Source organism: Rufibacter latericius (assembly GCF_003721515.1).
Classification (GTDB): Bacteria; Bacteroidota; Bacteroidia; order Cytophagales; family Hymenobacteraceae; genus Nibribacter; species Nibribacter latericius.
Genome location: NZ_RJJD01000023.1, coordinates 1 through 55,596 on the forward strand (window position 1 = coordinate 1; position 55,596 = coordinate 55,596).

At 47.6% G+C, this 55,596-nt stretch carries 47 protein-coding genes; 27 read left to right on the top strand and 20 right to left on the bottom strand.

What is annotated here, in order from left to right; translation table 11 throughout:
• The first annotated feature begins 127 nt into the window (after nucleotides 1-127).
• A complete protein-coding gene (locus tag EFB08_RS21670) occupies nucleotides 128-1,408 on the top strand; it encodes a sensor histidine kinase (protein ID WP_123129087.1) in 1,281 nt (426 codons plus the stop codon).
• Between the two features lie 34 nt (nucleotides 1,409-1,442).
• On the opposite strand, the gene EFB08_RS21675 is transcribed toward EFB08_RS21670, so the two are convergent.
• Nucleotides 1,443-1,754, bottom strand: a complete 312-nt coding sequence (locus EFB08_RS21675) for a hypothetical protein (protein ID WP_123129088.1) — start codon at nucleotides 1,752-1,754, stop codon at nucleotides 1,443-1,445.
• An 898-nt stretch (nucleotides 1,755-2,652) separates the two neighbouring features.
• Between EFB08_RS21675 and EFB08_RS21680 the strand changes: the two genes are divergently transcribed.
• The 3 genes from EFB08_RS21680 to EFB08_RS21690 all read left to right on the top strand — a co-directional run bounded on the left by EFB08_RS21680 (nucleotide 2,653) and on the right by EFB08_RS21690 (nucleotide 5,811).
• The gene (locus tag EFB08_RS21680; RefSeq protein WP_123129089.1) at nucleotides 2,653-3,852 is read left to right on the top strand and encodes an alpha/beta hydrolase family protein; all 1,200 of its coding nucleotides are present in this window, start codon (nucleotides 2,653-2,655) and stop codon (nucleotides 3,850-3,852) included.
• Between the two features lie 143 nt (nucleotides 3,853-3,995).
• The gene (locus EFB08_RS21685) at nucleotides 3,996-5,102 is read left to right on the top strand and encodes a DNA alkylation repair protein (RefSeq protein ID WP_123129090.1); all 1,107 of its coding nucleotides are present in this window, start codon (nucleotides 3,996-3,998) and stop codon (nucleotides 5,100-5,102) included.
• 4 nt (nucleotides 5,103-5,106) lie between these two features.
• Nucleotides 5,107-5,811: a response regulator transcription factor gene (locus tag EFB08_RS21690; RefSeq protein ID WP_123129091.1), complete on the top strand. Its 705-nt coding sequence runs from the start codon at nucleotides 5,107-5,109 to the stop codon at nucleotides 5,809-5,811.
• A 45-nt stretch (nucleotides 5,812-5,856) separates the two neighbouring features.
• Here the strand turns inward: EFB08_RS21690 and EFB08_RS21695 are convergent, their stop codons facing one another.
• The 3 genes from EFB08_RS21695 to EFB08_RS21705 all read right to left on the bottom strand — a co-directional run bounded on the left by EFB08_RS21695 (nucleotide 5,857) and on the right by EFB08_RS21705 (nucleotide 8,046).
• Nucleotides 5,857-6,834, bottom strand: a complete 978-nt coding sequence (locus EFB08_RS21695) for a hypothetical protein (RefSeq protein WP_123129092.1) — start codon at nucleotides 6,832-6,834, stop codon at nucleotides 5,857-5,859.
• A gap of 290 nt (nucleotides 6,835-7,124) precedes the next feature.
• The gene (locus EFB08_RS21700) at nucleotides 7,125-7,511 is read right to left on the bottom strand and encodes a cupin domain-containing protein (RefSeq protein WP_123129093.1); all 387 of its coding nucleotides are present in this window, start codon (nucleotides 7,509-7,511) and stop codon (nucleotides 7,125-7,127) included.
• Nucleotides 7,512-7,554: 43 nt separating this feature from the next.
• Nucleotides 7,555-8,046, bottom strand: coding sequence for a hypothetical protein (locus EFB08_RS21705; protein WP_193553988.1), 492 nt, complete (start codon nucleotides 8,044-8,046; stop codon nucleotides 7,555-7,557).
• Between the two features lie 344 nt (nucleotides 8,047-8,390).
• On the opposite strand from EFB08_RS21705, the gene EFB08_RS21710 reads away from it, so the two are divergent.
• The 5 genes from EFB08_RS21710 to EFB08_RS21730 all read left to right on the top strand — a co-directional run bounded on the left by EFB08_RS21710 (nucleotide 8,391) and on the right by EFB08_RS21730 (nucleotide 19,876).
• On the top strand, nucleotides 8,391-10,793 hold the full coding sequence (locus tag EFB08_RS21710) for a heavy metal translocating P-type ATPase (RefSeq protein ID WP_123129094.1): 2,403 nt from the start codon (nucleotides 8,391-8,393) through the stop codon (nucleotides 10,791-10,793).
• Between the two features lie 930 nt (nucleotides 10,794-11,723).
• The gene (locus EFB08_RS21715; protein ID WP_123129095.1) at nucleotides 11,724-12,215 is read left to right on the top strand and encodes a transporter substrate-binding domain-containing protein; all 492 of its coding nucleotides are present in this window, start codon (nucleotides 11,724-11,726) and stop codon (nucleotides 12,213-12,215) included.
• Complete coding sequence (locus tag EFB08_RS21720) at nucleotides 12,212-13,168, top strand: cation diffusion facilitator family transporter (RefSeq protein WP_123129096.1); 957 nt, start codon at nucleotides 12,212-12,214, stop codon at nucleotides 13,166-13,168. The genes EFB08_RS21715 and EFB08_RS21720 overlap by 4 nt, the downstream gene beginning before the upstream one ends.
• 1,010 nt (nucleotides 13,169-14,178) lie before the next feature.
• Nucleotides 14,179-15,111, top strand: coding sequence for a phage tail protein (locus EFB08_RS21725; RefSeq protein ID WP_123129384.1), 933 nt, complete (start codon nucleotides 14,179-14,181; stop codon nucleotides 15,109-15,111).
• 25 nt (nucleotides 15,112-15,136) lie between these two features.
• On the top strand, nucleotides 15,137-19,876 hold the full coding sequence (locus EFB08_RS21730) for an Ig-like domain-containing protein (protein WP_165864996.1): 4,740 nt from the start codon (nucleotides 15,137-15,139) through the stop codon (nucleotides 19,874-19,876).
• A gap of 771 nt (nucleotides 19,877-20,647) precedes the next feature.
• On the opposite strand, the gene EFB08_RS21735 is transcribed toward EFB08_RS21730, so the two are convergent.
• Entirely contained in the window at nucleotides 20,648-20,944 is a 297-nt protein-coding gene (locus EFB08_RS21735) for a hypothetical protein (RefSeq protein WP_123129098.1), read from the bottom strand.
• 484 nt (nucleotides 20,945-21,428) lie between these two features.
• Between EFB08_RS21735 and EFB08_RS21740 the strand changes: the two genes are divergently transcribed.
• From EFB08_RS21740 to EFB08_RS21760, 5 genes are all read left to right on the top strand, one after another.
• On the top strand, nucleotides 21,429-22,025 hold the full coding sequence (locus tag EFB08_RS21740) for a glutathione peroxidase (RefSeq protein ID WP_123129099.1): 597 nt from the start codon (nucleotides 21,429-21,431) through the stop codon (nucleotides 22,023-22,025).
• Between the two features lie 127 nt (nucleotides 22,026-22,152).
• A complete protein-coding gene (locus EFB08_RS21745) occupies nucleotides 22,153-22,821 on the top strand; it encodes an NAD-dependent epimerase/dehydratase family protein (RefSeq protein WP_123129100.1) in 669 nt (222 codons plus the stop codon).
• Between the two features lie 200 nt (nucleotides 22,822-23,021).
• A complete protein-coding gene (locus EFB08_RS21750; protein WP_123129385.1) occupies nucleotides 23,022-25,544 on the top strand; it encodes a PAS domain-containing sensor histidine kinase in 2,523 nt (840 codons plus the stop codon).
• Nucleotides 25,545-25,791: 247 nt separating this feature from the next.
• On the top strand, nucleotides 25,792-26,598 hold the full coding sequence (locus tag EFB08_RS21755) for an HAD family hydrolase (protein ID WP_123129101.1): 807 nt from the start codon (nucleotides 25,792-25,794) through the stop codon (nucleotides 26,596-26,598).
• A gap of 129 nt (nucleotides 26,599-26,727) precedes the next feature.
• Nucleotides 26,728-26,976, top strand: a complete 249-nt coding sequence (locus tag EFB08_RS21760) for a hypothetical protein (RefSeq protein ID WP_123129102.1) — start codon at nucleotides 26,728-26,730, stop codon at nucleotides 26,974-26,976.
• Between the two features lie 871 nt (nucleotides 26,977-27,847).
• Here EFB08_RS21760 and EFB08_RS21765 read toward each other — a convergent pair.
• The gene (locus EFB08_RS21765; RefSeq protein WP_123129103.1) at nucleotides 27,848-28,264 is read right to left on the bottom strand and encodes a DoxX family protein; all 417 of its coding nucleotides are present in this window, start codon (nucleotides 28,262-28,264) and stop codon (nucleotides 27,848-27,850) included.
• A 513-nt stretch (nucleotides 28,265-28,777) separates the two neighbouring features.
• Between EFB08_RS21765 and EFB08_RS21770 the strand changes: the two genes are divergently transcribed.
• Both EFB08_RS21770 and EFB08_RS21775 read left to right on the top strand, forming a co-directional pair.
• Nucleotides 28,778-29,323 (top strand): gluconate 2-dehydrogenase subunit 3 family protein, encoded by a 546-nt coding sequence (locus tag EFB08_RS21770; RefSeq protein ID WP_123129104.1) that lies wholly within the window; start codon nucleotides 28,778-28,780, stop codon nucleotides 29,321-29,323.
• Nucleotides 29,316-31,031, top strand: coding sequence for a GMC oxidoreductase (locus tag EFB08_RS21775; protein ID WP_123129105.1), 1,716 nt, complete (start codon nucleotides 29,316-29,318; stop codon nucleotides 31,029-31,031). The genes EFB08_RS21770 and EFB08_RS21775 overlap by 8 nt, the downstream gene beginning before the upstream one ends.
• A 175-nt stretch (nucleotides 31,032-31,206) precedes the next feature.
• On the opposite strand, the gene EFB08_RS21780 is transcribed toward EFB08_RS21775, so the two are convergent.
• Complete coding sequence (locus tag EFB08_RS21780; protein WP_123129106.1) at nucleotides 31,207-31,599, bottom strand: YybH family protein; 393 nt, start codon at nucleotides 31,597-31,599, stop codon at nucleotides 31,207-31,209.
• A 455-nt stretch (nucleotides 31,600-32,054) separates the two neighbouring features.
• Complete coding sequence (gene lepB / locus EFB08_RS21785) at nucleotides 32,055-33,155, bottom strand: signal peptidase I (RefSeq protein WP_123129107.1); 1,101 nt, start codon at nucleotides 33,153-33,155, stop codon at nucleotides 32,055-32,057.
• Between the two features lie 301 nt (nucleotides 33,156-33,456).
• Between lepB and EFB08_RS21790 the strand changes: the two genes are divergently transcribed.
• Entirely contained in the window at nucleotides 33,457-33,945 is a 489-nt protein-coding gene (locus tag EFB08_RS21790; protein WP_165864997.1) for a hypothetical protein, read from the top strand.
• 250 nt (nucleotides 33,946-34,195) lie between these two features.
• On the opposite strand, the gene EFB08_RS21795 is transcribed toward EFB08_RS21790, so the two are convergent.
• The 3 genes from EFB08_RS21795 to EFB08_RS21805 form a co-directional block, all read right to left on the bottom strand.
• Nucleotides 34,196-35,050 carry an SDR family oxidoreductase gene (locus tag EFB08_RS21795; protein ID WP_123129109.1) on the bottom strand — a complete coding sequence of 285 codons (855 nt, stop codon included), beginning with the start codon at nucleotides 35,048-35,050 and terminating at the stop codon, nucleotides 34,196-34,198.
• Nucleotides 35,051-35,319: 269 nt separating this feature from the next.
• Nucleotides 35,320-36,543, bottom strand: a complete 1,224-nt coding sequence (gene tyrS / locus EFB08_RS21800; RefSeq protein WP_123129110.1) for a tyrosine--tRNA ligase — start codon at nucleotides 36,541-36,543, stop codon at nucleotides 35,320-35,322.
• A gap of 319 nt (nucleotides 36,544-36,862) precedes the next feature.
• Nucleotides 36,863-37,114, bottom strand: coding sequence for a CBU_0592 family membrane protein (locus EFB08_RS21805; protein WP_123129111.1), 252 nt, complete (start codon nucleotides 37,112-37,114; stop codon nucleotides 36,863-36,865).
• 61 nt (nucleotides 37,115-37,175) lie between these two features.
• On the opposite strand from EFB08_RS21805, the gene EFB08_RS21810 reads away from it, so the two are divergent.
• On the top strand, nucleotides 37,176-38,111 hold the full coding sequence (locus tag EFB08_RS21810; RefSeq protein WP_227006435.1) for a LysR family transcriptional regulator: 936 nt from the start codon (nucleotides 37,176-37,178) through the stop codon (nucleotides 38,109-38,111).
• A 201-nt stretch (nucleotides 38,112-38,312) separates the two neighbouring features.
• On the opposite strand, the gene EFB08_RS21815 is transcribed toward EFB08_RS21810, so the two are convergent.
• From EFB08_RS21815 to EFB08_RS21835, 5 genes are all read right to left on the bottom strand, one after another.
• Nucleotides 38,313-38,738 (bottom strand): DUF5655 domain-containing protein, encoded by a 426-nt coding sequence (locus EFB08_RS21815; RefSeq protein WP_125077832.1) that lies wholly within the window; start codon nucleotides 38,736-38,738, stop codon nucleotides 38,313-38,315.
• 162 nt (nucleotides 38,739-38,900) lie between these two features.
• A complete protein-coding gene (locus EFB08_RS21820; RefSeq protein WP_123129113.1) occupies nucleotides 38,901-39,683 on the bottom strand; it encodes an aminoglycoside 6-adenylyltransferase in 783 nt (260 codons plus the stop codon).
• Between the two features lie 114 nt (nucleotides 39,684-39,797).
• Nucleotides 39,798-40,031 carry a hypothetical protein gene (locus EFB08_RS21825; protein WP_125077833.1) on the bottom strand — a complete coding sequence of 78 codons (234 nt, stop codon included), beginning with the start codon at nucleotides 40,029-40,031 and terminating at the stop codon, nucleotides 39,798-39,800.
• A 60-nt stretch (nucleotides 40,032-40,091) separates the two neighbouring features.
• On the bottom strand, nucleotides 40,092-42,500 hold the full coding sequence (locus EFB08_RS21830; RefSeq protein ID WP_123129115.1) for a COR domain-containing protein: 2,409 nt from the start codon (nucleotides 42,498-42,500) through the stop codon (nucleotides 40,092-40,094).
• The gene (locus tag EFB08_RS21835; protein ID WP_123129116.1) at nucleotides 42,478-42,921 is read right to left on the bottom strand and encodes a toll/interleukin-1 receptor domain-containing protein; all 444 of its coding nucleotides are present in this window, start codon (nucleotides 42,919-42,921) and stop codon (nucleotides 42,478-42,480) included. Before EFB08_RS21835 ends, EFB08_RS21830 begins: the two co-directional genes overlap by 23 nt.
• Nucleotides 42,922-43,163: 242 nt before the next feature.
• Between EFB08_RS21835 and ccoS the strand changes: the two genes are divergently transcribed.
• The 8 genes from ccoS (at nucleotide 43,164) to EFB08_RS21880 (ending at nucleotide 52,023) form a co-directional block, all read left to right on the top strand.
• On the top strand, nucleotides 43,164-43,370 hold the full coding sequence (gene ccoS, locus EFB08_RS21840) for a cbb3-type cytochrome oxidase assembly protein CcoS (RefSeq protein ID WP_123129117.1): 207 nt from the start codon (nucleotides 43,164-43,166) through the stop codon (nucleotides 43,368-43,370).
• Nucleotides 43,360-45,543: a cytochrome-c oxidase, cbb3-type subunit I gene (ccoN, locus tag EFB08_RS21845; protein ID WP_123129118.1), complete on the top strand. Its 2,184-nt coding sequence runs from the start codon at nucleotides 43,360-43,362 to the stop codon at nucleotides 45,541-45,543. Before ccoS ends, ccoN begins: the two co-directional genes overlap by 11 nt.
• A 249-nt stretch (nucleotides 45,544-45,792) precedes the next feature.
• Nucleotides 45,793-45,987: a hypothetical protein gene (locus EFB08_RS21850; RefSeq protein ID WP_123129119.1), complete on the top strand. Its 195-nt coding sequence runs from the start codon at nucleotides 45,793-45,795 to the stop codon at nucleotides 45,985-45,987.
• A complete protein-coding gene (locus EFB08_RS21855) occupies nucleotides 45,984-47,195 on the top strand; it encodes a c-type cytochrome (RefSeq protein WP_123129120.1) in 1,212 nt (403 codons plus the stop codon). Before EFB08_RS21850 ends, EFB08_RS21855 begins: the two co-directional genes overlap by 4 nt.
• A 1,226-nt stretch (nucleotides 47,196-48,421) precedes the next feature.
• Nucleotides 48,422-49,822: a cytochrome c oxidase accessory protein CcoG gene (ccoG, locus tag EFB08_RS21865; RefSeq protein ID WP_123129122.1), complete on the top strand. Its 1,401-nt coding sequence runs from the start codon at nucleotides 48,422-48,424 to the stop codon at nucleotides 49,820-49,822.
• A gap of 108 nt (nucleotides 49,823-49,930) precedes the next feature.
• The gene (locus EFB08_RS21870) at nucleotides 49,931-50,404 is read left to right on the top strand and encodes a FixH family protein (protein WP_123129123.1); all 474 of its coding nucleotides are present in this window, start codon (nucleotides 49,931-49,933) and stop codon (nucleotides 50,402-50,404) included.
• A 4-nt stretch (nucleotides 50,405-50,408) separates the two neighbouring features.
• On the top strand, nucleotides 50,409-51,113 hold the full coding sequence (locus EFB08_RS21875) for a sulfite exporter TauE/SafE family protein (protein ID WP_123129124.1): 705 nt from the start codon (nucleotides 50,409-50,411) through the stop codon (nucleotides 51,111-51,113).
• A 31-nt stretch (nucleotides 51,114-51,144) separates the two neighbouring features.
• Entirely contained in the window at nucleotides 51,145-52,023 is an 879-nt protein-coding gene (locus tag EFB08_RS21880) for a universal stress protein (RefSeq protein ID WP_165864998.1), read from the top strand.
• Nucleotides 52,024-52,175: 152 nt separating this feature from the next.
• Here the strand turns inward: EFB08_RS21880 and EFB08_RS21885 are convergent, their stop codons facing one another.
• Nucleotides 52,176-53,006, bottom strand: a complete 831-nt coding sequence (locus tag EFB08_RS21885; RefSeq protein WP_123129126.1) for an energy transducer TonB — start codon at nucleotides 53,004-53,006, stop codon at nucleotides 52,176-52,178.
• 12 nt (nucleotides 53,007-53,018) lie between these two features.
• Between EFB08_RS21885 and EFB08_RS21890 the strand changes: the two genes are divergently transcribed.
• Nucleotides 53,019-53,273, top strand: a complete 255-nt coding sequence (locus EFB08_RS21890) for a hypothetical protein (protein ID WP_125077834.1) — start codon at nucleotides 53,019-53,021, stop codon at nucleotides 53,271-53,273.
• A gap of 254 nt (nucleotides 53,274-53,527) precedes the next feature.
• On the opposite strand, the gene EFB08_RS21900 is transcribed toward EFB08_RS21890, so the two are convergent.
• From EFB08_RS21900 to EFB08_RS21910, 3 genes are all read right to left on the bottom strand, one after another.
• Entirely contained in the window at nucleotides 53,528-53,908 is a 381-nt protein-coding gene (locus tag EFB08_RS21900) for a BlaI/MecI/CopY family transcriptional regulator (protein WP_123129129.1), read from the bottom strand.
• Nucleotides 53,909-54,122: 214 nt separating this feature from the next.
• Nucleotides 54,123-54,857 (bottom strand): L,D-transpeptidase family protein, encoded by a 735-nt coding sequence (locus tag EFB08_RS21905; RefSeq protein WP_123129130.1) that lies wholly within the window; start codon nucleotides 54,855-54,857, stop codon nucleotides 54,123-54,125.
• A 94-nt stretch (nucleotides 54,858-54,951) separates the two neighbouring features.
• Nucleotides 54,952-55,239 (bottom strand): DUF1456 family protein, encoded by a 288-nt coding sequence (locus EFB08_RS21910; protein WP_123129387.1) that lies wholly within the window; start codon nucleotides 55,237-55,239, stop codon nucleotides 54,952-54,954.
• Nucleotides 55,240-55,596: the final 357 nt, after the last annotated feature.

Genomic DNA, 55,596 nt, shown 5'->3' on the forward strand with positions numbered 1-55,596 from the left:
ACCATTGTTTTACTGAAAAACGGTTTAAGTCAATTAAAATACTGATTAACAGACTAGTATTAAAATAGGAATGTTAATGAGATGTTAATGATCAGAACCTGACGCAGAAATTCTGTACTTTAGAGCCATGAGCCGTCAAAAGATTCAAATTATTCTGGTGCTGGCGTGTGTGTCATTGGTGGCGCTGCTGAGTGTGCAGTTGGTGTGGCTGAACAAGGCGTACAATGCTCAGGAAAGGGCGTTCAACCACACGGTCCAGGTGGCGCTCACCAACGTGTCTGACCAACTGCTGGCCAAAAGCGGGAGAGATTTAAAAACCTCCGCTAAGCCGGTGCAACAAGTGGCCTCCAATTTTTTCGTAGCCGAGTTGCAGGCCAACGTAGACCCAACTGAGACCGCCCAACTTCTAGCGCAGGAATTAGCCCAACGAAATTTGCAGGAAAAGTACGAGTTTGGGTTGTACAACAGCCTGGATGATACGCTTATGTTCGGGCAGTACATCGCTGCCCCGCAGCAGAAAGCAATTGCTGGCGAGACCCCAGCGATTCGGCATGAAAAAGCAGGATCGGTGCCCTTGTATAACCTGGCGGTAGTATTCCCCGGCAAAACCTCGTTTATTTTGAAGGAGATGGAATTCTGGTGGTACTCTACAGGCACGCTGCTGGTGGTAGTGCTGTTCTTCGCCTATACCCTGAGCCAGATTCTGCGCGAAAAACGCCTCTCTGAACTTAAAACCGATTTCATCAACAACCTCACCCACGAACTTCAGACGCCGATCACTAACATCGGGTTAGCCAGCGAGGTGCTGCGCAAACGCTCAGAAACCCTTTCCCCAGACCGGCTTACCCGCTACCACGACCTCATCCACTCAGAGAATGAGCGACTGCGGGCGCAGGTAGAACGAGTGCTGCAAATGGCTACTCTGGAGCGGCAGGAACTGGCCCTGAAGAAAGAAACGGTTGATTTGCACGCGCTTCTGCAGGAGACCGGCCAAACCCTTACGCCCCGTCTACAGCAACGCGCCGGCCATTTACGCTTAAACCTGCAAGCTACCCAGCCCCTGATCCACGCCGATGGCCTGCATGTTGCTAATGCTCTTTACAGTTTGCTGGATAACGCCGAGAAATACTCCACCCAAGCCCCCGAGATTGAGGTTACTACCCAAGACACCGAGCAAGGCGTCCTGATCAGCATCCGGGACCGGGGCATCGGGATAAAGCAGGAGTTCCAGAAATTTCTGTTCGATAAGTTTTACCGTGTGCCTCAGGGAAATGTGCACAACGTGAAAGGCTTCGGGCTGGGCCTGAGTTACGTAAAAGCGATCATGGATGCCCACCACGGACAGGTGACGGTAGAGAGCATGGAGCAGCAGGGAACCTGTTTCCGGCTGTTGTTACCGGTGAACTAGGCAGTAAGTTTCGGGGCCGTTTTCAGGAAAGCCCTTATTTCTTCAGCGCACCCAGAATTTTATCAGAGACTTTAATCACCTCTTTGGGGCTGTGTTCGGGGAAATAGTCAATGGCGCAGATAGACTTCTGCAGGTCCAGGCGACGCGCGTAATGTATTGCAATCACGTGGTCTTTCTCTGTGGAATAAAACTCCACCGCCTGTTGCACCGAGGGCACGCCCAACCGCTCCATCCGCTCACAGAAGATGGTCTGTTCCTCCGTAAAATATCCGCCCGCCAAGACCTGCACCTCCGTCATAAGAGGCTCCAGGTCTGTCAATAAAGTATGTAGCTGCACCACTTTCATAAGCCTTCCATTTGGATAACTAATTTACTTTTTCTCTTTCAAAGAGATATGAAGGAATTGTTACCATTAGCTGGCTTATGTTAACTAATTGTTATCTAGGCCCATCAGCCATGATTTTGCAACCTTACACCAACTATTCTCAGAAAAGAAATATGTTTAGGTATAAAATCCGTATTCAGCTTGTTTTCACGAAAACTGCCCGGAAACCCTTTCTAGTTGTTTAAATTTTATTTAAAACTCTGCGCAGCTAAGGAAGGCTTTGTAATTGCTCAATTACCAACCTATTTCATACCACTTCTAAGGGGCTGGGGGCTTGCGTACCCAGCCCTTTGGAAGTGGTAAGTAGTAACGTTTCCAAAAGCAATGGCCTACGTGGGCGATGCAACATAAGGCAGTCACCAGGTGTTACAAACGGGTGAAGAAAAGACTGTCTGAGCGTCAGCGAGTTTCTTTTCTTCTTGATTCTTTTGGTTACTTTTCTCATCAAGGAGAAAAGTGACAAACGCGGGCAGACCGCGACTTCAGCTCTGAGGCTTGGTAGGACGAGATTGGAAGGTAAAGGCTTATAGCAAACCTGAGAGGCAGTCATGGTCGTTGGTGAGAACACCAACAACGGAGGCGGGGCAGCACCTCGCCCTATAAGAGTTGTTTTGAGGCTGTCGCCTCACTGAAGTTGCAAACTTCAGGTCTTGGTAGGTCCAAGTCGTAGACTTGAACCATGGTAATTATCAAGCCATGAAACAAAATCAGCAGAAGAAACCATCAACTCCCCCTTTTGTCTTTATTAAACATTAAAGAAAATATTGTGTTTTAATAAAGTTATTTATTTAATACCTTGATTTTCATAGGTGTATCCTAAAACAGGATTCAGCCCGTTTTATCAAAAAAAGGAACAACCATGAAAAAGAACTTACTAAAGTGGGAGTGGGTGGCAGTAGCCCTATTTATATTCAGTAGTTGTGATTCCTCAGACGATGATCCGCAGCCCGACGAGAACCAGTACTTCGTTTCGGCCACCTCCATCGCCCAAGTGCCCAGGACAGCCTTGCAAACCTTGGCGGTTGCGGCCGGGTTTACTGAGTTCGTTCCCGTCATTGACTATGACATAGAGGTGTTCAGGTTCGTGTACAACACCACCTACAAAGGGAGCCAGATACAGGCCTCGGGGTTGCTGTGTATTCCGGCGAACACCCCGTCGGCTCCGGCCTTGGTGAGCGCGCAGCACGGAACCATGTTCGACGATGACGATGCACCCTCCAATTTCCCCAACAGTTTTACCGGGTTTGAGTTAATCGCCTCGGTGGGGTACATCACCGTGATTCCTGACTTCATTGGGTACGGCGTTTCAAAGGACATCGTGCACCCGTACTATGACGAAGAGCATTCGGCGGCGGCCGTAGTGGATATGCTGAAAGCTGCCAAGTTCTACCTGAATCAGGAAGCCATAGACACCAACGACAATCTGTTTCTGCTGGGCTATTCAGAAGGCGGATACGTCACGTTGGCGGCTCAGAAGGAGATAGAATCGGACCCTAGCCATGATCTGGACCTCACCGCCGTGGCCGCCGGGGCCGGGGGCTATGACTTAACGGGCATGCTCACTGGTATTGCCTCCACCACTACGTACGCAGAGCCGTCTTTCCTACCCCTGATCCTGAATAGCTACAACGTTACCTATGGCTGGAACCGCCCCTACACCGATTTCTTTCAGCAACCGTACGCCGACCGGATGCCGGGCTTGTTGGATGGCACCAAAGACCGGGAGGAAATCAATGCCCAACTGACTACAACGGTGACAGACCTGTTCACTCCTACGTTTTACGCGAACCTGAGCAATCCCACGGGGGAGACTACCCTTAAGCAGGCGCTCACCAACAACAGCCTCCTGGACTGGAAACCCACCAGTCCCACCCGGTTGTACCACGGCACCGAAGACGAAGCCGTTTTCTTCCAGACCTCGGTGACCACCTACAACCAGTTCAGGGCAGTCGGTGCCACCAACGTAGAATTCTTCCCCATTGAAGGTGGCATGCACCGCACCTCCATTGAACCCATGATGCTGGAGGTTCTGCCTTGGTTTGAATCCTTGAATAACTAAGCCCGAAGGAGAAACACCTATCGAAGAGCGCCCTGAGACAAACTTCTTGGGCGCTCTTTCTTTTTAGGACCACCCAAGAAGAATGGAGGGTTTTTGATGGCTTTTCCAGAAATTGGGCTTTAAACGCACCAAGCACTTTTTGCATGAGCACCCTACTGAAAGACGTCTATTCTACTCAATTTTTTGACCGTTTCACAGATGTCCTGAGCCGGGTGCTGCCCACCTTTGAGAAAGGGGAGTTCCTTGACCTAATTTTTACCGATGAATTGGGAAAAAAGGAACTGAAGGAGCGCATGCGGCATACAACCCAGGTGCTGCACCATTTCCTGCCAAACCATTTTCCGGCCGCCGTTCAGTTGATTCTGCAAACCATTAGGCAACTACAGGACGACCGGTTTCCGGTGCAGCACATTGAGTTTCTTTTCTTCCCTGATTATGTGGAGCAATACGGGCTAGATGATCTGGAAACCTCGGTGGAGGCCATGGAAAAGATTACCCAGTTCATCAGCTGTGAGTTTGCCGTACGGCCTTTCCTTTTGAGGTATCCTGTCCAAATGATGGCGCAGATGTTGGCCTGGTCTACGCATGAGCACCCATCGGTTCGGCGGTTTGCAAGTGAGGGATCCCGACTCCGGTTGCCTTGGGCCATGGCTTTGCCGTTCCTGAAACGTGACCCCTCGCCGTTATTGCCTATCTTGGAGAACCTCAAGGCCGATCCTTCTGAATTTGTGCGCCGCAGTGTGGCCAATAACCTTAACGACATCTCCAAAGACCACCCCAACCTGGTACTGGAACTGCTGGCGAAATGGAAAGGCTGCTGCCCCGAGACCGATTGGGTGGTGAAACACGGCTGCCGCACCTTGCTCAAGCAAGGCCATACCGAGGTGCTGCGGTATTTCGGGTTTGAGGGGGACGCCCCGCTGGCTTTAACCAATTTCAAGGTTCTGACACCTCAGGTGCCGATGGGAAAAGACCTGCACTTTTCGTTTGTCTTGAAAAACATCGCTTCAGAACCGCAGAAAGTTCGGCTAGAGTATGGCGTGTACTACCAGAAAGCCAACCAATCGCTCGCCCGTAAGGTGTTCAAGATAAGTGAACGGGTATACCCTCCTCAGGAGGAAATCACGGTTGCCCGGCGGCAGAGTTTCAAGCCCATCACCACCCGCAAATTTTACCCGGGAGCCCACCGCGTCTCGCTCATCGTGAACGGACAGGAAAAAAACATCGCAGACTTTATTGTGGTACCTTAGCGGTATGGCGCACATTCTCATTGTAGAAGATGACCCAAGCTTGGGGTTCCTGTTGCAAGACAGCCTGGAAAGCGCGGGCTACCAAGTCACCCTCTGCCCCGATGGAGAGGCAGGGTTGGCAGCCCTGGAACATACCTCTTTTGATCTGTGCGTGCTGGATGTGATGCTGCCCAAGTTGGATGGTTTCTCGCTGGCCCAGGAGATCCGGAAACAAAACCTGCCTGTCCCGTTCATGTTTTTGACGGCCAAAGCCTTGAAGGCTGATCGGTTGCAGGGGTTCGAGCTGGGCTGTGACGACTACCTGGTGAAACCTTTCGGGCTGGAGGAGTTGGTGTACCGCGTGAAAGCCATCCTTCGCCGCACCACCCGGCCTTTGGAGCCCGTTTCTGAAAAAGCCCCCCAAAACGCTGATGTTCTTTCCTTTGGAACGTCAACCCTGGAGTTCAAGAACCTGCTGCTGCACGTAGCCGGACAAACCCACACCCTCACCGACCGCGAGGCCGAATTGCTTCGGCTATTTGTTCAGCACCCGCACCAGTTGCTTCGGCGCGAAGAGATTTTACAGCGCCTCTGGCAAGACGATGGCTACTTTGTGGGCCGAAGCCTGGATGTGTTCATCTCCCGCCTCCGCAAATACCTGCAACCAGATTCATCGGTGAAGATCACCACCGTGCACGGCCGGGGGTACAAACTGGAAGTAGCGGAGTAAATCTATTTTAGCCCCGTTTTCCTGAAAACAAGCCCAAAACCAACCTCAGCGGGTTTCTTTCTTTTCTTCTTTCTCTCGCTTTTTCTCAGCCTTCTTTTCCGCTTTCTCAACTTTCTCAACTTTCTTCTCGGCCTTTTTGGTTTCTTTAATCTTTTTGAGCTGCCGCACTACGTTGATCTCGCCGGTTTTCACGGCATCCATGTGGATGGTGCCCACCACGTCGCTTTTGGGTTCCAGCACCATGTAAGATTTCATGCTGTAGTTCCAGACGTGGTCGCCGGTGAGGGTTTTGAAGGTGGTCTTCAAAGGTTTCTTCACATCTGAGACCGCTTTGATATCAATAGGCGTGACACTGCGGGCTTTCACCAGGTAATCTTTGACCGTGCCACCCACCGAACTCATCTTATCGGGGAAGTTGAGGGTCATTTTCATGTCCCGGATGTAGAAGTCAAACTCGTTGGGGTTGTCCAGTTCCATGGTCATAACCATCTCCATCTCATCCAGTCCCAAATCCGTGATTTTGAGGTTGGTGACCTTGGCCCCCGGTACCGCCGGAATGATGATGTCTACGTTTTCCTGAATATCGAATTTCTTTCTGCCCAGCAACGGAATATCACTGAACGCCTTGAGGAAGACCTGCACTTTTTCCCCTTCCTTCACCTGTCGTCGTACCAGTTCGCGGGTTTTGTTGTGGTTCATGGACATGGGAAACTTGATCACCTGCTTTCCCTGGTTTGCGTCGCGTTCAAAGCTCTTCTGGCCCTGCGCCACGGTTTTATTGAAGAGCTTGAATTTGTAATCGATGCTGTCCACGAAGGTAGAAAGGAAGGAGGGTTTCACGTCCATGAGCACGTTCATGGTAGCAGTCTCTTCCCCAATGCGCGTATCGGTTATCCGGATGTTGTCAATCTCCGGAGCCACCAGGGAAATCAGCTTACGGGTTGGCGTGGTAGCCACCACCACGCCCGCCACTACTACTATGAGAAGCAAGAACAGTAGCGTGTATTTAAGTGCTTTTTTCATCTTGTTCTATCTTGGCTTAAAGCCTGTTAGCGTCACAAAGGTCCCTTTGGCTAACGCGCTTAGAAAAGATGGGTTGGTTAGCGGTTGATAATTAGGTATTTATTCTAGATGCCGCAAGTTTACTCCCTTCCAACTCCTCGTAAAAGCCGTAATCTTGTTAGCTGGTAAAGCCTTCGCCACAACCAGTAAGAACAAAACTTCCTGGAAAAGGAAAGAGGTTTGATTTAGGGCTATTTTCCTTGAAACAGCCTCAAATCAAACTCCTAGTTCAGTAACAACGGATGTCTATCCTATTTAATCAGCACCATCTTGAAATCAGAAATGGCCTTCAGGGCGTGCTGCACCTGCGCCGGAATCCGGATGATCTGGCCTGCCTTCAGGGTTTGTTCCTTTTCGTCCTGAGGGAACAGGAAAGCACATTCACCTTCCAAAACCAGCAGCAAGGCATCTGTCGGGGTGGTGTGGGTTTTGAGTTCCTGGCCCTGGGCAAACGCAAACAGTATGGTTTTCTGACCGGCATGGTCTAACAGAATCTTGCTCTGAAACCGGTCTGTTGTGTAGCTGATTTGACTTGCCAGATCTTCCAGCGGGAAGATATAATCAGAAAGTCCTTCAGTTTGAGAAATTTGGCTTGGGTCAGGAGATAAAGGGCTTATAGAAGTGGCGGACAGTGTCATGATTCGGTTTTTAAGGGAAAGAAAAACTGGTGGTAAAAACTTCTCAGGACACTAATTCCTGGATGCGGTGGATGCGCAGGCGTTCGGCGTGTTTGACCACTACGGTCGCTTTGTGCACGAAGGCCGCGGTAGTTAGCAACAACCCGAATTTCAGGAACTCCAACGCCACGTAGACAAAGTGCAAGGAACTAGCCGGTGGGTTCTGCCCCTTGATGATGGAAAGTGCCCGCACGTCTAAAGCAGGAAGCAACCAGAAAGTTTGTACTAGCAATACCACTGTGATGATCCCCAGTAAGGTCCATTCTTTCTTAGTAGCATGGTTGAAAAGCAACCCCAAAATGGCTATCGCGCAAAAGGCAATCTCCACCTTGTTCATCACCCCAAACACCAATCGGCCGATGCCCAGCCCCAGGGCCAGGGTAATGCCGGGTGCGGTGAACTTCACGGGTGCCTCAATAAAGGAAATCCCGATTATCAAGCCCGCCCATAGGAAAAGAGCAGCTAATGTTACGAAAGTAAGGGTATGGGAACGCATGGTTTTCATTTAGTTCTGAGTTCTGAGTCTTGAGTTCTGAGTCCTGAGTTTGTTCTACAGTTATATCTACGTTTCAATGGGAGGTATCTACTTCTCTTTTGGGGCTGTTTTCTGAAAAAGAACCCCAAAAGGGCCTTCTATTGTACCTGAATCTATCGTTCTTCAAACTCTGAACTCCAGACTCAGAACTCAGGACTAGCGCCCGCTTCTAGGTTGCTTGTACCACAAAATTCGGTAAACGCGGGCGCACCCCGCATGAGAAGGGTCAACAGAATGGGTGATTTTTGTCATGTTCTTCGGGGAGCGGGGGCGGTACTTTTGTGGTAGACTTAAATGAAAAGGCTATGCTCCAGACCGCACATCTAGAGACCGACGTCCATACCTGTTACCACTGCGGCGATGAATGCGCTGGCACGCCCATTTCCTTTGACGATAAGGAGTTCTGCTGCGAAGGCTGCAAGGTAGTCTATGAGCTGCTGGCCGAGAACGATCTCTGCACCTATTACACCTTAGATAACCGCCCCGGCATCTCGGTGAAAGATCCCGTCGCCTCGGCGCGATTCGTGTACCTGAACGATGCCAAGGTGCAGCAGCAGCTCTTGGATTTTCAGAACGACAAGGTCAGCAAAATCACGTTCCATATTCCGCAGATGCACTGCAGTTCCTGTATTTGGCTCCTGGAAAACCTGAACCGACTTAACGCCGGTGTCACCGATGTCCACGTGAATTTCCTGCGCAAAGAAGCCGCCGTGACCTTTGAGCACGAGGTAACCACGCTGGCCCAGGTGGTGGAATTGATGGCCCACATCGGGTACGAGCCCCAGATCACCCTTGCCGACATGGAGGCACCGGCCCCCAAGAAAGACCGATCCATTTACTATAAGTTGGGCTTGGCAGCCTTCTGTTTCAGCAATGTGATGCTGCTGAGTTTCCCGGAATATTTCGGGGGATTGCAGCACCAGTTCGGGCGGTTTTTTGGCTGGCTGAATGTGCTTTTGGCGTTGCCGGTGTTTCTGTACAGTGCCCGAGGCTTTTTCACCAGTGCCTGGCAGGGCTTACAACAGCGCATGATCAATCTGGATTTGCCCATTGCCATCGGGTTGCTGTCTTTGTTCAGCGTGAGCATCTATGATATTGCTACTGGCCGAGGTCCGGGCTTCCTGGATTCGTTTACCGGTTTGGTGTTCTTCATGCTGATTGGCAAGTACGTGCAGCGTCGCACCTATGACTCCCTAGCCTTCGACCGGGAATACACCTCGTATTTCCCCATTTCGGTGTCGGTTCTGAAAAACGGGCAAGAAACCCCTACTTCGGTGAAAGAGCTGCAGAAGGGCCAACGCATTCTGGTGCGCAACCAGGAACTCATCCCCGCCGATTCTATTCTGCTGCGCGGTACTGCCAACATTGACTATAGCTTCGTGACGGGCGAATCGGTGCCGGTGGCGCGGGTGGCGGGTGAGGTCATCTACGCGGGCGGAAGGCAGTTGGGCGAAGGCATTGAGCTGGAGGTGGTGAAAGAGGTATCGCAGGGCTACCTGACCCAACTCTGGAACCACGTCAATTTCAAGAAAGACGAAAAGCAGACCATAGAGAATTATGCCAACGCCGTAGGCAAACCGTTCCTGATTGTGACTCTGCTGATTGCCGCCTGCGCCATTTGGTACTGGATTCCGCGCGACACAGACATGGCCCTGAAAGCCTTCACCTCGGTGCTGGTGATTGCCTGTCCGTGTGCCTTGTCTTTGGCTACGCCCTTCACGCTAGGCGCCACCCTCCGGATTTTCGGGAAGCAGAAGTTTTACCTCAAGAACAGCGGCGTGGTAGAGGCTTTAGCCAAAGCAGACACCGTGGTATTTGACAAAACGGGGACCTTAACTGAGCCCAGCTCGGCTGAAATCTCCTTCGTGGGCCATGCCTTGTCTCCTAGTGAAGAGCAACTAGTGCGCTCCGTCCTGAAACATTCCACACACCCTTTAAGCCAACGGTTGTACGGCCACCTACAAGGAAAACCACAGCCCGTTCTCAATTTCCTTGAGAAAACCGGGGCCGGTCTGGAAGGGGTAGTAGGCGATACGCTGGTGAAAGTGGGTTCTGCCGCTTGGGTTTCTGCGAAGCCGGAAGAAGGGCAATCCACAAAGCAAACGCGTGTGTTCATTTCCCTTGACGGACAGGTGCGCGGGTATTACGTGTTCCAGAACGTGTACAGGAAAGGGCTGGAGGCCTTGGTGCAGGAGTTGGCTAAAACCAAAAAGCTGGCCGTGCTCTCCGGCGACAACGACAGCGAGGCCCCACGCCTACGCGAACTTTTTGGGCCCCAAGCCGAACTGCGGTTTAACCAATCGCCAATGCAGAAGCTGGAGTACATCACTTCGCTCAAGGAAAAAGGCCAATCACCCATCATGGTAGGCGATGGCCTGAACGATGCCGGAGCCCTGCGCCAAAGCGACGTTGGCCTGGCCCTCACCGATAACGTAACCGGTTTCTCCCCGTCCTGTGACGGTATTCTGGACGCGAAGCAATTAAACCAACTGGCCCGGTACATCCGGTTCTCCCAAACCAGCTTGCGGCTGATTTTAGCCGCCTTCGGAGTATCCTTCATCTATAACATCATCGGGTTGACCATGGCCGTCATGGGCGAATTCACCCCCATCGTCTCCGCCATCCTGATGCCCGTGAGCACCCTCAGCGTGATCTCCTTTGCTGTGCTTTCTGTAAAACTAGCCGCCAAACGCGCCGGCCTCCGCTAAGAATCTGGTTCAAGCACCCTTAAAGCCGTAGCTTTCCCTAATAAGGGAAGGTTATGGCTTTCTGGTTTATGAGTGTATATAGCCAAGCCTTGAGTAATTTTTGAGTTCAACTTAGAAAGGGTAGAGGTTCTTCCATTTGGAATTGGTTTTATGGCTGATTTCAGGAAAATGGCTTTAAAGCACTCGTCCTATTGAAGCTCGCGTTTCACTGAAGTTGTAAACTTCAGGTCATGGTAGTTCCAAATTAGAAACTTTAACCATTGGGAAGAAAAGAAGGCATTTTAAAGGCTCAAACAGTACTCTGGATCATGCGCCCAATCGGAACTGGGCCGCATGCGTAGCCCAGTTCCGATTGGGCGCACGCATGTACGGTTCTATTGGCAGTAGCCTACGTCTACTATGAAACAGAGGACGGCAGCGTGGTGGTACGAAGGGGTGAAGAAAAGACTGTCTGAGCGTCAGCGAGTTTCTTTTCTTCTTGATTCTTTTGGTTACTTTTCTCATCAAGGAGAAAAGTGACAAACCCCAGCAGACCGCGGCTTCAGCCCCGAGGCTTGGTAGGACGACAGTAGGAAGTAAAAACAATAAAGAAGACCAGCAGAAGTGATCATCCCCCTACCCCCTCAAAGGGGGACGTGCGCTTAGGAACCTTAGATTTGGAGGTATCGATAAGGGGAATTGGCATGTGGGAGGCGCTATTTAAGTCGTTGGTTAGAACACCAACAACGGGGACACACCAACAACTGGGACTGAACGGAGGGCGAAAAACAAAGCCAATTCACCTCAAGGAAACCCTCCTAAACTCATCAAAAAGAAACCCAAATCAACCAAACCCCAAACGCCTCGTACTACCAGCAGTTTAAACAAAATGCTTAAATTCAAACAACCTAAACTCCTGTAGAATTGGGAAAAACGCCTGCTTCTTCTAAAATGATCCAAAAAAGGAATACTGGATGGCCTTTCCTTTTTGCCCTATTCTTTCTTTTTTCCCTAACCTTCGGTTGCCAAGACTTCCCCAAAGACCCGGAGAAAACCCTGGAACAAGTCACCAACGGAACCCTCAAAGTAGGTTATTCTGAAAACCCGCCCTGGGTGGTGAAAGGCCCGCAGGGACCTACCGGGATTGAGGCCGATTTGGTGAAAGCGTTCGCAAAAAGCCTCAACGCGACCATTGAATGGCAGAACGACACCGAGCAGAACCTGATGGAGCGCCTGGAGAAAAACGAGCTGCACCTGGTCATGGCGGGCGTCACCGATGATACTCCCTGGAAACAGAAAATCTCCTTTACCCGGCCCTTTGCCGAGGTAGCCAAAAAGAAACACGTACTCTGTGTTATCAAAGGGGAGAATGCCTTCACCGTGAAGTTGGAAAAATTCCTGCACCAGCAGCAAGCCTACCTCCAAAATAGTTTGCAGCCATGAAAACCATCAGCAGATTTGAGTATCCAGAGGAACTGCAGCCGGTTTTCAAAAAGGCCAAGAAACTGGAGTGGATCACGGTTGCCTACCTGATCTCTACCGCCCTGGTGGTGTACCTGACCATGGGCAATTCCCAGGCCATGAAAACCGCGTATTTCGAGGATCTGCTCAGTTTAACCCCATCGGTTTCGTTTCTGATCGCTTCCCGCATATTCCACAAAAAACCGAACAAGGATTTTCCTTATGGCTATCATCGGGTGGTGAGTATTGCCTATTTGTGCAGTGCCCTGGCCTTGTTCTCTGTAGGGGCTTTCCTGATTTATGATTCCAGCGCTACGTTGATCAAGCAGGAGCATCCTACCATTGGCATCAAGGTTATTTTCGGGCACGAGATATGGTTAGGGTACCTCATGATGGCGGCCATGGTGTATAGCACCGTTCCCGCCATGGTGCTGGGACGCCTTAAGTTGCCCTTGGCCAAGAAACTCCACGAGAAGAACCTCTACACCGATGCCGACATGAACAAAGCCGACTGGATGACCGGGGCCGCCGCTATCCCGGGCATCATCGGGATTGGGATGGGGTGGTGGTGGGCCGATTCGGTGGCGGCACTCATCATATCCCTGGACATCATCAAGGATGGGTACACCAACCTGAAACAAGCGGTTTTCGCGCTCATGAACCAGGTGCCCAAGAACGTAGACGATCAAAAAACAGATCCGCTGCTTTTAGAGATTGAGCATAAGTTAACGCATCAGCCCTGGATCAAAGAACATATGTTTCGGCTGCGGGAGGAAGGCCATATTTACCAGGGGGAAGCTTTTGTAGTGATCCAGGACGAGGTGAATTTAACCCAACGGCTGGAAAAGCTGTCCGAAGAAATATCCGACCTAAATTGGCGCGTTCAGGAGTTTGTGATCATGCCCGTGCGGGAGCTGCCAAGAAGCAACGCCTAGGAGAAGAGGCCCGTCGAGAATAGGTCTAAGGCGTAGTAACGGAAAGCGAATCCTTGCTGGCGAAAGTTGTTGACAGACTAGAAAGCTTATTAGTCGCTAAAAGACTAAGGACTACCAATAGGGCTACTCACCCCACCGTTGCCGAAAAGGCGAGAACAGGGAGGCGCACTTCCCAGGGATTACCAGCAGTCGGCGAGCCAAAAAAGTGCTCCGGGCAAGATTGCCTCGGCAGGTCAGTAAGCGGCTGTAGAACCAATAATCCACCTGGCGGTGGATTATTGGTTCTACAGCCGCTTGCAGATCGCCCTTAGGGGGGACAGTGGGCCGACATCTCCCAAACGCAGGAGCTGGTGAATGACTACCAAACCGTGACCATCTTGGTCTCCCCTCCTAAAAGGATTGGCTGTAGGAGTTCGATCGATGAGGATCTTCATAAGGTGGAGGGATTTTTTTATAAGCTCAAGGCCTACCGCCACGTGGGGAACCGGTGGATAAGAAAGCCAGCTGATTTGCCGCTTTGCTTCATTAATGATACTAATCCTTTATTTTTCAACATGCCTTAAAATCAAGTATCAACAGGTTTTTTTATGTAAGTGATTGATTTATAGAAAATTACTAAAAAATGAGTATTGTTTTGATTTATCATAGTTGCTACATTTCTACATAGCTAGTAAGAATCACCTCTTAAGTGTTCCTAAAGGAAAAAGCGAAAGGAATAGCTAATTTTTGGTGTAAACTATATTATAAAAGTTGCAAAAAGTAATGTTAATGTATAACATTCTTTAGTCAATACAGCCAATCAAGCTGAAAGAGGGTGAATCGTAATTAGAAGTGTTAAAATAATTTTATAACGATAAAGGGGCTAAGCTTTTAATTTGTCACTTTTTATACCAATTCACATTTTGTGATAATTATTATATTTTATAAATAAGATATAATATTAATAGGGGTATTAATTAGTTGATTATGCTTATATAGGTACAATACTGATTAACAAAAGGTAAATAAACATGAAAACATTTTATCTCATTTTATTCGTCTTTGTAATTACTATATCACATAGTATTGCTCAAGTTGTTCCTGCTGGTTTCAATTACCAAGCTGTAGTTCGTGATGCTGCAGGTTCTCTTAAAAAAGGTTCAATCGTAAATTTGCGTTTTACTTTACAAGCAGGGCAATTTGATTCTAACCCTGCTTGGATTGAAACTCATAATACCAAAACAGATAGTTTAGGTATTTGTACGGTGGTAATTGGGGCAGGTACCAAAACGGGAGGTACATCACCAACCTTTGCTGAAATTGATTTTGGTTCTGCTAACTTTTGGTTAAAGATAGAACTGCAAGAAGGTAGCCAATATGTGCCATTAGGTGGTGCTCAGCAGCTACTGAGTGTTCCGTATGCTAGAGTTGCGGCGAAAATTGTTTCTGATAGTCCTCAGATGCCTATTGGTACAATCCTAGCATTTGCAGGTGATATCAATAAAATTCCAACTGGATGGCTTTTATGTGATGGTTCTCAGGTTAGTAGATCCACCTATGCAGGTTTATATAATATCATTGGGACTGGGTGGGGAAGGGGCGACAATGCTACGACCTTTCATTTGCCTGATTTAAGAGGGAGATTTCTTCGTGGTGTAGATGGCAATTCTAATAGAGATATAGATAAAGAAGCAAGGACAGCTAGTAACGAAGGTGGTAATATTGGCTCAAATGTAGGAAGTATTCAAACAGATGTCTTTAAAAATCATAATCATGGAGGTGGGGATCATAGCCATTCTTGGCAAGGTGCCTCAACAATTGATACTTGGGGTGGAAATGTTGTTGTTGGAGGAAATGGTATAGGTCAAAAAAACACGCCTCCATCTGGGGCCATTATTGCAGCGGAGGGTGGCAGCGAAACACGTCCTATAAATGCGTATGTATTTTATATTATTAAAATTTAATTTTTTCATATTTAATAGTATAAGGATGAAAAAGTTTATGCTACTAATTATATTGACTTTCTTGTATTGTCAATATGCTAAATCCCAAGCAATTTATCCTAATACCTTAACACCTTTAGCCAATCAACATCAGATAAATGATGTATGGATTAGTTTTAATTTAGGACAGATAAGTTCAGGATCTAGTAGAACTAACAATCATCTGGTGGCACATGGATTTCAGCAGCCATATTCAGAGAACCAAGTAGACCCTTCTTTATTTAAATATGAGATAGGAAAAATTTCTCCCCAAACAGTATGGCAAACATTAAGTATTAGGTTCTATTTATATTCAAAAACTTTAGGTCCCAAAGCTAACCTAAGTATTACAGCAGATAAGCTTCCTAAAGGTTCATTAACCTTTGATCCCGCTATAGGTTACTTTACATTTACCCCTGCAACAACAGATACTAGCTCTTTCAAAGTCACTTTTAAGGCGACTTTAAATAAACAAATTGATTCTCAGGTAGTTGATTTTCAGGTTCAACCATTTTTGCCTTTAGAAAACACTGTCTTCGGAGTAGTGAATAGTCAGAATTTCCCCGATCCAACTTCAAAAGAATACAGAGTTATTTCGGATCATCCAATTACAAGTGGCACAGAATACTTTAATCATGAACAAAGAACAACCAGGTCAGTGGAAATCACTGGTATGGAGATAGTGATAGAAGAAGGACATCAAAATAGCTTGTATAATTTTAATGACAATAAAGATATAAAAGAATTTAAGATTTATGCGGAACGTGTAGTAATGAAAAGCTATTTAAAGTTACCACAAACTAATGTTACAATCTTTGCTAGAGAATTAATATTTGAAAATGATGCATATATAAATACAACTCCAGAAAGGCCACTTGGTCCACAGACTGGAACAGACATAGGGATTGATGGAGTTAAAGCTGGTGATATTACTTTACATATAAAAGAATTTAAATCATCTCCAAAAGTTAGATTTATACAAATTGGAGGGGATGGACAAAAGGGCGTTACAGCTAAAGCGGGAGATGCTGGTGATGGTGGAGATTTATATTCTACATTAAATGTAATTGAGTTTTCTGATAGATCTGGTGGGCTAGGTGGTGCATTTGAAACAGCTGCTCACATTCCTGATAAGTATAAGGGAGGTAAAGGGACTTTCAATAAATTAGGAAAAGAGTATTCTTGGTTACACCCTAATTATATAAGATTAGTTAAGAAATATACTGATGATGCATTTTTTCTTGGGTTTTCACAATATGCAAAAGAAAGGTTAAGTATTTATTATAATGAAATTGATAATTACATAAGTTCTAATGAGTTTATTTTATTGCAAGATTCCCAAAAGTTAGATTTGGAACAGTTGCAATCGGAAGCAAATAAAATAATCTCACAAATTGAGAATAATCTAGATTATTTTGGAAATCCTCCTGGATGGGTTCCAATGTTATCCTTTGAAGTAAATGCGGCTGCATTCCAAACAGAAATTGATCATGCTTTAAATATTTTATATTTAAATTATTGGATAACAGAGTCTTCTAAAAACATCCAAGATAAAATAAGTGCCTTGAAAGCCTCTCGTAGTGAAAAAATATCTCAATTAGAAGATGATAAAATTTCTTTTGAAAAGTATGTTCTAAATATCCCTAAGTTAGAAGCCGAAGCAAGTAATAATTCTAAAGATTTAGATAGTCTTCAAAATGATTTAGTTGAATTAGAAACAGAATTAATTAATAGGGCAAAAAACTCAGTTGAAGAAAAGCGTAGAAGTAATTTATGGAGAGATATTGTTGGAACTGTAGGTAGGATAGCCACTTTGGTCCCTGTTCCAGCAGTTAGTGCAGTTGGGATAGGCTTAACTGCGATTTCACAATTTGATACAAATGATTTATCAGGTTCGGCAAAAATTGCAATTCAAGCAGGTGAGGATATAAGTAATACGTTAAAAAAAGATTCTAAAGCTAGCCAAAATGCCGCTGCTTGGAACAAAGCTTACAAAGAGGCTTTTCCATTAACTGATATTAAAAGTTTTGAAGATGCAGGCAAGAAGTTTAAAAATTTGGAAACGTTATCCAAACCTTTTAAAGAAACTTTTGGCATACTAAAAGATATTACAAATAAGCAGCAAAGTATAACTGATAATGAAGTTAAAGCAGTTCTGGGTCAGTTAAGAGCATCAGAACCAAGGATTGCTCAGATAACCGAGAAGATTGAAGATTTGCATAAAAAGCAACAAAATATAATTGAAGAACTTAGGTCAAGTGATGAAAACATTCAAAGATTAGGCAATGAAATGTCTAGTGGTGTTCTAGCTATTGATTTACTAAATAAGGATGTGTCTCAAGGAAGTCAGGCTTTGGATCAGCGTACATTGTTATACTTAGATGATTTACAACAACAAGCATTATTTAGGTTAAAGAAGTACCATTATTTTATGGCAAAGGCATATGAATATAGAACTTTGCAGCAATATAAAGGGAACTTAAATTTAGAAAATTTATATAAATCAATAGTTGAAATAGCTGTAACCGGAAGTGATCATACTCTTTCTCCTGATCAATTTGATAAAATAAAGAGCTTTTACTTGGCTGAAATTAGAAAAATAACATCTTTAATTGTTAATGAATATAATAGTTCTGCAACAGCCCGTTCCACTTCTAATTTTTTTAATTTAACAAAAGAGGAGTTAAAAATTTTAAACAATGGTGGAACTTTGCAAATGAATATGGTAGAAAGAGGGGTTTTTTTTGAAGATAGGGAAGATATTAGAATAAATAATTTAAGTATTGAATATGTGAATGCCAAAGCCATTGGGGGAAATACAAATTCTAACCCCCAAATTGAAATTGTATTAGAGTATCCTCATTATTCAAAGCTTAAAAAAAATGGTCAAATTTATTTTTTTAACAATTATAATATAGATGCAGAAAGAAGTAAAGGTTTTATTGAATGGTCAGCAGTCTACTTTATGAATTCAAAAAGAATTGAGAACTCAAGACCAAGTGATGATTTTGATTCCTTAATAAAATTTCTTTTACAGGACTTAAGAGATAATTCAACAATATTTTCAAAGCCAGCAGCTTGGGCGGATATTACTATTCGAAAACAGGACTTACAAGCAGGAGATGCTAAACTAGAAATTGATAGCTTGACATTTAAGCTTGATTATGACTATATGCGAAAACCTGCTTCTATTTCGAATATAGAAATTATTGCTTCTGAAGATTGGATGGCACCTTACTTTACTTTGGATAGAGAAGATAAAAATTTTCGTAAAGACGGAAGGGGCCATATTTTTAGAAGTTTTAATCGTACTGGTCAAAATTTAAATATAACCGCGCCTTTGCAATACGGTAAATGGGAATTTGTAAACTGGACGGATAGATCTGGGAAACCTATGCAAAATGCTCCTGCAAGTACAACTCTTTCGCTTCCTCTGAACGGTGATTATGTAGTTAAAGCTAACTATAGACTGATAGAGCCTATTATAGAACTTCCTGATACCATTTTTGTTTCTAATACTACTCAAGATAGTTTTTTAGAAATTAAAAATATAGGCAATATGCCAATGGAATGGGTTGCAGACAATAGTAGTAATTGGATTACTTTCTCCCAGAACAATAGAGGTGTCGATTTGCCTCAATCAGCTTCTATAAAAGTTCCAATTGCTTTTGAAGTTAATACTGCCGACAAAAGAATAGGTTATATCTCAGTCATTGCTCCTGATGCTTCCGATTATAGAGATACAGTGTATGTTGTACAGGGACAAAATATTGTAACAACTACGGGAGCCAGTAGATGTGGTCCAGGTTCCGTAACTTTAGAAGCAGAGGGAGCAGTTGATGGTAACTACCGTTGGTACACCACTCAGATTGGAGGCACTCCCATTACTTTAGCTACAAATTCAAAGTTTATTACTCCAAATTTAGATATAACTACTACCTATTATGTATCTGTGGTGAGTGGAACGGTTGAGAGCCAAAGAACACCGATTACTGCCACTATAAAACCTTTGCCTTCAATGCCATCAGTTAATGACCTTAACTATTGTCAAGGAACTATAGCAAATCCTTTAACAGCTACAGGAGAAAATCTAAAATGGTATGCAGTTGCAACTGGAGGAACAGGTTCAACAATAATACCTACACCAAATACATCCATGGTAGGCAAAACAGAATTTTATGTTACACAGACGATTAATGATTGTGAAAGTGAAAGGGCTAAAATAATTGTAACGGTTACTAGCCAACCCATTGTAGCTCTAGCTCCTTTTACAACTAATGTTTGTAGTACAAATACCGCCTTTACTTTAACTGGGGGCCAGCCTGCAGGAGGTACTTATTTAGGTCCAGGTGTAAGTAATAATATTTTTGATGCTGTCGTAGCTGGTGTAGGTACTCATGCTATCACCTATTCTTATACAGAGAATGGTTGTACTGCTACAACATCTCAAAATATAAATGTTACTACCTGTACTGGCATAGTTGAAAGCAAGCTAGCTTCTAGTTTATTGCTTTATCCTAACCCAACTTCTAATAAGTTCCAGTTAAAATTACCAGTACCCAGAAAAATAAGCTTAAAATTAAGATTAGTGGATGCAAAGGGTCAGGTTTTGATGGAGAAGCATTTTGATCAAATAACTGGAGAGTTTAACCAAGTGTTAGATTTAGATAATAAAGCTAATGGTATTTATTTGCTGCAGCTCATATTAGATGATGGAATTATTATTAGACGAGTTGTCAAAGAATAAAATCATAAGTGTACATTGGGTTGAATCCAAACCTAATATAATATAGAATTTTAATTTAAAGCTTTTAATTAAAATGAAATAGTATCTAAAATACACTTTATAAGTTAGCTATATAGTCTGTAGTTTGATGCGAAGTGCTATTTCGTGTTAAAAAGACGATATTACACCTTCAACTACGGCGCGTTGACAGAGAATGAATCATTACTGGCGACAGTTGTTGACGGGCTAAAAAGCTTATTCTTTGCTACGAGACTAAAGTTCACCAATGAGGGGTGCTCGCCTCCGCTGTTGCTGAGGAGGGGGGAGACAGAAGCAGTACGCCCTGGAAATCGGCCATAGTGCCCTTCTTCCATTAAGGTCTGAAGGGGGGTGGGAGCGGCTTTCCCAGTCGCAGAGGTTGGAGGAAGGCTACCGCCAGGGCTATGTTAGCTTACTGCTACTACGACGCTGATGCCATTCGCCTCATCCGGGAGGCAGATCCTAGGTGCTCATCCCCCAAGAAGAGCCGGCTGTGCGCCCACGGAGGGTGTGAACTTCTACAAGGACTCAAACAAGATGGAGAGGTTCTTCAACAAGCTCAAGGTCTAACGCCACTTAGCAAACCAATATAATAAGATGGCCTACAGTTTTGCCACATTCGAATACATGGCCTTAATAATAATACTAGTCCAACCATTTTCAAAACGCCCAATGATTTCCTGAGTTAATTGGCCATTAGAAAAGCCTTCCTGGGGAGCAGGAAGGCTTTTTTGATGTTTTGAAAGGAAGAAGCTAGTCAATTTTCTCATCTACCTTTTGAACACCTTTCTTGGTGGTGTTTTTCACGGCTTTGCCCGCTTTTTTGGCTCCTTTAGCAGTTGCCTTGGCTCCGCTTACCGCCAGGTTCTTGGTTCCTTTACCTACAGACTTCGCGCCCTGGCCTAACTGTTTAGTACCGGTTTTCGCCCGCTCCTTGTTTGTTTGCTTCACGTGGGTGGAATCCTGTACCGGCGTGTTAGAAGCCTCGGCGGTGTTTATCTGCAGTCCGGCAGCCACGAAAAGGGCCGCTACAAAGATTGTCTTTTTCATATCCTTAAAAGTTATATTCTAATTTATTGCTGCCTTTAAAACGAATAGAGCAAAGGATGGTTGCTTTTTGGCTCGGAATAGGCCTGGGTTTTAGGGCTGTTTTCCGGATTTCAGCTTCAAAACAGGCAATATTCAAACATCCTTAATGCTTAGGTTTACGCCCGCGAAAGAAGGCAAAGAAAGAACTGACTCCGGGGGAGAAAGCCCGGCAATAATGCCACCGAACGAGTTTTTTGAATCTTCATCGGCTTCTCTATCATTGACTGTGGGGATTCTATTTTCTAGTCGTTTTTTCCAAGTTGAGGTTGAAACAGGAAACCTTTTGAAGGGGTGTTAACCGGCTTCCCGTTTTACAGGGGGTTTCAAGAAAACGATGGGAAAACAAATTGTACGTATAGAGGTTGTTGCACATATCCTGAGTCGGTTCCCTAGAGGAAAGAGTCCTGTAGGGAATCAGTGCCAGACTTAACCCTATCTTTACCGCATGGATTTAAGAAAACGAATCATGAAGTTGCTGTATCCCTTGATTATGCGCCTCAGCAAATCAACCAGCAAAGGACGGATTATAAAGAACGAGAAAAAAGCTGCCCCAACTCAGCCTTTCCATAGCCTTAGCACCGTGCTCAACAACGGGAAACCCCTTGATTTCAGTCAACTCAAAGGCAAGAAGGTGCTGCTGGTGAACACTGCCTCTAATTGCGGTTACACCGGCCAGTACGAAGAACTACAGCAGCTGCAGGAGCAGATGAAGGGCCAGTTGGAAGTGATCGGGTTTCCGGCCAATGATTTTAAGGAGCAGGAGAAAGACGATGACCAACAAATCTCACAGTTCTGCCAGATAAATTACGGAGTTACGTTCCCCTTGGCGAAAAAGAGCGTGGTGGTGAAAACCCAGGGGCAGAACCCCGTCTACAACTGGCTCACCGATCCCTCTAAAAACGGCTGGAACCAACACCAACCCGACTGGAACTTCAGTAAGTACCTGCTGGATGAGAACGGGGTGCTTACCCACTACTTCGGGCCGGCGGTGTCACCGGTAGGCGAGGAAATTCAAACCGCGCTTCGGCAATCTTCCCGCTAGTTACGTCAGAGGGTTTTAGGCCTTCTTTTCTGAAAGGGGGGATAAAACGTTAAGCGGGTTTTCAGCCAGGGGTTACGTCTGCTTTTAGATTACCTTGGTGAATCTTTGCTTAGTTAGCCCTGTACCTATGAAACAAAATCTGAAAGTCATTATCACGGGGGCCACCGGTATGGTAGGGGAGGGTGTTCTGCTGGAATGTCTGCAGAACCCACACGTGGCGCAGGTTCTGGTCATCAACCGGAAGCCGGGTGGGGTGGCGCACCCTAAACTGCGCGAGGTCCTGCACCAAGACTTCCATAACCTTGCTCCCATTGAAAGCCAGTTGCAGGGGTTTGATGCCTGCTATTTTTGTTTGGGCATCTCGTCGGTAGGCGTGAAGGAGGCAGACTACCGCCGCATCACCTATGACCTGACCCTGCACGTAGCCCAGACCTTGTCCAGACTTAACCCACAAATGGTGTTCTGTTACGTCTCAGGCACAGGGACTGATAGCACCGAAAAAGGAAGCAGCATGTGGGCCCGGGTGAAAGGCCAGACCGAGAACGCCCTGACAAGGTTACCGTTCCAAAAAGCCTATAACTTTCGGCCTGGGTTTCTTGAGCCATCCCCGGGCATGAAGAACGTGAATAAGTACTACAACTACATAGGGTGGCTGGCACCGGTGATCAGAACCCTGGCTCCCAGATACATCAGCACCTTACAGGACTTGGGCAAAGCGATGATCATCGTTACCCGCCACGGTTATGCAAAGCAAGTCCTGGAGGTACCAGACATCAAACTATTGGCGAAAGGATAGCAAGGCCAACGGGTACAGAAAAGTTAAAATCCTTTGATCCGGGAACCAGGAGTAGGGGGAAATATACTTTTCCTGAGATGTGGTTTCTACTTAGAGGTCCTTTTAAGCAATTTTTAGGAATACAGGCCAAATACGCTAATCTTTAAAGAGCCAGAAAGCGTATATTGGTCATTTTGCATGCCTTTTCCTCGGTCCTCCCCATGAATAATCAAGCTTCTACTATCTCTGAGGGCAACCAAAAAGAAGATACTCTGCTGTTCCGCAAGATTTTTGAAGCTCAGCCCGGGTTGATGTTGATTCTTTCCCCTGACCTCCGGATTCAGGCGGCCACAGACCATTATCTCCAGGAGACGCTCACCCGCCGCGAGGAGATCATCGGCAAGAACGTGTTTGAGGTTTTCCCAGATAACCCCGAAGTAACCGAACTCTCCTCCTCCAGAAACCTCAAGGCTTCCATGGAAAAGGTGCTTTCTACCGGCAAGCCCCACCAAATGGATATTTCTCGGTACGACATTCCGGATGTATCAAACCCCGGGCATTTTCTGGAACGCTACTGGAGCACCACCAATACGCCGGTTCTGGAGCAGGGCAGCATCAGGTGCATCATCCACGAAACGGTGAATGTCACAGAGGCCGAGAAAAGCCGACGCCAACTGGAGGAAAGCAAAAACAGGGAAAAAGTGGCCTTAACCCAGATGGAGCAACAGCGCCTGCGGCTGGAGCGCCTGTTTGAGCAGGCTCCGGCGGCAATGGCCATGCTGGAAGGGCCAGAACTGGTGTTTAAGGAACTGAATAAAGCCTATCAGCAGCTTTTCCCCGGGCGGCAATTGATAGGGCTTCCCTTGTTTGAGGCCCTGCCTGAACTGAAAGACAAACCCGTAGACGAGATCATCCGGAAAGTGTACCAGACCGGCGAAACCTTTGAGGGAAAAGAGGTGCTCATTCCCGTGGCCCGATATGAAGGCCAGACTCCCGAAGACATCTACTGGAACTTCATTTACCAGGCTTTGTATGACGAAAAGGGCCATGTCAACGGCATCCTGATCTTCGCCCTGGATGTGACCGGGTTTGTGCAGGCCCGCGCCGAGGCAGAGAAAAGCTCAGCGGTGTTGCAGATGCTGAACCGCGAACTAGAGGAACGGGTGGAACGCCGGACCAAGGCCTGGCAATCCTCTCAAAGTCTGGCCGAAAAGCAGAAACAACGCCTGGAGCGCCTGTTCACCGATGCTCCCGCCGCCATCTGTATCCTGGACGGGCCCAACCTGGTGTTTGAACTGGTGAACCCCATCTATCAGCAACTGTTCCCGGGGAGGCAACTCCTGGGCAAACCCATCCTGGAAGCCTTGCCCGAGATTGAGGAGAACGAGGTGTACAAGACCTTCCGGGAAGTGTACGAGACCGGCAAAACCCACGAAGAACAGGAAATGCACATTCCCCTCCTCCGTCCTCAGGATGGCGTAATGGAAGATCGGTATTTCAAATACATCCAGCAGGCCCGTTTTGACGAGAACGGCTTCATTGATGGTATTCTGGTGCTGGCCTTTGAGGTCACCGACCAGGTGCTGTCGCGTAGGGCGGTGGAGGCCAGTGCCCGTCAGCTAAAACTCATCACAGATTCCCTGCCTGTCCTCATCGGGTATCTAGACAAAGACGAGGTCTACCGATTTACCAACAAGGCGTACGAAAACTGGTTTCCCCACCAGGCCGAAAGTTTCATTGGCCGAAGGGTTTTAGACGTGATTGGGGAAAAAGCCTACCAAAACGTGAAAGGCTATATTGACCAGGCCAAGGCGGGCGAGCGGGTAGACTTCGAGGCGACTATGGCCTACAAAGACGGCTTCTCCAAACACATCCGGACAAGCTACGTGCCTGACATCAAGGAGGGCCAAGTGGTGGGATTTTACACCCTGGTCACCGATGTCACCGAACCCGTAGAAGCCCGACTGGCCCTGGAGAAAAGCGAGAAGGAAGCCAAAGACATGGCCGAGGAATTGGCCACTGCCAACGAAGATCTGCAGGCCGCCAACCAGAAGCTCACCCACACCAACACAGACCTTGATAACTTCATCTACACCGCCTCCCATGACCTGCGGGCCCCCATTTCAAACATTGAGATGCTCATGGAGGAACTGTTTTTGGAGTTGCCCCAAGAAAGCCTGAAGCAGCAGGAAGTGGAGATGATCCTGACCATGATGAAAGGCGCCATAGATCGCTTCAAGAAAACCATCAACAACCTCACCGAGATCACCAAACTGCAGAAAGACCACCTGGTAGAGACCAAAGTGGTGAGCATGGATTTACTGGTAAAAGAAGTGCTGCTTGACTTAGAGCAGTTCATCCAGAAATCAGGAACCCAGGTGAAAACCAGCCTGACCGACTGCCACAGTGTTTCTTTCTCAGAGAAGAACCTGCGCAGCATGGTGTACAACCTGCTCTCCAACGCCATCAAGTACAGCCACCCAGACCGGTCCCCGGTGATCCAGGTAAGCTGCCGCGAGGAAGCCGAATTTATTGTGTTCACGGTGCAGGACAATGGATTGGGCTTGAGTGCCACCCAAAAAGAGCAGCTGTTCTCCATGTTCCGGCGTTTCCATGACCACGTGGAAGGGGCCGGTATCGGTTTGTACATGGTGAAACGCATCGTGGACAATGCCGGCGGCAAAATACAGGTAGACAGTACCCTTGGCGAGGGCAGTACCTTCCGGGTCTATTTACCCAAGTAGTTGTTTTCAGTTGGGTGCCTTCCTTTGTACTTTCCGGAGCCATCCCGCGGAAGCGGCATTTTAGCCAGGGTTTCCCGCTTTGTACTTAAAGGTTTGCCAAGCGCATCCTGTTTTGGGGTTTGTTTTGATAAATTTGGCCTAAAACAGGTATAATTCCTTTCTTCTCACAACTTTTGGGCGGGTTATAGGGTATTCCTTACCTTGCAATGTAGAGAGGGTCTCGCACCCAACTGGATAACGAATACCTATGGATTTTTCAAAAATTAAGCTGGTTGCCACCGACATGGACGGCACCCTGCTAGATCCCCAACATACCTTAAGCGAAGCTTTTTACCCCGTTTACCACGCCCTTAAAGAGAAAGGCATTCTGTTTGCCGCCGCCAGCGGAAGGCAGTACTACAATCTGGTAAACCTGTTTGCCCCTATCAAAGACGAGATCATCTTTCTGGCCGAAAACGGCAGCTATGTCATGTACCAAGGGCAGGAACTGCTGGTGCAGGCCTTAGACCAGGCGGTGGCCAAACAACTCGTGCAGAAGGCCAGAAACCTGCCAAACGTCTACATTGTGCTCTGCGGAAAGAAATCTGCCTACGTGGAGAATACTGCCCCGGAGTTCATGGACCAGGTGAACCTGTATTATGACGAAGTGAAAGTAGTGGAGGATTTGTTGCAGGTAGAAGATGATCAGTTCCTGAAGATCGCCCTTCTAGATTTGACCGGAGTAGAAGGAAACACCAATGATTCTTTTCAGGACGAGCGGGAGCACCTGCAAGTCACTGTCTCGGGCAAAGTCTGGCTGGACATCTGCGACAAACAAGCCAACAAAGGCAAAGGCATGGAGGTGATCCAGCAGAAATTCAACATCACCCCAGAGGAGACCATGGTTTTCGGGGACTACCTCAACGACCTGAAAATGATTCAGAAAGCCCACTTCAGCTATGCCATGGAGAATGCCCACCAGGACATAAAGGACGCCGCGCGCTTCCGGGCCAAGAGCAACAGTCAGAACGGCGTTATTGAAGTGCTGCAACAATTGGTTTCGGTGGAAAGCTAAACCCGGTTTATTTGAAGGAAGCCTCAAGCTTGCGAAGAGGTTGGAAGAAGTTTTAGGCTTGTTTTCAGAAAAGGGAACCCAAAACGTACCAGCCGTATACTCTAGTAGAGATTAGGTAAGCATAAGATTATGGATGAGTTATTGCTACAGGCGGTCAAAGAAGCCGTCACCAAAAAGAAGTTCCTGAAGATCCAGTACCGCACCGAGTTGAACGAGTATCTGGCGGTAACGAGCCTCATCAAAAAGATTAATGAGAAGGAGGAAGGCTTGCAGGTAGAACTGGCCACCGGTGAGGAAATCCCGTTTCACCAACTGGTAAAGGTGGGGGATGTGGCTTCAGAGGAATATAATAGCCGCGATTTTACCTGCGATTGCTAAGTTTAAGAGGTTGGATTTAAGGAGACTCCGGGCTGTTTTCCTTTAAGGGAGGTGGGTAGATTTTTGCTTTAACCTGTCTTCCCTTTCCGATTTGATTTACTCGCCGTTAGACTGCCTGCCCCGTTGTTGGTGTTCTCCCCAATGACCAGAACTGCCTTTCTTTAGCTCGTTTTTGGTAAAACGCTTCCTAAGCGCATGTCCCCCTTTGAAGGGGGTAGGGGGATGACTTCTTCTGCTGATCCTTTTGTCCATGGTTCAAGTCTGTGACTTGGACCTACCATGGTCGGAAGTTTGCAACTCCCGTGAGGCGTCAGCCTTAAACCGACTTTAGCGCGGATTTACTTCTGTGACTATCTTTCTACTGCTTTTACTTTCTACTATCTTCCTTACCAAGCCTCAGGGCTGCAGCCGCGGTTTGCCCGCGTTTGTCACTTTTCTCCTTGATGAGAAAAGTAACCAAAAGAATCAAGAAGCCTCAAACTCGCTGACGCTCAGACAGTGAGGCTTCACTTAGGTACCACCTGGCTGCCGTCCTCTGTTTCATATCTCACTTAGGGCAATGCCAATTGAACGGTCCCTGCTTGCAGCAGGCCGTGCCTCGGCCTCACGTAGGCCTTCGTCCCAACCTGCCGCAGGGTTGGATGTTTCTGGTTTGAACCATTTGCAATGCCTTCCTTTAATCCACAAAGGGCCCACTGTTCACGCTTCCTCCCAGCACTTGCGGTGAGGCGATTGGAACAAAATAATCATTGCTTAATCAAAAGGAGGTTGTCACTCAGAGGAAGGATTCATCCTTCCTCTGAGTGACAACCTCCTTTTTGAGAATCTAGGTACAGCAAAAAACGATCGTTTTGGCTTAAGGCCAAGCCCTTTACATATGCATGGTAGACCTGGTGCCTAATCTACCTCGTCTAGAACCATCTACGCTCCAGATGCCGGAGCCTTGGGAGGCCATGTAGAGGAATAGAAAGCAGTAGAGGAGGGCTAACTCTCCCTGGTTCTGCAGGGGAGACCAACCTTGGGGTAAATGGGCCATGAAATACGCTACTGCCATTTGCCCCGAGGCAATAAACGCTGCCCAACTGGTGAACAGCCCAATGGCAATCAAAATACCGGCCACCAATTCTACGATGCCGGCTACCCCCATGAGGGACGCTATTTCTACAGGATCGCCGCCGCCGGGCCATCCGAACAATTTCTGGGTTCCGTGCAACGCAAACATTATCCCTGCTACAATCCGGAGAAGGGCATACAGGTAAGGAGCGTACCTGTTTAATATTCTATCCATAGCCTATTATATTAAATTGTTTGAGGATAACTTATTGTAAGACAAGAAGTACGTTGAATGTTTACGGCGGAGCGGGTATATAGTTTTCTGGTAATATTAAGCTATGGCGTTTGGTGAATCCAGAGGTTTTAGTCCATAATGGTGACTTCTTTGGTGGACCTCATAGAAGAAGAAATCCTGCTTTAAGAGGAAAGTGCATCGGGTGGTTTTAGGTAAAGGGTGAAAGGACCAGTTTCCTGACCAGAAATCTTTAAGAATCGAAAGGTGGAAAAACAGTTTTCTCTTTGCCCGAGAATGGGCGAAAGCCCGGCTTCCAGGGTTTCATCTGAGTTTTGCAAAATCGGGTTGAAAGCCGCACGTCTGGAGAAGGGCAACCGTTTATGTACTCTTTTAGCAAAAACTACTCAGAACTATGCAAATATGCGGGGACTAGCATTCTTTCAATTATATTAATGGGTTAGAAGCAAATTGGTAAAGACGAGGCCTGGATTGGCTCCTTAAATTAGAAATTTTATGAACAGGCGAACCGCGGTCAAAGGCTTGCTGATTTTTACGGGAGGATTGATGCTGGTGCCTTCCTGTATGATGGAGAGCAGCAAGGCCTCTATCAAGCTGAAGCACCTGAGCGTGTCTGGTGAGGAGGAGAAGATGCTGGCCGAACTGGTGGAAACCTTGATCCCGACCACCGACACCGCTGGCGGCAAAGCCCTGGGGCTGCATAAGTTTACCTTAAAGATGGTAGACGATCTGTTTAGCCCAGAGGACCAAAAAGCATTTACCGAAGGGATGGACGCGTTCCAGAAGCACACCAAAAAGCAGACGGGTAACACCTTTGTGGAAGCAACGCCCCAGCAGCGGCAGGAAATAATTGCCGCCGTGAACGCCGGGAAAGCCCCGGAAGAAGTCCTTGCCTTTTACAAGATCCTGAAAGACCAGACCATCAGGGGGTATCTCAACTCAGAACTGGTCATGACCAAATTACGCAAGTATGAATTAGTGCCTAGCCGGTATTTGGCTTATTATCCGGTAAAGGCAGCAAAAGCAAGCAATAATGGCTAATCTGAACGTAGACAGTGTGAAGCAGCTGACCTTTGACGCCATCGTGATCGGGTCTGGGATAAGTGGCGGTTGGGCAGCCAAGGAATTCACCGAAAAAGGACTTAAAACACTGGTGTTGGAGCGCGGGCGCGATGTAAAGCACCTCAAAGATTATCCCACCACTAACATGATGCCCTATGAGTTTGAGCACCGAAACGAACTCACCCGTGAGATAAAGGAAAAGAACCCGGTGGTAAGCAAGTGCTACGCCTTCCGTGAGGATGCCATGCACTTCTTTGTGAAAGATGCCGAGCAGCCGTACGTGCAGCAAAAACCCTTTGACTGGATCAGGGGCCAGCAGGTAGGCGGAAAATCCCTGCTGTGGGCCCGGCAGACCCAGCGCTGGAGCGACCTGGATTTTGAAGGCCCCGCCCGCGACGGTTTCGCCGTAGACTGGCCCATCCGGTACAAAGACCTGGCGCCGTGGTACAGCTACGTAGAGAAATTCGCGGGTATCTCGGGCAACAACGACGGCCTGGAAGAACTGCCCGATGGGGAGTTTTTGCCCGCTTTTCCGCTAAACAGCGTGGAAGACCATTTCAAAAAGCAACTTAAGGCGCAGTACGGCAACCGGCACGTGATCAGTGCCCGCTGCGCGCACCTTTCAAAACCTAACCAGATCCATCTGGACCAAGGGCGGGCGCAGTGCCAAAACCGGGTATTGTGCCAGCGCGGATGTCCGTTTGGAGGATATTTCAGCAGCAATGCTTCCACCATTCCGTGGGCCGAAAGAACCGGCAACCTGACCTTGCTGCCGCACTCGGTGGTGCAGGAGGTGATCTATAATGAGAAAGCCGGTAAAGCCACTGGGGTGCGCGTGATCAATGCCCAAACCAAGGAAACTACCGAGTACTTTGCACCGGTTATCTTCGTGAATGCCTCTGCTTTCAGCACAAACCAGATCCTGCTGAACTCCACTTCGGCCCGGTTCCCGAACGGCTTGGGCAACGATAACGGCTTGCTGGGTAAATACGTGGCTTTCCATAACTACCGCGCCAGAATCTCGGCCGATTATGAGGGAATGCAGGAATACGCCACTGATGGAAGAAACCCGGCGGGTGGCGGCTACATTCCGCGTTTCCGGAACCTGCACAAACAGGAAACCGACTTCCTCAGAGGCTACGCCGCGGGTTTCCGGGCCGATCGTCGGCAGGAAGAGGATACCTCTGGTTTTGGGGCCGAATTGAAAAAACAGCTCCTAAACCCTACCTGGGGAATCTGGAAAGTGGGCTCGCACATGATGGGCGAAACCATCCCGAAGGCCGAAAGCCAACTGAGTCTGAGCAAAGACCAGAAAGATTCCTGGGGTATTCCGCTCCTGAACATCTCGCTGGACTACGACGCAAACGACGATAAAATGGTCGCCGATTACCACGCCCAGATGGAGGAGATGTTCACCAAGGCCGGTTTCACCAACATCCAGAAATCAGACTCGCATCAGGCTCCGGGGCTGGACATCCACGAGATGGGCGGCGTACGCATGGGGCATGACCCTAAAACCTCGCTGCTGAACAAGTACAACCAACTGCATGCCTGCCCCAACGTCTACGTCACAGACGGTGCCTGCATGACCTCCACCTCTACCCAGAACCCTTCCCTGACCTACATGGCCCTGACAGCCCGCGCCGTAGACCACGCCATCAAGGAACGGAAAAAGCAGAATATCTAGGTTTCCCAGCAAAAAGGCGGTTGTCTTTCTACCTGATTTGGCAGAAAGACAACCGCCTTTTTTGGTGGGTGCTCATTATGAAGTCAGCACATCCGGTAAAACAAACATTCCTGGTTTAGAGGCTCTTTTCTGAAACCAGGCCTTAAACTAGGTTGAGGGGCAAACCTCTTTCTTTTCAGGAGCTTCGCTGGTTGCTGTTCCAGATGTCTTTCTGCAGTTTCCAGTCTCCGTTATCGCGTTTCCAGACTACCATGTACTTGCCTTTATCTATGGCTTGTCCGTCTTCGCCTTTCAGGGTGTAATGGCCTAACTCAATGGCGGTCTGTTCCAGGTTTTCTACCTCTATAGTGTCTAAGATGATGGATTTTATGCCGGCCTCCATGGCCCCTTTCCAGAACTGCGCAATGGCTTCCCTGCCTTGGGCGGTTTCAAAGCCGGCAGGCATCAATACAGCGTTAGGAGTGTACAGGGCTGCCAGAGCAGTCGCGTCTCCACTGTTGTAGATGTCAGTGAATTTACTGCAGAGTCTTTTGATTTCGTCGGTAATATCAACACTGAGTGCTTCCATAGTTTTTAGAGGTTTAAATGGAGAAGAATTGAGAGTAATCGCCGATGAATCAGGAGTACGCTGAACCGGTAATTTGCTTTTGTCCGGTTTGGGTTCTCCCCGCCAGTGTATCCAAAAACTTTCACAAAGGGTGAGCCCGGGAGTAGCTTTCATAAGCCTAAAATCCCCGAGGAGCCCGCATGGGGAGCGTATTGAGAAAGAGAAAAAAAGGGGAGAATCAACTTCTGCTTCCTTCCATGAAGTTATAAACAAATGCCGAATTATGGAACAGAATCAGACTGAATTTCCGGCAAGTGTCCCTGTTGATCATCAAGGATAATGTTCCACAGAGGGTAAGCATTCATCCGTTTCAAACCTGTTTTACTAAAAACGGCCTTGAAACGGAAGGAAATAAAAACTCCGCCGGCGCAAACCAGCGGAGTTTCTTTGTAGGCAGGAAAAGGGCTATCTGAAGTCTAGTTGATGGTGTGAAACATGCGGTTCCAGCGGATTTTATCGGTAAAATTGGCGGCAGAATCTGACGACATCCAGACCAGGACGGCTTTGCCAACTACGTATTCCTCGGGCACGAAACCCCAGAACCGGGAGTCATGCGAGTTGTGGCGGTTGTCGCCCATCATGAAGTAGTAGTTCTGTTGGAAGGTATAGCGGGTGAGTTCTTTCCCGTTCTGGTAGATTTTGCCATCCCTTACCTCCACGCCGGGGTTGTGCTCATACGTCCGGATGATCTTCTCGTAGAGTGGCAGCGTGGCCGGAGTGATGGCAACGGTAGCTCCTGCCTTGGGAATATACAGTGGCCCTAAGTTATCTTGGTTCCAGGCGTACTGCGCAGGCGCCTGCGGGAAAACGCGTGGGTCTGCTTCGCCAGGGGCGGCTTTCATGGAGATCACTTCCTTGATGAAATCAAAGGACCGGAGCTTTTGGGCAGTTTCTGGCAAAGTGTGCACGTAATAGCCGCCTTGTACCGGAATAATGTCGGTGATGCCGTGCTTTTTGAAGAATTTCTCCTGCACATACTCATTCGTTTGCACAAAATAGCTGAACTGCAGTTTGGCGTCGGTCTTTGCGGGAGTTCCGTTGAGGTAAACCTGCCCTTGTTTGATTTGAAGCGTGTCGCCGGCAACCGCAATGCAGCGCTTGATCAGGTAGGTTTTCAGGTCAACAGGACGCTCTGTTTCCTCTGGGTGGTTGAACACTACCGGATCATTGTGCTGCACCTCAGAAAAGCCCGGCAACCGGTGGGAGGGAAGCTGTACAATGTCTGAAAAAGAAGGAAGGTTTGTACCCCAGATGGTTTGATGGGTTAGCGGCACCTGCACCGGGGTGATGGGGGTGCGCGAACCGTAATGCAGCTTGCTCACAAAGAGGTAGTCGCCGGTGAGCAGCGATTGCTCCATGGAGGAACTGGGAATGGCAAAAGCCTCAAAGGTGAGCCACCGGATAAACGTAGCGCAGACCACGGCAAACATAGCGGCATCGGCCCACTCACGGACCGCTGATTTCTTCTTTTTGGGCGGAGAAGGTTTTTCTTTCTTTTCCCAGAATTTAATGGCCATAGAAGAGGTAATTGAATCAGGATAAGGAATATAGATTAAAACTATATTTGTTTAGATTTATTGTGTTTCTTCCTGCCTTAACAGAAAGTTATGGTTTGCATTTAAGGGAAAGAAATGTTGCCTAAAGTGCCGTTTCTTTGGTTTTCCTGCACTTCATTCTAAGCCTGATAAAGCCTTTCCTTTGCATCTGAAATAAGCCGAGAAGCTTTTTTAAACCACTTCAATCTGGTTACTTCTTTGCCCTTTTCCGGAAAACAGCTCCTTTTCACTTCACGACAGTTTCACTAAATCTTTCCCGATGATGAAAAAAGTTACCTTCCTGCTCTTACCGCTCCTGGCTTTCTCCTGTGCAGAGAAGCCGTCAACTGAAGAAGATACCGCCAAGTTGTTACAGGTGTATGCGCAGCAACGGAAAGCCCACTTCGGCAAGGACGCCAAGGCCATGTTCGCCAACTCTTCCCCTGAGATGATCAGTGTCAACGCCGGGAAAATCAATGTGAGTTCAGGGAGTTCAGATGTAGAAGCTTTTCAGAACTATTTCAACTCCGTGGATTTCAAGAAGTGGGATGATGTGAAGCCACCGGTCATTCGGTTCTCAGAAGATCATTCGCTGGCCTATACCGTGGTAGACAAACTGGTGGTGTTGACCACAAAAGACAGCCTGGGCCGAAACATAGAGGAAACCACCCATTATGCCTGGGTGTCTATTTACCCAAAGCAAAAGGACGGCAACTGGCTACTGGAATGCATTGCGTCAACCAATGAACCCGAAAAAGTGGTTCCCTTGTAATTGTTTGGATGGAAAAGTACCTGCCTTGAAGCGGCGGAAAAATAAACCGGTAAGGCGTTTGAGCACCTGCTTTTTAGGCCTGTTTTAGGGAAAATAGCCCAAAAGGGCTTTACGAAAAAAGCCCCCAAAGCAAAAGAAGCTGACCCATCTAACGGGCCAGTTCCTTTTGCTTTACTGTGATTTCACTAGGGGTAGAGTTCGCCTTTCAGGTCTTCCCTTTTTTTGAAGTGCTTGTTTCAGGCAGCTTGATTTAAGCTCCCTTGAGGACCTCCGCCACAGTAACTGACATTGGAGTGGTGGGATGGCCGATCAACGCGGAAAGTTGGTGGGTTTCATCAAACAAATCGCCTTGGGAGGCCGAAACGTCCCAACCGGCAATGGCCTGGGCCAAGTCTTCAGGCAAACCGAAACTGGTGAGGGCAGCGGCGTAATCGGCTCCTGGTAAATTCTTGAACGGGATTTCCTTGCCAGTCTGTCGGGAGATTTCGGCGGCTAAATCGCTTAGGGTGTAAGCTGCGTCTCCGGCCAGTTCATAGACTTTGCCTTCGTGCCCTTCAGTGGTAAGCACAATCGCAGCAGCCTCGGCATAATCAGCGCGGGCGGCGGAAGAGATTTTGCCTTCGCCGGCACTGCCTATGAAGGCACCTCCGGCCAGCGCACCCGGGATAGAACCAGTGTAGTTCTCGGTGTACCAGCCGTTACGCAAAAGCGTGTACGGAATACCTGAATTCTCTAGGGCGGCTTCGGTGGCGAGGTGCTCTTCGGCCAGGGTGAGGGTAGAGGTATCGGCGTGCAGAAGGCTGGTGTACACAATCCATTTTACGCCAGCATTTTTGGCGGCATCTATCACGTTCTGGTGCTGCTTCGCCCGTTTTCCTACGTCACTTCCTGAGATCAGCAATAACGTATCAATGCCTTGGAGGGCCGGGCTCAAGGTTTCTGGCTGGTCGTAATCAGCATGACGGGCTTCTACGCCCAGGTCAGCCGCTTTCTGGGTGGAACGGACCAGCGCGACCACGTTATCGGTTGCTCCCTTTTCTTTTAGTTTCTCTACCACCAGGCGGCCTAGCTGGCCCGTTGCTCCGGTAATGGCTATTTTCTTCATAGTGTATGGTTTAAGTCTAGCTTAGATGTTTTATACGCAAGGTGGAGGAAAACTCCCTAGGGTACCCAGTATTGAATTGTATACCTTGATTTCTAGCATCGGTTTAGGGGCTGTTTTCTCAAAAGCAGCCCCTAAACGCTTGTATGGAAAAAAACGCTATGAACAGATAGATGTACTAGGTCTATTCAACAGACAAACAGGGGAATTGGTACTCAGATCACTTAGTTTTGTCTGAGATTGCCCAAGCTACAAACCTTCACCTGAAATTTCTAAACCGTAAGCTCAAAGAAACTTCTTTTCCCAATTTTAATCTTTAAGGGAAGATTCTGCCGAAGTAGAAGGCTGTGGGCGTCGATGGCTTTTTCGCCGTCCACGGTAACACTTCCCGCTTCAATCAAGCGCCGAAGGTTTGACTTGCTTTCTTCTGGTTTCAACATCTTGCACACTTCCAGCAGACTAAAGCTATTCTGGGCTATTAACGGAAGCGTAGCCAGGGAAATTTGGGTAAACTCCTTTTCCTCGAAACGCTTGTTCTGGAACTGGTTCTGGAAAAAGGCCAAGGCCTGCTGGGCGGTCTCAGGGGAGTGGTATTGCTGCACCACGTTCTTCCCGATTTCCTTTTTGAGCACCATGGGGTTGTCGCCCTGTTCCAGTTGAGCGAGCAATTGCTGCTTTTGGGCGGGCGTAAAATCGGTGACCAGGTGCAGGTACTCAGGCAGGAGGGCATCAGGAATGGACATGATCTTCCCGAACATCTCCTGAGGCTCATCGGTGAGCCCGATGATGTTGTGCTCTGACTTGCTCATCTTAGCCGAGCCGTCAATGCCTTTCAGTAGTGGCATGCATAACACCGCCTGACTCGGAAGACCGGCACTTTCCTGCAACTGCCTACCCATGGAGCAATTGAAAAGTTGGTCGGTGCCGCCCATTTCAATGTCTGCCTGTATCTGGGTGGAGTCAAAGCCCTGTAGGAGCGGGTACGCCAACTCATGCAAAGAAATGGGCAGGCCCTTTTCAAAGCGGTTGTTGAAATCGGTGCGCTGCATGATCTGGGCCAGGGTCACCTGCGAGAGCAACTGGATGGTCTGGCCCATGTCCATGGAGCCCAGCCATTCTGAATTGTAGCGGATCTGGCATTTGCCTACGTCCAGGATTTTGGACAACTGGTTCACGTACGTCTGGGCATTCACCTGCACCTGCTCGGCGCTGAGGGGTAGACGTGATTTGTTTTTGCCTGTGGGGTCCCCGATTCTGGCGGTAAAGTCCCCGATGATGATGACAATGGTGTGCCCAAGGTCTTGGAACTGGCGTAGCTTTTTTAGAACCACGGCATGGCCCAGGTGCAGGTTTGGCGCGGTGGGGTCAAAGCCCAGTTTGATGATGAGTTTACGGTTTTCTTTCTGGGCCAGGGCCAGCTTTTCAGCCAGGGCGTTGTCTGGCAAGAAGATCTCTACGTTTTCCTGTAGCAGGGTTACTTGGTCTGCGGTGCTCATGTACTTTAATGGTTTTTAAGGTGAAATTGAAAGTGCACAGGGCCGGACCGGGTAGGGTAAAAGCAAAAAAAGCCCAGGTCCGTGAACCTGGGCTTTTGGTATGATAAGGTAAATTATTCCAAATCAAGAATAGCAATCCCAGGCTACGACTATTGGGTAATAGGTAGAGTAGGCTGAGTACTTGTAAAAGGATAGCTGGTGAAGCGTCATTCCTTGATTCTAAATTTCAGGCAAAGGAAAAGGGTTTATTTTAGAATCGCAACATTAGTTTCGGGGCGGTTTTCCGGAAAATTGCCTTGAAACCAAGACAGTTGCAGGCCTAAATAAGAAAAGCTTTGACCAAGGCCACCGCGGTGATAAGCAACCAAATGGAGTTCAGGACCCAACTGGCATGGGCTTTCTTGTTGATGGCGTAAACAATGAGGAAAGCACAGCCCACCACGTTTAACAGCAGGTACTGCATAGATTGGCTGGTAATGATGTTTAAGCTGTTCAGGCTGAAGGCGGTCAATGAAAACAAGGCGCCAGCCCACCCAATTATTTCCTGAAGGTATTTTCTTAACCCAATCATGGCTGTTTCATTTTATGCAAAGAAAGGGTAGTGGAACTGCATTAAAAATGCTAACCTTAGCTTGACTAATGCAAAAACCAAATCACAGAACGTGGACATACAGCAGATCAAGTATTTTCTGGCCCTGGCGCAGGAGCTGCATTTCTGGAACACCGCAGAGAAGATGTTCATTACCCAGTCGGCCTTAAGCCGGCAGATTAAGTCAATGGAAGAGGAACTGGGGGTACAGTTGTTTGAGCGGAACAAGCGCAGTGTGAAACTCACCCAGGCCGGTATTTTTCTGCGCGACCAATGGCAAACGTTGTTGGAAGAGTTTACCCGTACCCATCGGCAGGCCAGAAAGATCCATGAAGGCGTGTTCGGTTCCATTACCATTGGGTACCCGGGCTCAGTGGCCTACGGATTTCTGCCTGATGTGGTGTCGCGTGTTTCCCAGAAGTTTCCGGAGCTAAAAGTGGAACTGGTTGAACCCATTGACCTCAGTTTTGAGGAACTGTTGCTGAGTTTCCAGATAGATCTGGCCTTTCGGCGCGATCCTGCTGAGAACCCGGCTTTGCAGTCCCTTTGCCTGTACTCAGAACCGTTTGCCCTCATTGTGCCGCAAAACCATTGGGTGACCCAGGAGAACTTTCAGGGGCTGCAGAATTTGAGAGACGAACGGTTCATTCTCTCGGGCTTGCACCAGAAAACGCATTACGTAGGCAGTCTCCACCAGATATTCAAAGAAAACGGTTTTACACCCAACGTTCACATTGAATCTGATTTCGGGGCCATGATCATGGGGTTGGTGGCCCGCGGGCTGGGTATCTCCATTATGCCTAGTTCTTACGGTTATGGGGCACCGGCCAACGTACGCTTGATTTATCTTCCGCAGAAGGTGAGCCTGTACATGGTCTGGCGGAAGGACGACCATAGTCCGGTACTCAAGAATGTGCTGGACCTGGTGCAGGAAGTGGCGCAGAACTTTGACACTAAAAGCGAAAAAAGGGACTTGTAGAACATCTGGCTTGGTTCAGAAAATGGGTATACAATCCTACCCACACTTCCAATTTCATGCTTCTAAAACTAGTCTTGGTTTTGTCTGAAAGGGAAGAGAATTTGTTGGTTCCAAGGAAGGGCTAAGTACATCCAGGCAATTCTCTTTATAGAGAACAGACGTTAAACCGAATCGAAGAAAGCTGAGGATTGTATAAAGCCTCTATTTCGATCCTTTCGCTGCATCCAACTCATACGCTAACTTCATGTAGTGCAGCACCTCCTCATTGATGTCTTCAGGCTCATAAAGCCTTAACCAGTGGTTGGTTAGCTTTTCGCCTATCTGGCCAATTTTATGGAAGCACAGCGTATCAGCATACACCTTGTTTAGCGGAATGTAAATGTCTATGAAGTTTCTACCCAATTTGTAAATCATGCAGAAGCGGGTGTTCTTGGCCAAGGAGAGCATGGACTTGGATGGGTGAATCCTGAAATCCCCAATGGTGCGATATTGCTCCAAGAAATGGTGGTACAGCCCTACGGTCACGGCAGACTTACCGCGCAGGAAATCAGCCTCGGTTTTGTCCAGGCAGGAGTGGGTCTGGTTGGTGCGCAGGAAAGACTGGGTGCAGGTGGGACAGGTCCACATATTTGAAGGCGATTTTTGTTTGGTTTCTGGAAAATAGGCCGGAAATAACATGACTGGCCAATTGGCGCTGTGCAGGTTTCTGGCGGGGACTATGGAGGGAGCGCGTTTCAGCCCTGTTTTCTCAAAAGTATAACTAAAACCAACCAGCACATCCGCGAGTTACTATTTTTCCTTGGCCTGAATTTCTTCAAAGTAGCGCATTACCTTTTCTTCGGTGTTTTCTTGAAGGCGGATGTCTTCATAGAGAGCGGTTCTTAATTTTCTGTAAAGGGCAACCGCCTGCTGGAGGCTATCCAGCAATGCTTGTCGCTCATACCCCGGAATCGTTTGCCGAAGTAGGGCCAGGTCTTCCTGCTCTAAGTCACGTTCTGCTTTTCTCACGCCTCGGGGTAGATTGCCGTTTTTGATGTGCAGCAAAGGACCGAGCACCACCATCCGTAAGAACCCGAAGAAATCAAACGCCTCCAGGTATTCGCCCCGGCCAATCTTTAACAAGGCATAGTGTACCCAAATCCAGAAACGGTCTTCTATCCATTGGTAATCTGGGTAGGGAAACTGGGCGGAGGAGGTATTCAACGCTTCTTGAAGTTGCCCATATGGGTCAAGCAGGATTGTAGGGTTTTCTACCCGAGTATGTACTTCGGCAAGCGTCAGGAATTTGATGTCAACGTGGAGCAGGGGATTGTCATACAGGCAGATCAGCACCCTCGGCTCGCCTATGTGTTCTCCCGTGAACCCGGATAACAGATTGCCTAGCCGGTTGGCGTACTCCAACATTTTGTCTTTGCTGCCTGAAATTTTGTCTCTTGTGACAAGAATGAGGTCCAGGTCAGAGAACTCATCCAACTCGTTGGTAAGCCAGGAGCCGCCCACGGCCAATCCTATCACGTCTTTATCTGCTTGGAGAATCTTTTTGGCTCTTTCGGCAAATTCAACTTGTATCATGGTCGTGTTCTCTTCTATTTTCTTTTGCCCTAAGTTTCTGGGCTGTTTTATTAAAAGTAGCGCTTAAACGTCTTTATCTCCGAAAATGCTCTATCAACAGGAAGATGCCGTAGATCAACTGTTGTAGAGCAACGTGTACACCAACCCACACCAAAGGCTGGAGAAGAGACAACCTTTGGTATGGTGCGAATGTCGGAAAACCAGACGTAAAGCGCGAAAGAAAATCCAGTACAGCATTGCCATCAACACTGCCACTACCACCAACAACACTTCCCCAAATAGCCATACCACTATACCGACCACCACTGCTGTCAAAATCCAGAGCAGGATGCCCGTCAATGCGGCCAAACATCCTTCTCCATCATCACCAAAATCAAAGTCATTGTTTAGGCGGCAATTGAAAATTCCTTATTCAACTTCAAAATATTTCTCAAAGATGAGTTTAATTTCTTGCATTACGGATGTTAGAGCCTCATCACTGTTGTGGTGGGAAAGAACAGGAGCTCTATTAAATTCAATGGATTTAAGCTCTATAAAGGGGTTTTCTTCTTGATCACATGATCTTAATACAATTGGAATAATATTGCATTCATTGTTTTGATTCTTTTTAAGGATTCTTTCAACTTCAAAATCATTGATTGCTGCATTATTGATATAGTCTTGTGTGATTAGGCAAATAATAGTATCAGACTTTTCAATGTTTTCATTAATAGCAGCTTTTATATTATCACCTGGTGGAATTAAATCTTGGCTCCAAACATTCAATTTAAGTTTCTTGACAAGTGGGGAAAAAAACTTGTCAAATAGTTTCTTGTCTTCACCGTTTTCAATGGCGTATGATATATAAACGCTCTTTTTATTTAGGCCATCAATAGAGATCTTTCCAAGTGCGTTGTGCAAAAGGTTCTCAATAGTTACTTCTTCAACACTTTCCTCGCATAAGTCAGTTTTTCTTCCTTTGTTTTGAAACTTTTTAAGTCTGTGGTAATCAAAAAAATATGGATTTGTTAATGTTGCACATACACGGCAATTACATGGAACAAGCTTTTTTACCTTTAGATTGCTATAAGATTCATTTATCTTATCTATTTCATGAAGAATGATTGCCAAAAATTCCTTTCTTTCTTCTCCTGAAACTCGTATAACAATTTCTCTATTACCATAAGTCTCAATTACTTCAGCTATGTCTTCGCCATTGCGTGATAATACGACTCCTTCACGCCATACTAAATCATGATTTTCTACATAAATACTATTTCTGACAATAAACCTTGTAATAATTCCTTTTGGCATAAAGTCATAATTGTATTTAATAATCGAAAAATCTTCTCCCAGTCTATTTTTATTGGGTTTTCCTCTTTTTAGCAATTGAGGTACTAAGAAATTATTTTTATCTATTGGATAACATAATTCGAACTTCATCATTAGAGCTAATAGCTCATCCTTCATAAGTTTTAAAAATTTATCATTCCAAAGTCTTGCGACATCATAGCTTGAAAAGTATCCGTTCTTATTGATTACTTGGTCATCATCTAAAATTTTGTAAACTGCTTTAGTTGCCCAATCCGGTTTTAAGAAAATAGTTTTCTTTAAAAGTGGATTGTCTTGAAAATGAAGAAAAATACCAATGTCATGAAAGTACTCGCTAAGAGTAAGAGCACCATTGATATCTATTTGCCCAATAGATTCGCAAATTTCGAAATATTCTTTATCTGTTATAAACGGCTCAGTTGATGCTTTTTGCTCTAGTTTTATTCTAATTTCTACCCAACTAGTAGGTAATTCATCACCAATGTGAGGTAAATTTTGAACGGCGTATTTAATGTAATTGGTAAGTTTTTTAAGTTCAGCTTTTTCTTTTGATAAATCAAAGGAAAAGACTTGTTGAAGACTTTTAAACCTTTCCCTCATTCCTGAGGTGTTGATGTCCTTCTTTCTGCCTTGTTTTTCATTCAAAACAATGACTAAAGGACTCATGTCGCTTAATAATTCAATGTTCTGTAACCAATAATTAAAATCGGTATCTTCTGCCCTATTATCAGCTAATAAAATATATAATGAACGTTTAGTTAAAAAAAATTGGTGTGTTGAATGATAAATTTCTTGTCCACCAAAATCCCAAATATTTGTTCTAAACTGGGGGGTGTTGTCACTGCTGAAAAGATAAGGTTGTATTTCAATCCCAAGTGTAGACTCCTCATTCGTTTGAAGTTTATAATTTTCATCAATAATTTTCTTCATTAGAGACGTCTTGCCTGCACCGGGTTCTCCTACAATCAAGAGCTTTGCTTCATATATCTTTTTAACACCTTTCTCTTTTTCTTTTAAATAATTCTTGATTGCTTCTGTCCCTCTGTTATAAATTTCAAGAGGTGGATCTATAACTGGATTTTTGTCAAAGTTAAAGTGAGTTAGGTTGAATACCCATGCAGGTAAATGTGTTAAGTTGTTTGTTGAAGCAGATATTATCCTTAAAGAATTTACTTGAGAAAGAGAGTGTGGTAAATTTTTAATCTTATTATTAGATAAATATAAGTTGGTTAGCTTGTGAAGCTCATAGAAAATATCTGGAAGTTCCTCTATTTGGCAATGTTTAACATCAAGAACTTCTAAACAATGGAAGTTTTTAAGCCATTCAGGTATAGACCTTATTGGGTTATCTCCTATGTTTAACCTTTTTATATTAGGTGCTGTTTTTAAAATTTCTGGAAAAGCAATTAGACCAAGTCGGCTTAAATCTATCGAATCACTTCCTTTATTGATAGCATCATTTATTCTAGACGCTATTATTTCTTCAATCTCTTCTTGTGAGTTCATTAATTCTTCTTAATAATTTAATCCAAGTTTGCTCTTGTTCGGATTCATTCATTTCTATAATGGTTTTCTCCGGCGAATTAATAGCTTGGAACTTATTTAGTTCAGGGTGTAAATCAAAAAGGCAAGGCTTGAGTAAGACGGTTAGTATTGTTAATCCTTTAGTTTCTGCAGCCTCTAATAATACAGGTAGTTCTTTATTAATTATATAGGTTGAATTAAGAAAATCAGCACTAACCATGAGTATAGCTACTTTTGCATCGGTTAGTGCTTTTGAAATTTCATCTTCCCATCTTGTGCCAGCAAGAATTTTAGAGTCATCCCAAAAATTAATTCCTTTTAAGCTTTTGAAATGCCTTTTTAAGCTTTTTAATAGGTTAGAGTCTAGATGACTGTAACTAATGAATACAGTGTTGGGGACCATTCGTTCATAATTAATGAGGCTTCAAGTTAATAATTTCTTATTTACAGCTAATAATTCAAAATATTAGTGCTAGACTATTTCCCCCTTGACATCAATCACCCCCTAAACTGACGCACGTCATCTTTTCCGCGCAACCTTTCCATGACCTTTGTAACAACTGAAAGGCCTAGGTAAGCGCCGAAAGAGTCAAACTCACCTCTCTACCGCTGCCGCCTGTTTCAGGAGAGAAAACCGGCAGTACCATGAACATCATCTTTCTTTTAATCTGCATCAGTCTACTGGTGGCCGTCCTGTTTCTGGGGGCGTTCCTGTGGGCGGTGCGGTCCGGTCAGTACGAGGATGACTACACGCCCTCCGTGCGCATTCTCTTTGACAATGAATTAACTAAAAAGCAGCCTATTACTTCTATTTCTACTAAACCTATGGAGGACACCGCACATGTTAGCTGAGGTTCTAAAAGCTCCGGGCGAAGCGCTCAAAGAACGCGTCCGGACCGTTGAGACATTTTATTATGACAACAAGATTGTCCGTGATTTCGCCTACGCTACCCTGTTCTGGGGCGTGGCCGGAATGCTCATTGGGGTGATCATCGCGTTCCAGTTGGCGCGACCTGAACTGAACATGGGCACCGAGTACACCACCTTCGGACGGGTACGGCCCCTGCACACCAACGCTGTGATTTTCGCGTTTGTGGGCAACGGGATCTTCATGGGCGTGTACTACTCTTTGCAACGTCTATGCAAAACCCGCATGTACTCAGATGTCTTGAGTAAAATCCACTTCTGGGGCTGGCAGTTGGTGATTGTATCAGCGGTCATTACCCTTCCCTTAGGCATGACTACTTCTAAAGAGTACGCGGAGTTGGAGTGGCCTATTGACATTGCCATTACCCTGATCTGGGTGGTGTTCGGCTGGAACATGTTCGGGACCATCATCAAACGCCGCGAGCGCCACATGTACGTGGGCATCTGGTTCTACATCGCCACGTTTTTGACTGTGGCGGTATTGCACATCGTGAACTCCTATGAGATTCCGGTAACCCTATTCAAAAGTTACTCTGGGTACGCCGGGGTGCAGGATGCGCTGGTGCAGTGGTGGTATGGGCACAACGCAGTAGCGTTCTTCCTGACCACTCCTTATCTGGGCATGATGTACTATTTCCTGCCCAAGGCTGCGAACCGTCCGGTATACTCTTACCGCCTGTCTATTATTCACTTCTGGTCTCTGATCTTTATCTACATCTGGGCCGGACCTCACCACTTGCTCTACACCGCTTTGCCAGATTGGGCGCAGTCTTTAGGGGTTGTGTTCTCTGTAATGCTGCTGGCGCCAAGCTGGGGCGGGATGATCAACGGTCTTTTAACCCTGCGTGGTGCCTGGGATAAAGTACGCACCGAGCCCGTTTTGAAATTCATGGTAGTCGCGATCACTGCCTACGGCATGGCCACCTTTGAAGGTCCGCTTATGTCCCTCAAAAACGTGAACGCCATCGCCCACTACACCGACTGGATCGTAGCGCACGTGCACGTAGGCGCCCTGGGTTGGAACGGCTTCCTCACCTTCGGTATTCTGTACTGGCTGTTGCCGCGCATCTTCAGAACCAAACTGTACTCTACTAAACTGGCCAACTGGCACTTCTGGTTGGGCACTTTGGGTATCCTGTTCTATGCCATTCCCATGTACTGGGCCGGGTTCACCCAAGGCCTGATGTGGAAACAGTTTAACAACGAGGGCATGCTCCAGTACTCTAACTTCCTGGAGACCGTGCTGCAGATTGTGCCTATGTACTACCTGCGCGGCATTGGCGGGGTGTTGTACCTGAGCGGCGTGTTCCTGATGATCTACAATGTCATCAAAACCGTGAAAGCCGGTTCACTCTTAGCCAACGAAGAAGCCCAGGCCGCTCCATTAATGCCTGCCACCAAAATCAATGCTGGCGAGCACACCGGAGGCCACTGGCACCGCATGATTGAGCGCCGTCCGGTTCAAATGGCCGTGTTCGCTACCGTCGCCATCCTGATTGGTGGTTTGGTGGAGATGATCCCCACGTTCCTGGTAGAATCTAACGTTCCAACCATTGAGAGTGTGAAGCCTTACACTTCCCTTGAGTTGCAAGGCCGAGATGTCTATATCAAAGAAGGTTGTGTGAACTGTCACTCCCAGATGGTGCGTCCGTTCCGCTCCGAAACCGAGCGCTACGGCGAGTACTCAAAGGCCGGCGAGTTTGTGTATGACCGTCCGTTCCTGTGGGGCTCTAAACGTACCGGTCCAGATTTACATAGAGTAGGAGGGAAGTACCCGCACAGCTGGCACTACCACCACATGCTGGACCCCACCTCTATGTCTCCGGGTTCTATCATGCCAGCCTACCCATGGTTGCTGGAGAAAGACCTGGACACCTCAGACACCCAGGCCAAGATTGAGACGCTGACCAAACTAGGTACTCCGTACGAGCCCGGCTACGCCGAAAGAGCCAACGAAGACCTCCTGCGCCAGGCCCGCGAAATCACCGCCGAGCTCAAGAAAGAGAACATCGAGGTGAAACCCGAGAAAGAGATCGTAGCCCTCATTGCCTACCTCCAGCGGCTGGGTACCGACATTAAAGTGAAAGAAGAAATATAAGGAAACCTGCCTTCGGTCGAAGGCCAGCAAAAGAACGGGAGCTGTTTTAAGCCTGATTTAAAGAAAACAAGCCCGAAACGCTCCTGCTCTTTTCTGCTTCTATCATTTGTCACCCAGAAAGCACCTTGGCGGCAAACTATAAACCAAAGTGCCACCAGCTTCTGCCGTTCTCTACCAGATTTTGTCAGAAGGCCCAAGCGGAGCCAATTCTTAATTCCTAATTATTAACTCTTAATTAAAATAAGAGCCATGTATAAAAGTGTACTACAATCCATAGACGGCATAGAGATTTACCCAATTATCTCCTTCGTCATTTTCTTCGCTTTCTTCCTGGGCTTGCTGGCCTACGTGGTGGTGGTGAAGAAAGAACATATCCAAAGCATGAAAGCCATGCCCCTGCAAAACGAAAACGGATTTGATCACCCACTAGACCTACGGTCATGAAACGATTGATACCCTATTTTGCCTCTGCGCTTTTATGGGCCGGAGCCATCACCCAGCCTGCCCAGGCGCAGGATGCCGTCAAAGGCAAAGCCGTTTTTGATGCCAACTGTGCCGCCTGCCATGCCGTGCAGGAGCAGGTAGTAGGTCCGGCCCTCAAAGACGTGCACAAACGCCGCGACGAGAAATGGATTACCAACTTCGTGAAGAACTCTTCCAAAGTCATCGCCAGCGGCGATAAGCAAGCGGTAGAAGTGTTCGAGAAGTTCGGGAAAGTGCCCATGACCAGCTTTGAAGGCTCCCTCTCTGACGGCGACATCAAAGACGTGATTGCCTACGTCAAAGAAGAAAGCGACAAACCCGCCCAAGCCAAAATCCCTGAAGTAGCGCCCACAGAGCTCGGCAAAGCAGACGGTGCCACTCCGGTCACCGCTTCTTTCAGCTGGAAAGCCATCCCCGCCACTACCCAGATTTTGGTCGCCCTCATCGGTTTTCTGATAGTGTTGGTGCTGGTGTTCCTGGTGGTTACGTTCCTGCAGGCATTGCCTTTGCTGGGCCAATTGTATGACAAGCCCGCCCTGCGGAATTCTGCCATGGCGCGCTTCATTGCCCTGCTGCGTGGTGACACGTCTACCATCACCGGTACGCACAAAGACATCCTCATGGAAGACCACACCTATGACGGCATCTTTGAGTTCGATAACGACCTGCCACCTTGGTGGAAATACACCTTCTACGTGACCGTGGTGTTTGGCGTGGCATACCTGCTGCACTACCACGTGTTCCAGAGCGGTACCCTGCAGATAGCCGAGTATGAAGCCGAGATCCAGCAGGCGGCCCTCCTGAACCCATCTAGCCAAAGTGAAGGCAACGTGAACGAAGTCACTACATTCAAACCGCTCACCGATGCGGCTAAACTGGAGGCCGGGAAAGCCGCCTTCATCCAGAACTGCGCTGCCTGCCACGGTGCTGAAGGCCAGGGAATTGTTGGCCCTAACTTAACGGATGAATTCTGGCTCCATGGCGGCGACGTGAACGATGTCTACAAAGTGGTGAAATATGGGGTTACCAGCAAAGGCATGGTGGCTTGGCAGAAAAAGCTCAGCGATGACCAGATCCTGGAGGTGTCCAGCTACATTTTGAGCATCCAGGGCAGCAAACCATCCAACGCAAAAGCCCCGCAAGGCGAGAAATACGTTCCGAAAAAATAGCGTACCATACCCTTTATTAGCGTTGATTCTAAAGGAGGCCTCTACCGAGTTGGTAGGGGCTTCTGGGTTTATGAGGTTGTTTGTTTTTGTTAGCTTATGCATTAGATCTTGATGTAGTTGGTGCACGCAATTTGCTTGTGCTGGCGAAGGACTGCTGATTTCGTAGGTGCATGAGCTTTGGTGTTGCATAGCTTGGCTCCGAGCGCTCACGGCCGCGAGGCCCCGCCTTCCCGCCTCGCGCTGTTGTTTTAGCCTTGGCCAGCAGGCCTGCCGCATGCGCGGCACCAGGTCTAAAACAAAGGCGCTCAACGGAAAGGCTGGAAACGGTTTTTTTCCATAGAAGAATGGAAATGGAAATTTTAAACAAATAACGTTGTAGAGGAGCAGTTCAGCTCCTTTACAACGTTATTCTCCTTCTGGTTTGTGTATATACATAGTTCAAGTCTGTGACTTGGACCTACTATGATGGCAGTTTGTAACTGCCGATTTTCAATCTCGCTTCTCTCCATACTTTTCGCTGGCGCGAGCGTCCCGCTGGTGTCCACACGCATACCTGATCTGTTTCATAGGTTTACTTTAAACAGTAGCAATGTGAAGGCACGAGCTGGACGCTCGCGCCAGCGGATCAACAAACGTGTCTTTGAGACTTTTGCCTCACGGAAGTTGCAAACCTCCACCCATGATAGGTCCAAGTCACAGACTTGAACCATAAAACAGAAGATTGACAAGCTTGCAAACCTCTTCCATTTAGAGCCTCAGTTGTAAGAACCCAATTCCAGGCTTTCGGGTGAGCGCCTAGGCAGGTTCCGGTGCCGCAGGCATTGCGACCTTCAGGGAGCAAAGGAAGCTGGCACAGCGCGAGCTCGGAAGACGGGGCCTCGCGGCCGTGAGCGCTCGGAGCCAAGCTATGCAACATCAAAGCTCATGCACCCACTCAAACTGCAGTCCTTCGCCAGCACAAGCAAATTGCGTGCACCAACCAACCTCTAACATCCATAATAATAACACTAAACCTTCCATTTTTCCCTTCTTTTCCCAAAACCACCTCCAAAACGCTTCCTTCTCGCCAAAAGATGACAAAGATCATTTCCCCCAATGACGGGAGAGATCGCAAAGGGCTACTGGTACCGGTAATTTTACAATGTGCTTCAGAGGTGAAAGCCCAAATGAAGCAGAAACGAAAGTTAACCCCCTCTCGCTGCCGGGCGCACAACCGGTAAGAGACCATGAGCACATTATTAACCGAGCCCGAAACTTTCAGAGACTCCATCTCTACGGTTGACAAAGACGGGAAACGGGTGTGGCTGTACCCTAAAAAGCCGAGCGGGAAACTGTACCAGTACCGCAAATATGTGAGCTATGCGCTCCTGACGCTCCTCTTCACCGGGCCGTTTCTGAAAGTGAACGGACTCCCCATGTTGCTGTTCAATATTCCGGACCGCAAATTCATCTTCTTCGGGATGATCTTCTGGCCGCAGGACTTCTTTATCCTGCTCATCGGTTTCATGGCCTTCATCCTGTTTATTATCCTGTTTACGGTGGTGTACGGACGGGTATGGTGCGGCTGGGTGTGCCCGCAGACCATCTTCATGGAGATGGTGTTCCGCCGCATTGAGTACTGGATTGAAGGCGATGCCCCCAAGCAGAAAGCGCTGGACAAAGCCCCTTGGACAACGGAGAAAATCTGGAAGAAAACAACCAAGCATACACTGTTTGTAGGGGTGTCTTTCGTGATTGCCAATACTTTCCTGGCGTACATTATTGGCGTAGCCGAGCTGCAGAAAATTGTAACCGATGGGCCAGCGGCCCACGCGGGTGGCTTGTTTTCCTTGGTGCTGTTCACGGGGGTGTTCTACGGCGTGTTCGCCCGGTTCAGAGAGCAGGTGTGTACCATCGTTTGTCCGTACGGACGGTTACAGGGCGTAATCCTAGACAAGAAATCGCTCACGGTGGCCTATGACTACGAGCGCGGCGAGCCGAGAGGCAAACTCCGCAAAAACCAGGTCCGCACCGAAGGTGATTGTATTGACTGTCACCAGTGCGTGCAGGTGTGCCCTACGGGGATTGATATCCGGAACGGCGCCCAGCAGATGGAGTGTATCAACTGCACGGCCTGCATTGACATCTGTAACTCCATCATGGATTTGGTGAACAAGCCGCAGGGGCTCATTAGAGTGGCTACGGAGGAAAGTATCGCGGAGAAAAAGGCTTGGCGTTTCACTTCCCGCATGAAGGCCTACACCGCAGTTCTGGTGGTATTGATGGGAGCCTTCGCTGGGTTGCTCATCACCCGCAGCAACATAGACGCCACCATCCTCCGCACCCCGGGCATGCTCTACCAGCAAACCGACAAAGGCACCGTGACCAACCTCTACAACATCACGCTCATCAACAAAACCGATGAAGAGCTGCCCGTCACGTTGAAACTCCTGTCCAACAAAGGCACGATTAAAGTGGTGCGCAATGAGTTGGTACTGCCCAAACAGGGCTTAACCGAAGGCGTGTTTTTTGCAGAGATTCCGAAAAATGACCTTAAAACAGCCAGCTCCGAAATCGAAGTTGGGGTCTACAGCGGCGATAAACTCATTGCCACCGAAACCACCAAATTCCTGGGACCAGCGCAGTAATGTGCTAATTGGCACGAGTTTGATGACCCGACCCAAAGAAATGAATGGGAGGAGAGCTTGCCTTGCTTTCTCCTTCTTTCAACAAAGAATAAATAACTAGAAACGATCATGGCTACCCATACAACCACTGTTCACACCACACAACGTTCACTGTTGCCTTACCTCATCATTTCTGTTTTTGTCCTGTTTGCAGGGTACATCGGGTTCATGGTGTACGGCGCCATGCAGAGCGAGGTGAACCTGGTGAGCAAGGACTACTACGCCGAGGAGTTGGCCTACAGCCAGCGCATGAAGCAGGTGGCGCAAACCCAGGAACTGAAACAACCCATCAACGTCATGGCGGTTCCGGCAGCTGAGCAGTTGGTGATCCAGTTTCCGGCCGATCTGGCCAAAGCCAAAGGTACGGTGCACCTGTTCCGTCCGTCAGATGATAAACTGGATGTGGTCTTGCCGCTGGATCTGAACCCCGAAGGCCTGCAACTGCTGAATACCGCTGCTTTGAAGAAAGGCCTCTGGAGGGTCCAGCTCATCGGGAAAGTGGGGGAAAAGGAATACTATCACGTGCAAGACTTAACCCTGTAATAACATGTGGTGGGCAGGCGCAATCATAGGTTTTATCAGTAGTTTCCATTGCGTGGGGATGTGCGGCCCCATTGCCATGGCACTGCCCGTTGGCAGGGGATCCGGCGCTTCCTTTGTGGGAGGCCGGCTCCTGTACAACCTGGGCCGCATCACTACTTACACCTCCTTAGGCTTGGTTGCCGGGCTTTTGGGCCGCACGCTACAGTTGGCCGGATGGCAACAAACCATTTCCATCGCCTCAGGCGTGCTCATGCTCGCTTTGGTGCTGGTTCCTAAGATACACACCGGAAAATCCAGTCGCTGGCTGGGGACCGACCGCTGGTGGAATGCCCTCCGGAAAGCCATCGGGAAAAGGTTCATGAATCCTTCTATGGGGGCTTTGTTCTCTGTGGGGCTGCTGAACGGACTCTTGCCCTGCGGGATGGTGTACTTTGCGTTGGCAGGGGCGGTGAGCGCGCCCGGTGTAAGCGGTGCCGTGCTGTACATGGCCATGTTCGGGTTGGGGACGCTGCCGCTCATGTGGCTGGTGTCTTTGTCCGGGAAACTCATTCAACCAAAATGGCGGGCTCTCATGCGGCATGCGGTACCGTATGTGGCGGCGTGTTTAGCCGTGCTGTTCATCTTACGCGGCCTCAACCTGGGCGTGCCCTACCTCAGCCCAAAATTGATTTCCACCGAACAAGTGGCACCCGTGTGCCATGTTCCATAAAACCCTTTCATTCTCCAAACCCTTTCCAAACATGAAGCCCAACCCAAGAATTCTGCTGCCCTTTAACTTCACCGATGCCTGTGTGGCGGCCCTTCGGTACGCAAGTCAGTTCGCTTCTCACCTGAGCGCCGATATTGTGCTTCTGCATTGTGCCGGAGAAAACCAACTCACCCCAACCTTCCAAAGCCACCTTATGTCGCGGCTGCGGTCTTTCACCGATCGGTACATGGCATCGGCCGGAAAAACCATCACCCGTTTCTGTGTAGTGCGCACGGGTTCGCTACGCGAGAACCTGCCATCGGTGGTGGAGAACCATAACGTGAACCTGCTGATAGCTAGCCCAGAAGCACTGCTGGAAGGGACCCCTCCAGAGGAAGTTCTTTCTTTGACGGATTTCGCTTCGTGCCCGATGCTGCTGGTGCCCCGGGAGGCGGTGTTTCAGCCACTGAAAGAGATCGTCTTCAGCCTGGACGTTACCGATATTGATGCCCCGGTGCTGGACCGCATTCAAATACTGGCGAGAACCTTCTCGGCCCGTTTAACGCTGCTGCACCTGCACGGCAACCTGGGCGCGGTAGAACTGTGCCAAGTTCAGAAAGCGGCCTCGGTACTGCAAGGGCAACTCACCTACGCCAACAGCACCATCGTCTGCCAGGAAGAAGAAGACCTGCTGGAAGGTCTCAACGATTTCTCTGAACGGTACACCCCAGACCTGTTTGTCATTGCTACCCGAGACACGCACCTGCTGCATGAGTACTTCTCGGGCCGTTACCGCAAAACTAGTGCTTACCACCTGCATACGCCTCTCCTGAATCTGTACCAAGCCCGTAAAACCCCGTGTTCCGGAGGCTGCTCTCATTGCAATGGACACAAACAGGCAGAGAAAGCTACTTCTACCGTAGAAGCGTAAAACAAAGCACAGATGGAGTAAGTCGTTTTAGACCCGATTTCTTCAAAACACTCATAAAATGATAACGGCGCCAGAAGCTATTCTGGCGCCGTTTTTAGTTCAGTAAAGCTGCTTTTTGTAAGGAGAGTCAGGATACCAAATAGGCTGGTAGTTTACTCAGCCGGGCCATAGCCTACCACCACTACAGGATCTGCCACTCTAATGGACTTTGCGTTAGCTTGGGAGGAAACCTGGACCAAGGCCTGCTCAAACTTCTGATTGATGACTTCCTTGTCATTCTTGAAGCCATCAATTACCACCGAGATTGGAAAAACATAGGTGGCAGCGGTTTCGCTTGGTTTCCACTTCGGCATCTTTTGAATGACCCGTAATGCTTCCTGATCCAGTAACGCATGGCTTCCTTGCACCACCTTGAAGTCACCGGGGGTTCCATCTTTTTCTATAGTAGCTTGTACAAAGACCCCTCCGTAATAATTGCTTTTAGAGGCTTCCAAAGGAATTCGGAAAGTTTGGCCAATGAACTTCAGCAATTCTTTTTTGCCTCCAGGGAAATGTGGCTCAGCGGCTGCCTGTGTTTCTGGTTGACTTTGCCCTTTTGCAACAGCAGGTTGCTCCTTCTTTTGCTCGGTTAAGGGGAGTTGATTGGAGGCCAAAGAGAGCGCCAGCAAACCCAACAGCGGGAAGGCCAAAGCTTGTTTCACTTTTGAGGTACGGCGGTTGGGTGCGTGAATCATTTTCAGACGTTTTAGAGTGAGAGACTTATTGAAGTTATGACCTAAAGCAAAGTGGTTTTTCTGTAAAACCTGTTTGGCCAGGAGCAGCCCATAAGTAGTTTTATCTTCGGTTTGGATGACGTGCGCATCGGCCAGGAATTCATGGGTAGCCATGAGGGCTTTCCGGTAGAGGTAAAGGAGCGGGTTACACCAGAAGAGGATCGTTAAGACTTCCAGATACATCAGGTCATAGCTATGGCCTTGTTCCACGTGTACCCGTTCATGCTGAAGAATCCGGTCTTGTTCTTCCTGGGTGAGAGTTTGGGTGTTGTCCCAGAAAATATATCTGAGAAAGGAAAAAGTGGGCCATTTCCCCTGGCTGGGGATAACCGTAATGCCATGAATCCTCTCAGATTCCCTTTGATGCTTCTGGATGAATACCTTTTAAATGATATAATTGCCGAAGGAAGCGAAAGGCAAATACCATCACCCCAATTCCATAAAAAAGCAAAAGAACTGAGTCCCACTCCAAAGTAGGGCCGGTTGAGGTTGGTTCAATCTCTGTTGCGGCAAATACTACAAATGGGGCAAGGGAAGGCACTAAGGCAGGGAGAGAAGGCACCTTCTGAAATGCAGGCAATTCCAAAAAAGGAAGCGAAAAGGACACCGCCGTGGCTCCCAGTAAATAGAACCGATTGTAGCGGAAGCACGCTTCGTTGCGCAGCAAAAGCAAATACAGTAAGTAAAAGGACAAAAGGCAAAACCCCGACTCCAGCAGGTAAACTATGAGGCTATTTATCATGATCGCCTTCTGGTGAGTTTTGTTTTACATACTGTACCAGTTCTTCCAGTTCCTTCACATCCAGTTCTTCCTCTTTCGCGAAGAAGGAGACCATGCGCTTGAAAGAGCCGCCAAAATAGCCGCTTACAAAGTTCTTCAGGAAGAATTTCTGATAGTCGCTTTTTTGAATAAGAGGAAAGTATTCATGCGTTTTCCCATAGGCTGTGTAGCCCACAAATCCTTTTTTCTCTAGAATCCGGATGATGGTGGAAACGGAGTTGTAAATGGGTTTAGGTTCTGGAAACTGCTCAATCACATCTTTCACAAAACCCTTTCCTAAACTCCAGAGAATCTGCATGACCTGCTCTTCTGCTTTTGTTAACTCTTTCATAGGAAGGTGGTTGATTTCTTTCTTAAACGTATAACTTAATGTTTAGTTATACAACTTAATTTTAAGTTATTTAAGAAATAGAAGTTTCTCTACCCTCGGAAAACTGTTGGGAAAAGGTAATATAAAGTTTGTTTTAAGGTCTTATTAGGGAAATCAGCTTAGAAACACACCTTTGGTTAAAACCTAGGTCAAAAGGAGTAAGCCATACTGCTACCTACTCAACTACATAGTTGCCGGTGCTGTTTACCGTTACAGTTGGCAGGGTTTTATGCTGCTCAAAGAAGAAATATCCGGTTTGTAGGTTTTCCCAGAAGGAAAAAAGTTTGGGGTTCTGGGCGTACTTTTTCTTTACCTGGGCAAAAGCCGGGGAGTCGAACCGGATGGGGAAGAGGTGAACCGGAATCTGGGTTTGCCCCTGGGCGTAGGCCTCTACCGCTAGTACGTACAGTTCTTTTATCTTGTCATCTGTGAGGGCCAGGCAGCCTAAGGTCACGCAATCGCCGTGCAGGAAGATATCGCCGCCTGGTTTGGGGTGACCCAGAAGTTTATCAGAGGCATTGGGGTAGTTGATGCCTAAAGAAAGATGATAGTTACTCTTGGGATTAAACCGATCAATAACATAAAAGCCCTCGGGAATTTGGCCGTCGCCTTCCTGTCTTTTGGGGCCGTACGTGCCTGACCGGGCACAAAGCTCATAGGAAGTAAGCAACTGGAAAGCCTGTTCAGGGGAGTTTCTGGCCCAAACCTCCAACGTTTTCTCGTGCTTGAAAGCACGCAGGTAAAGCTCCAGATGTTGCAGCGAAAGCCCTTTGCCTTGCAGGAGTTTCTCCAGGATTAAATGCTTTTCACGGTAAGCGGTGCTGACCCGCTCATGCTGTAACTGCTTTTCCTTGAACCCATCTGGCAGAAACAATCCGCCTAAACATAATAGCAACAGGAGGTTTTTCATAGACGAGTGGATGGGCCGAAAAAAGCAAGAAGCCGTTTATGCGTTGTTTTCCTGAGAACAACGCATAAACGGCTTTTTGCTATATAGTGATTTACTATTTCTTGCGGGGAGGGTAGGCCATTGGCTTACGGGCGGGAGCGGAAGGAGCGGCTGGTTTCTTTTCTTCGGGGGTGCCACGCATGTGAATGACCAGTCCATTCAGGAAGTTGCGCAGTAACTGATCGCCGCAGGGTTTGTAGTTGGGATGGTCTTCCTTCCGGAAAATCGCGCCCAATTCGCTCTTGGTGACGTTGAACTCCACCAGTTTCAGGATATCGATGATGTCATCGTCCCGGAGCTGGAGCGCCACGCGCAGTTTCTTCATGATATCGTTGTTAGTCATGCCTAAGTTTTTAATGATCCGCGAAAGTACGTATACGAAATAGAATTTCAAGCAGTAGGCCAGAAGTTGAAATTCATTCCTATCAGCCATATTTTGGAATATAACAATCAGTAAGGACTAAGCCCCTGCGGCTCCTCGGAACAGGGCCGCATGCGTAGCCCAGTTCCGAGGAGCCGCACGCAAGAACAGTACAAATGGTAGTGGCTTACGTCCTCTATGCAACAGAGGACAGCAGCGGGGTGGTACGAAGAGGTGAAGAAAAGACTGTTTGAGCGTCAGCGAGTTTCTTTTCTTCTTGATTCTTTTGGTTACTTTTCTCATCAAGGAGAAAAGTGACAAACGCGGGCAGACCGCGAC

Excerpts from the sequence above, each read along its gene's own strand:
- EFB08_RS21670 (WP_123129087.1), top strand. The coding sequence starts at position 128 with ATGAGCCGTCAAAAGATTCAAATTATTCTGGTGCTGGCGTGTGTGTCA.
- EFB08_RS21675 (WP_123129088.1), bottom strand. The coding sequence starts at position 1,754 with ATGAAAGTGGTGCAGCTACATACTTTATTGACAGACCTGGAGCCTCTT.
- EFB08_RS21680 (WP_123129089.1), top strand. The coding sequence starts at position 2,653 with ATGAAAAAGAACTTACTAAAGTGGGAGTGGGTGGCAGTAGCCCTATTT.
- EFB08_RS21685 (WP_123129090.1), top strand. The coding sequence starts at position 3,996 with ATGAGCACCCTACTGAAAGACGTCTATTCTACTCAATTTTTTGACCGT.
- EFB08_RS21690 (WP_123129091.1), top strand. The coding sequence starts at position 5,107 with ATGGCGCACATTCTCATTGTAGAAGATGACCCAAGCTTGGGGTTCCTG.
- EFB08_RS21695 (WP_123129092.1), bottom strand. The coding sequence starts at position 6,834 with ATGAAAAAAGCACTTAAATACACGCTACTGTTCTTGCTTCTCATAGTA.
- EFB08_RS21700 (WP_123129093.1), bottom strand. The coding sequence starts at position 7,511 with ATGACACTGTCCGCCACTTCTATAAGCCCTTTATCTCCTGACCCAAGC.
- EFB08_RS21705 (WP_193553988.1), bottom strand. The coding sequence starts at position 8,046 with ATGCGTTCCCATACCCTTACTTTCGTAACATTAGCTGCTCTTTTCCTA.
- EFB08_RS21710 (WP_123129094.1), top strand. The coding sequence starts at position 8,391 with ATGCTCCAGACCGCACATCTAGAGACCGACGTCCATACCTGTTACCAC.
- EFB08_RS21715 (WP_123129095.1), top strand. The coding sequence starts at position 11,724 with ATGATCCAAAAAAGGAATACTGGATGGCCTTTCCTTTTTGCCCTATTC.
- EFB08_RS21720 (WP_123129096.1), top strand. The coding sequence starts at position 12,212 with ATGAAAACCATCAGCAGATTTGAGTATCCAGAGGAACTGCAGCCGGTT.
- EFB08_RS21725 (WP_123129384.1), top strand. The coding sequence starts at position 14,179 with ATGAAAACATTTTATCTCATTTTATTCGTCTTTGTAATTACTATATCA.
- EFB08_RS21730 (WP_165864996.1), top strand. The coding sequence starts at position 15,137 with ATGAAAAAGTTTATGCTACTAATTATATTGACTTTCTTGTATTGTCAA.
- EFB08_RS21735 (WP_123129098.1), bottom strand. The coding sequence starts at position 20,944 with ATGAAAAAGACAATCTTTGTAGCGGCCCTTTTCGTGGCTGCCGGACTG.
- EFB08_RS21740 (WP_123129099.1), top strand. The coding sequence starts at position 21,429 with ATGGATTTAAGAAAACGAATCATGAAGTTGCTGTATCCCTTGATTATG.
- EFB08_RS21745 (WP_123129100.1), top strand. The coding sequence starts at position 22,153 with ATGAAACAAAATCTGAAAGTCATTATCACGGGGGCCACCGGTATGGTA.
- EFB08_RS21750 (WP_123129385.1), top strand. The coding sequence starts at position 23,022 with ATGAATAATCAAGCTTCTACTATCTCTGAGGGCAACCAAAAAGAAGAT.
- EFB08_RS21755 (WP_123129101.1), top strand. The coding sequence starts at position 25,792 with ATGGATTTTTCAAAAATTAAGCTGGTTGCCACCGACATGGACGGCACC.
- EFB08_RS21760 (WP_123129102.1), top strand. The coding sequence starts at position 26,728 with ATGGATGAGTTATTGCTACAGGCGGTCAAAGAAGCCGTCACCAAAAAG.
- EFB08_RS21765 (WP_123129103.1), bottom strand. The coding sequence starts at position 28,264 with ATGGATAGAATATTAAACAGGTACGCTCCTTACCTGTATGCCCTTCTC.
- EFB08_RS21770 (WP_123129104.1), top strand. The coding sequence starts at position 28,778 with ATGAACAGGCGAACCGCGGTCAAAGGCTTGCTGATTTTTACGGGAGGA.
- EFB08_RS21775 (WP_123129105.1), top strand. The coding sequence starts at position 29,316 with ATGGCTAATCTGAACGTAGACAGTGTGAAGCAGCTGACCTTTGACGCC.
- EFB08_RS21780 (WP_123129106.1), bottom strand. The coding sequence starts at position 31,599 with ATGGAAGCACTCAGTGTTGATATTACCGACGAAATCAAAAGACTCTGC.
- lepB (WP_123129107.1), bottom strand. The coding sequence starts at position 33,155 with ATGGCCATTAAATTCTGGGAAAAGAAAGAAAAACCTTCTCCGCCCAAA.
- EFB08_RS21790 (WP_165864997.1), top strand. The coding sequence starts at position 33,457 with ATGAAAAAAGTTACCTTCCTGCTCTTACCGCTCCTGGCTTTCTCCTGT.
- EFB08_RS21795 (WP_123129109.1), bottom strand. The coding sequence starts at position 35,050 with ATGAAGAAAATAGCCATTACCGGAGCAACGGGCCAGCTAGGCCGCCTG.
- tyrS (WP_123129110.1), bottom strand. The coding sequence starts at position 36,543 with ATGAGCACCGCAGACCAAGTAACCCTGCTACAGGAAAACGTAGAGATC.
- EFB08_RS21805 (WP_123129111.1), bottom strand. The coding sequence starts at position 37,114 with ATGATTGGGTTAAGAAAATACCTTCAGGAAATAATTGGGTGGGCTGGC.
- EFB08_RS21815 (WP_125077832.1), bottom strand. The coding sequence starts at position 38,738 with ATGTGGACCTGTCCCACCTGCACCCAGTCTTTCCTGCGCACCAACCAG.
- EFB08_RS21820 (WP_123129113.1), bottom strand. The coding sequence starts at position 39,683 with ATGATACAAGTTGAATTTGCCGAAAGAGCCAAAAAGATTCTCCAAGCA.
- EFB08_RS21830 (WP_123129115.1), bottom strand. The coding sequence starts at position 42,500 with ATGAACTCACAAGAAGAGATTGAAGAAATAATAGCGTCTAGAATAAAT.
- EFB08_RS21835 (WP_123129116.1), bottom strand. The coding sequence starts at position 42,921 with ATGGTCCCCAACACTGTATTCATTAGTTACAGTCATCTAGACTCTAAC.
- ccoS (WP_123129117.1), top strand. The coding sequence starts at position 43,164 with ATGAACATCATCTTTCTTTTAATCTGCATCAGTCTACTGGTGGCCGTC.
- ccoN (WP_123129118.1), top strand. The coding sequence starts at position 43,360 with ATGTTAGCTGAGGTTCTAAAAGCTCCGGGCGAAGCGCTCAAAGAACGC.
- EFB08_RS21850 (WP_123129119.1), top strand. The coding sequence starts at position 45,793 with ATGTATAAAAGTGTACTACAATCCATAGACGGCATAGAGATTTACCCA.
- EFB08_RS21855 (WP_123129120.1), top strand. The coding sequence starts at position 45,984 with ATGAAACGATTGATACCCTATTTTGCCTCTGCGCTTTTATGGGCCGGA.
- ccoG (WP_123129122.1), top strand. The coding sequence starts at position 48,422 with ATGAGCACATTATTAACCGAGCCCGAAACTTTCAGAGACTCCATCTCT.
- EFB08_RS21870 (WP_123129123.1), top strand. The coding sequence starts at position 49,931 with ATGGCTACCCATACAACCACTGTTCACACCACACAACGTTCACTGTTG.
- EFB08_RS21875 (WP_123129124.1), top strand. The coding sequence starts at position 50,409 with ATGTGGTGGGCAGGCGCAATCATAGGTTTTATCAGTAGTTTCCATTGC.
- EFB08_RS21880 (WP_165864998.1), top strand. The coding sequence starts at position 51,145 with ATGAAGCCCAACCCAAGAATTCTGCTGCCCTTTAACTTCACCGATGCC.
- EFB08_RS21890 (WP_125077834.1), top strand. The coding sequence starts at position 53,019 with ATGCTGAAGAATCCGGTCTTGTTCTTCCTGGGTGAGAGTTTGGGTGTT.
- EFB08_RS21900 (WP_123129129.1), bottom strand. The coding sequence starts at position 53,908 with ATGAAAGAGTTAACAAAAGCAGAAGAGCAGGTCATGCAGATTCTCTGG.
- EFB08_RS21905 (WP_123129130.1), bottom strand. The coding sequence starts at position 54,857 with ATGAAAAACCTCCTGTTGCTATTATGTTTAGGCGGATTGTTTCTGCCA.
- EFB08_RS21910 (WP_123129387.1), bottom strand. The coding sequence starts at position 55,239 with ATGACTAACAACGATATCATGAAGAAACTGCGCGTGGCGCTCCAGCTC.